The sequence below is a fragment of the Pseudomonas sp. P7548 genome (assembly GCF_013386585.1).
Lineage (GTDB): Bacteria > Pseudomonadota > Gammaproteobacteria > Pseudomonadales > Pseudomonadaceae > Aquipseudomonas.
The window spans coordinates 1-49062 of the sequence record NZ_JACARO010000044.1; the positions used below are offsets into that span (position 1 = coordinate 1).

Genomic DNA, 49062 nt, shown 5'->3' on the forward strand with positions numbered 1-49062 from the left:
ATAATTAGGTTAGAACCAATCGGCATTTTACAGGCCCTGCCGCTGCCCCTACTTTGAAGGCGAATAACCGACCCCTTGCCCGGTGGAGGTGACCACCACGCACTGAACAAGGACAGACCATGAGCATCGAATTCATCGGCTACATCGGCGGCCACCACGCTTCCGAAATCCACCCGCGCAGCGGCCCGACCCTGCAACCCGACTACGTCCAAACCGTGGCCCGCGCCCACGAGGAAGCCGGCTTCGACCGCGCCCTGGTGGCGTTCCATTCCAACAGCCCGGACAGCACGCTGATCGCCTCCCACGCGGCGAGCGTGACAAGCAAGCTCAAGTTCCTGATCGCCCACCGCCCGGGTTTTGCCCAGCCCACCCTCGCCGCCCGCCAGTTCAACACGCTGGATGTGTTCAACGGTGGGCGCACCGCCGTGCACATCATCACCGGCGGCGACGACCGTGAATTGCGTGCCGATGGCAGCCATATCGGCAAGGACGAACGCTATGCGCGCACCGACGAATACCTGAGCGTGGTGCGCCAGGAATGGACCAGCGAGCAACCGTTCGATTTCGACGGCACTTACTACCAGGTCGAAGGCGCGCACTCCACGGTGAAGTCGCCGCAACAGCCGCATATCCCGCTGTACTTCGGTGGGTCTTCGGCGGCCGCGATTGCGGTGGCGGGCAAGCATGCTGACGTGTATGCGCTGTGGGGTGAAACCTATGAGCAAGTGCGCGAAATCGTGACCCAGGTGCGCGCCGAGGCGGCCAAGCATGGGCGCACGATCCGCTTCAGTCTGTCACTGCGACCGATCCTCGCCGAAACCGAAGAACTGGCGTGGGCGCGTGCCGACAGCATCCTGCAACAGGCCACTGCGCTGGCGGAAAAAAATGGCTTTGTGCGGCGCGAACCGCCGAATGAAGGTTCACGCCGACTGCTCGCGGCAGCGGCGCAAGGCACCCGGTTGGACAAGCGCCTGTGGACCGGTATCGCCGGGCTGCTCGGGGCGCAGGGTAACTCCACCTCCCTGGTGGGCACCGCCGAACAGGTGGCTGAAGCGCTGGTGGATTACTACGACCTGGGGATCACCACGTTCCTGATCCGTGGCTTCGACCCGCTCAATGACGCGATCGACTACGGCAAGCGCCTGATCCCCCTCACCCGCCAGTTGATTGCTGAGCGCGAACAGGCCAAACAGGTCGCTTAATCAAGGTCACTACAAAACCAAATGTGGGAGCTGGCTTGTGTGGGAATGGGCTTGCTCGCGAATGCAGTCGGTCAGTGGATAAAGATGTCGACTGATCTGCCGCTTTCGCGAGCAAGCCCGCTCCCACATTTTTAGGTCTTCATTGGGCTCAAGATCAGTTTTTGTAGTCCGTATCAGTACGCTCCAACTGCCGGATCAGCGCATTCCAATGCCGCGCCACACCCGGCCCATCCCCTGCCTTGAACACTTCGGCCTGCTTCTCGACCTTGGCCACCACCTCGGCTGGCGGGAAGATCAACTCCGCATTCCCCGCCGCCTGCGCCGCGATCTGGATGTTGCACGCGCGCTCCAGCCCCTGCAGCTGCTGGAAGGCATGCTCGACGCTGACACCCGCGGTCAACAGGCCGTGGTTGCGCAGGATCATCACGCTTTTGTCACCCAGGTCTGCGACCAGCCGCTCACGTTCGTCCAGGTCCAACGCTACGCCTTCGTATCCGTGGTAGGCCACGCGCCCGTAGAAGCCGATGGAATGCTGGGAGATCGGCAACAGACCGTCCTTCTGCGCCGACACCGCGATGCCGTCGCGGGTGTGGGTGTGCAGCACCGCTTGCAGGTCATGCCGCGCGCCGTGGATGGCGCTGTGGATCACGTAGCCGGCGTAGTTGATGCCAAGGCCAGTGGGGTCGTCGACGATAGTGCCGTCGAGATCGACCTTGACCAGGTTGGAGGCGCTGATTTCATCGAACAACAAGCCGAAGGCGTTGATCAGGAAATGCTCCTCCGGGCCCGGCACGCGGGCAGAGAAGTGGGTGTAGATGTGGTCGGTCCATTTGTACAAGGCCGCCAGGCGATAAGCGGCGGCCAGTTTGACACGCACTTCCCATTCTTCCGGGGTGACGCGTTGGCGAACGTTGTTGGAAACGCTGGAAATCGAGGTGACGCTGCTCATGGCAAAACTTCCTGGATGGCCTTAAGGACTTCCAGGCAAGCCTACGGGGTGCAAAAAAATAATAAAAAGCACATTTTAATCTAAGCTAATTATTATTTTTTTTCATAACCATAACAGCGTCAAGCAGCCTGTAGGAGCCCGGCTTGCCGGCTCCTACAAGGGATGGCGAGAGGTCAGGCGGCATTGCGGACCTTGTGCAGCGAATCCGCCACCAGCTTGCCGAAGGCGTCCACCGGCCCTTGCAGGTTGCCGAGGAAGTGCGGGTAGATCAGCCACAGGTCCATCACCGGTTTGAAGTCCTTGAGGGGCATCACCGCCAGTTGCTCGCGGTGGGCACTGCGTTCCAGCAGCGGGCGCGGTACCAGACCTAGGCCCAGGCCGTCGGCCACCAGTCCCAGTTGCAGTTCGGTGCCGAAGGTTTCCAGGTTGACCCGCAGCGCCAGGCCCTGGTCCGACAAGGTGCGCTGCAACCCGGCACGGAAACCACAGCCGTCGGGGTTGAGGATCCAGCCGTTCTGGTACACGTCCGCCAGCTTGCAGGGCTTTTTCGGCAGTTGGGATTTGGCGCAGACCACCACCAGTTCCATCTTGCCGATGGACTCGCCGACGATGTTGTCCGGGAAGATCTTGCCTGCCGGGAACAAGGCCGCCGCTGCGTCCAATTCGCCACGTTCAATCTTGCCCACCAACTGGCTGCCCCAGCCGGTGGCGACCTGGGCGCGCAGGTCGGGGTATTCGGTGCGCAGGTGCTTGAGCGCATCGAGCAGCACCACATCGCCGATGGTCTGCGGCACGCCCAAGCGCAGCAGGCCGGTGGGCGGCGCGTCGGTGGCGACCAACTCCCGCAGGGCATCCATTTCGCGCAGGATCAGCCGGCATTGTTCATACACCCGGGTGCCGATCAGCGTAGGCTTGAGGGGCTTGGTGTTGCGGTCGAACAGCTCCACCCCCAGCGCCTGCTCGAAGTTCTGCACGCGGCGGGTGATGGCCGGCTGGGTCAGTTGCAGCGACTCGGCGGCGTGGCTGATGGACTGGCAACGAATCACTTCGACAAAGGCATCGATATCGTCAATTTTCATTTGGGCCGCACATAGAGAACAGTCATTAAGATGTGTGCGAAGCATAGTTGTCGGAACACGGTCTGGATAGCCCACCGACCTATCGATAACGTCTAACACTATTCAGACCGGTTCTAAATTACCTACAGCTATAAGCTAATCATTAAAAAATAGCATATTAACTATAAACATTATGCTTAGATAAACCCATCACCACCGACCACACGATGGAGTTGTCATGACCCAGGCCAAGCACCCCGAGAGACTGAGAGCCTTCATAGGCGCCCTGGCTGAATTGATCGACGGCAACCCACGCGAAGGCGACCTGTTGCACCGTGGCGGCAAGCTCTTGGCGCAGCTGGTCAGCCATGACGATTGGCTCCCCGACGAATTCGCGCAACCCGACCCCGAACGCTACCAGCAATTTCTGTTGCACGCCGATTCACGGCAGCGCTTCAGCATCGTCAGCTTTGTATGGGGGCCCGGGCAAAGCACACCGATTCATGATCACCGGGTGTGGGGGCTGATCGGAATGTTGCGCGGCGCTGAATTCTCCCAGGGTTTTGAACGCGCCCCCGACGGCAGCCTGGTTGCCGAAGGCAAGCCCATCCAGTTGGTGCCGGGCCAGGTGGAAGCGGTGTCGCCCAAGGTCGGCGACATTCACCAGGTGAGCAATGCCCACAGCGACCAGGTGTCCATCAGCATCCACGTCTACGGCGCCAATATCGGTGCCGTGCGCCGCGCGGTGTACCAGCCCGACGGCAGCGAGAAACTGTTTATCTCCGGTTATTCCAACGCCTTCCTCCCGAACATCTGGGATTTGTCCAAAGAAAAGAGCCCTGCCCTATGACCACCGTATCGACCCGCAGCTTCGCGCAGATTCGCCAGGCCCTGCTGGACCATGAAGAAGTCGCCCTGGTGGACGTGCGCGAAGAAGCGCCGTTTGCCGAAGCCCACCCGCTGTTTGCCGCGAACATCCCGCTGTCCAAGCTGGAGCTGGAGGTGTATTCACGTATTCCACGGCGTGATACCCAGGTCACCGTCTACGACAACGGCGAAGGCTTGGCCGCCCGCGCCGCCGAGCGTCTGGTTGCGCTGGGCTACACCCAGGTCAGCCTGCTGGAAGGTGGCCTGGAGGGTTGGCGCAACGCCGGTGGCGAACTGTTCATCGACGTGAACGTGCCGAGCAAAGCCTTCGGTGAATTGGTTGAGAGCGAACGCCACACGCCCTCCCTCGCCGCCGAAGAAGTCCAAGCCCTGCTCGACAGCCAGGCCGACGTGGTGGTGCTTGATGCCCGCCGCTTCGACGAATACCAGACCATGAGCATTCCCACCGGCATCAGCGTGCCCGGTGCCGAACTGGTACTGCGCGCCCGTGAACTGGCGCCCGACCCGGCCACCCGCATCATCGTCAACTGCGCCGGGCGCACCCGCAGCATCATCGGCGCACAATCGCTGATCAACGCCGGCGTGGCCAACCCGGTGTCGGCCCTGCGCAACGGCACCATCGGCTGGACCCTCGCCGGGCAGAAACTCGCCCATGGCCAGTCGCGCCGCTTTGCGCCGACCTCGGAAGAACACCGCCAGATCGCTGCCAAGGAGGCACGCCACGTGGCCGACAAGGCCCGGGTCGGCCGCACCACCCTGGCCGACCTGCAACGCTGGCAGCAGGAAGCGACCCGCACCACCTACCTGTTCGATGTGCGCACCCCGGAAGAATTCGAAGCCGGCCACCTGCCGGGTTCACGCTCGACACCGGGCGGCCAATTGGTGCAGGAAACCGACCATGTGGCCAGCGTGCGCGGCGCACGCCTGGTACTGGCGGATGACGATGGCGTGCGCGCCAATATGTCGGCCTCGTGGCTCGCCCAACTGGGCTGGGAAGTGCATGTGCTGGATGACCTGCAGCCTGAGCATTTCAGCGAGACCGGTGCATGGGTCGCACCAGTGCCCGCGCCGGCCCAGGCTGAAGTGATCAGCCCCCACACCCTGGTGGACTGGCTGGCCCATGGCGACACCGCCGTGCTGGATTTCACCCCCAGCGTCAATTACGTCAAGCGCCATATCCCCGGGGCCTACTGGGCCTTGCGCGCGCAGTTGCCGCAAGCCTTGGCAAATGTTCCGGCCGCCGAGCGTTATGTGCTGACCTGCGGCAGCAGCCAACTGGCGCGCCTGGCCGTGGCAGACGTCGAAGCCCTCACCGGCAAGCCGGTGTTCCTGCTGCAAGGCGGCACCACCCAGTGGATCGCCGAAAAGCTGCCGCTGGAAGAAGGCGAGACCCGCCTGGCTTCACCGCGCATCGACCGTTACCGCCGCCCATACGAAGGCACCGACAACCCCAAGGAAGCCATGCAGGCGTACCTGGATTGGGAGTTCGGCCTGGTCGCGCAACTGGCCCGCGACGGCACCCACGGTTTCTACGTGATCTGACCGTCAACTTGTAGTGAGCGGGCTTGCCCCGCGCGGCGGTGTGTCAGGTGTGTATCAGGTGCCTGGGAGACCGCGGCGCGGGGCGAGCCCGCTCACTACAGGCCGCACTCAAAATCATGCAAAACAGGAATAATTAAATAAATCATAATCAGATATTTTAATGATTAACTTATAACCAAAAAGAACTTCACAGGGAGTTTTTATGGGCATAACGTTAAGTCCTCACCGACCCCTTCTCCAGGCGGAGGTAGCCAAACCCTTTTTCGAGCTACCTGGAGCCTGCATCCCATGGTCTTTACCACCCCCTTCAAACGCCTGCTCCTGGGCACCGCCCTGGCCCTCGGCCTGATCAGCACCGCACACGCCGCCGACCTGCAACCGCTGCGGGTGGCCAATCAGAAATCCACCATCAAGGCACTGCTGGAAGTCTCCGGCGAGACGAAAAATGTGCCTTACGACATCCAATGGTCGGAATTCCCTTCCGCCTCGCCCTTGGGTGAAGCCCTGAATGCCGGCGCCGTAGATGTCGGCGCCCTGGGCGACGCGCCTTATGTGTTCGCACTCGGCGCGGGCGCCTCGCTCAAGGTGGTCAGCATCATCCACGCCGAAGGGCGCAACACCACTGCCCTGCTGGTGCCAGAAAACTCGCCGATCAAGACCGTGGCCGATCTCAAGGGCAAGAAGATCGTCACCGGGCGCGGTTCCATCGGCCATTATCTGGCGATCAAGGCCCTGGCCAGCGCCGGCCTGACCACCAAGGACGTGCAATTCATCTTCCTGCTGCCCAGTGAGTCACGCCTGGTGCTGGACAACGGCACCGTTGACGCCTGGGCCACCTGGGACCCCTACACCACCGTCGTCACCTCCCAAAGCCACGCCCGTGTACTGATCAGCGGCAACAAGCTGTTGAGCAACCACTTGTACTTCGCGGCCACCAGCCAGGCGATTGCCGACAAGCGCGTGCAACTGGATGACTTCGTGGCGCGGGTCGACCGGGCCTATGCCTGGGCCAACGTGCACCCCGACGAGTACGCCGCCGCCCAGGCCAAGATCACCGGCCTGCCCCTGGCCGTGCACCTGGAGGTGGCCAAGGACACTCACCTGAGCCCGGTGGCGATTGACGACAGCGTGATCAGCGGCCTGCAAGCCACGGCTGACACCTACCAACAGGAAGGCCTGCTGCCCAAGCGCATCGATGTGTCGCAGGGTTTCGACAAGAGCTTTAACGCCAAGCGTGTCCCACTTTCCCAAGCCTCGCGCTGAAACAAGGAGCAGAACATGAGCAAGCCACGTCAACTCAAACTCGGAGCCATGGTCCACGGCGTCGGTCACGGCTGGGGCGAATGGCGCCACCCGCAGGCCCAACCCAATGCCAGTACCAACTTCGGCTTTTACAAGCAGCAGACCGAGCTGGCCGAAAGCGCCAAGTTCGACTTCGTGTTCATCGCCGACAGCCTGCACATCCACGCCAAATCCAGCCCGCACTACCTCAACCGTTTCGAGCCGCTGACCATCCTGTCGGCCCTGGCCGCGTTGACCACGAATATCGGCTTGGTCGCCACGGTGACCGTCAGCTACACCGAGCCCTACCAGGTGGCGCGCCAGTTCGCGTCCCTGGACCACATCAGCGGCGGCCGTGCCGGGTGGAACGTGGTCACCTCCTGGCTCAGCGGCACCGCCGACAACTTCGGCAAGGCCGAGCACCCGCCGCACGCGGTGCGCTACCGCATCGCCAAGGAACACCTGAACGTGGTCAAGGGCCTGTGGGATTCCTGGGAAGATGACGCCTTCTCCTACAATAAACACAGCGGCGAATTTTTCGCCCCCGCCAAGTTGCACGCGCTCAAACACAAGGGCGAGTTTTTTTCGGTCAAGGGCCCGCTGAATATCGCGCGCTCTCGCCAGGGCCAGCCGGTGATCTTCCAGGCGGGCACCTCCGAAGACGGGCGCAACTTTGCCGCCGAACACTCCGACGCGATCTTTGTACACGTGGAGAGCATCGAAGAAGGCCTGGCCTACACCCAAGACCTCAAGCGCCGCGCCCAGGGTTTCGGGCGTGACGCCGACAGCCTGTCGATCCTGCCGGGCATTCGCCCGATTGTCGGACGCGATGCAGCCGAGGTGGAAAGCCGTTATCAGCAGGCCGTGGATCTGGTGACCGTGGAGGATGCGATCGTCGCCCTGGGCCGCCCGTTCAATGACCACGATTTCAGCCAGTACCCGCTCGACGCGCCCTTCCCGGAACTCGGCGACCTGGGCGCCAACAGCCAGAAAGGCGGCTCCGACCGCATCAAGCAACTGGCCAAGGACGAAGGCCTGACCCTGCGCGAAGTGGCCTTGCGGTTCTCGCGGCCCAAGCGCGATTTTGTCGGCACCCCGGAGCAAGTCGCCGATGCGATCCAGACCTGGTTCGAGACCGGCGCCAGCGACGGGTTCATCATCAACTCAGTACTGCCCGATGGCTTGCAGTACTTCACCGAACTGGTGGTGCCGGTGCTGCAACAGCGCGGCCTGTTCCGTACGGAGTACAGCGGCCACACCTTGCGCGACAACCTGGGCCTGGACGTGCCGGTCAACCGCTACAGCGTTGCCAGCGAAGTGGAGACAGAGCAGGAGGCGCTGGCATGAGCGAGTCCCTGAACCGTCAGTTGGCCGACCTGCATGCCGAACGCGTGGCCACCTGGGCGCCGGCCGCCTTGCAGGTCAACATCGACCAGCGCCAGCGCCTGGTGAACGAAGCGCAGCCTGACGACTATGTGCAGGTCGGCGACGAGCTGGACCCGTTTGTGCTGCTCAACGTGGAAGGCGGCGAACTGAACCGTGAGCTGCTATTAGCCGACGGCCCGGCGGTGCTGATCTTTTTCCGCTTTGCCGGCTGCCCCGCGTGCAACCTCGCCCTGCCTTATTACGAGCGCCAACTCTATCCACGCCTGCGGGAATTGGGCGTGCCGTTGGTAGCCGTCAGCCCGCAGGTGCCGGAGCGTCTGGTGGAGATCAAGACCCGGCACACCCTGCGACTGCTGGTGGCCAGCGACCCGGACAACAACCTCGGGCGGCGCCTGGGCATTCTCTACAGCTTTGACGAGGCCTCGCGAAACGCGGCGTTGGCCAAGGGCAATCACATCGGTGACACCACCGGCACCGGGACGTGGGAATTGCCGCAACCGACCGTGGTGGTGATCGCCCGGGACGGCACCGTGGCGTTCGTGGAAGTCAGCCCGGACTGGCTGGTGCGCACGGAAGCCGAGCCGGTGTTGCAGGCGGTGGAACGCTTACTGGGCCAACAGCCCGTGCGCCTGGCCATCTGAATAACCTCGCCCTCCCCTGTGGGAGCTGGCTTGCCTGCGATAGCAATGCATCAGTAACCAATGTGCCAACTGCAAGACCGCTATCGCAGGCAAGCCAGCTCCCACATTTTTTGACCGAGTACATTCATCATGACTTCATCGTCTCAACCGTCTCTTCGCTCCGTGGAAGTCGCCAATTTCGACGCCCTGCTCGACCGCCTCAGCGCCGAGCTGGCGAGCACCGCGCACCTGTATGACGAGAGCGGCGCCTTCCCCCACGCCAACTTCAAGTTGCTGCACGAACACGGCCTCGTCGCGCTTACCGTGCCCAAGGCCTTGGGCGGCGGCGGTGCCAGCCTGCCCCAGGCGCGCAAGGCCATCAGTGCGATTGCCAAGGGTGAACCCTCCACCGCGCTGATCCTGGTGATGCAGTACCTGCAACACACCCGCCTGCAAGACAGCAAGACCTGGCCTGCGCACCTGCGCCAGCAAGTGGCCGAGGACGCGGTGCGCAACGGCGCGCTGATCAACGCCCTGCGTGTCGAGCCCGACCTCGGCACCCCGGCCCGTGGCGGCCTGCCGGCGACCACGGCGCTACGCACGGCCGAAGGCTGGCGCATCAGCGGGCGCAAAATCTACTCCACCGGCAGCCACGGCCTGAGCTGGTTCAGCGTGTGGGCGCGCAGCGATGACCCGGACCCGCTGGTCGGCGCCTGGCTGGTGCCCAAGGACAGCCCCGGCGTAAGCATCATCGACACCTGGGATCACTTGGGCATGCGCGCCACCTGCAGCCATGAAGTGGTGCTCGACAACGTGCTGGTGCCGCTGGACCACGCCGTCGGCGTCAGCCCCTGGAGTGCACCGTCGCCGGAGCTGGATGGCGAGGGTTTCCTGTGGATGTCGGTGCTGCTGTCATCGGTGTATGACGCCGTGGCCCAGGCTGCGCGCGACTGGCTGGTGAATTGGCTGGAAGAACGCAAGCCATCCAACCTCGGTGCAGCCCTGTCGACCCTGCCGCGCTTCCAGGAGACCGTCGGCCATATCGACACCCTGCTGTTTGCCAACCGCAGCCTGCTCGACGCCGCTGCCGAAGGCCACACCTCGGCCGCCAACGCGGCGCAGTTGAAGTACCTGGTGACCCATAACGCCATCCGTGCCGTGGAACTGGCCATCGAGGCCTCGGGCAACCCCGGCCTGTCGCGCCATAGCCCGCTGCAACGGCATTACCGCGACGTGCTGTGCAGCCGCGTACACACCCCGCAGAACGACGCCGTGTTGCAAGGTGTCGGCAAAGCGGTGTTCGCCCAACGTGAGAAGGAACGCCCATGACCCAGGTGATTATTGCCAGCCAGCTGGACGAGGATTACAACGACGTGATCCGCCAGCGCCTCGCCGCGCACCACCCCCAGGCCCAGGTGATCGGTGTACCTGTGGGCGTGCCGAGCGACCTGCCGCCCCAGGCCAACATCCTCTTGCTGCGCCCGATCAACGTGCGCGGTTACAGCGCCCCAGACACCCCGCCACCGGGCTGGCCGTATGGCGCGGAGTGGGTGCACCTGGTGTCGTCGGGTATCGACTTCTACCCGCAGTGGCTGTTCAGCGGCCCGCCGGTGACCACCTCACGCGGCAGCGCCGCCGACAACCTCGCCGAGTTCGCCTTAGCGGCGATCTTTGCGGCGTCCAAGCATTTGCCGGACATCTGGGTGAAGAATGCACAGTGGAGTTTCACCCCGCTGCGTCCGCTCAAAGGCACCACGCTGGGCATCCTCGGCTTTGGTGCGATTGGCGAACGCCTGGCGCACAAGGCGCTGGCCTTGGGCATAAACGTCGTGGCGTTGCGTCAGAGCGCAGCGCCATTTGGCGTCGAGGGTGTGCAGGCGGCCAAGGACATCCACGACCTGTTCGCCCGTGCCGATCACCTGGTGCTGGCGGCACCGCTGACCGAGGCGACGCGGCATATCGTCGACCGTGATGTGCTCGGCAGCGCGAAGCCAGGGCTGCACCTGATCAACATCGCACGCGGCGGTCTGGTGGATCAGGAAGCATTGGTGGAGGCGCTGGACAATGGGCAGGTCGGCCTGGCGTCGCTGGACGTGACCGAGCCGGAACCCTTGCCGGACGGGCATCCGTTGTACACGCACCCGAGGGTGCGGTTGTCGCCCCACACATCAGCGATTTCGACCCACAGCCGCCATGAGATTGCCGATGCGTTTTTGGCGAATCTGGAGCGGTATGTCGCGGGCCTCGAATTGGCCAACCTCGCCAACGGCTGACGCCGGCCTCTCAGCAGCCCTGCGCCAGTTGTTCGCGCAAAAACTCCACCAACGCCTGCACCGGCCGTGAACTCTGCCGGTGCTGGGGGTACACCGCCGAAAGGGTCAGGGCTTCGGGGGCGAAGTCGTCCAGGACCGTGACCAGGCGGCCATCCTTCAACGCGTCGCCGACGATAAAGGTGGGCAAGTACGTCACCCCCAGGCCAGCGATGGCCGTGTCGCGCAGCAAATCGCCGTTGTTCACGCGCATGCGCCCACTCACGTTCAACGCCTGCACCTTGCCCTTGAAACGCCACTGAACCTGACGGCCATGGCCGTAAGGCAGGCAGTCGTGTTCACTGAGGTCTTCGGGTTTCTGCGGCGTGCCGCGCAAGGCCAGGTAAGCGGGGCTGGCGCAGTACACCCGCGGGATGCTGGCGATGCGGCGGGCGATCAGGGTGGAGTCTTCCAGGGTGCCGATGCGCAGCACCAGGTCATAGCCTTCGCCGATCAGGTCGACGGGACGGTCACTGAGGTCGACTTCCACCGACACCTGGGGATGGCGCTGCAGGAACAGCGGCAACAGGCAGCCCAAATGGGCCATGGCAAATGACAGCGGCGCACTCAGGCGCAGGGTGCCGCGCGGCTCGCTGTTCTGGCCAGCGATGCCCTGCTCCACTTGCTCGACTTCACCGAGCAGGCGCAAGGCGGATTCGTAGTAACTCTGGCCCAGTGGCGTGACGTCCAGGCGGCGGGTGGAACGGTTGAGCAGGCGCACGCCGAGGCGGTCTTCCAGCTGGATCAGGCGGCGGCTGACGAATTGCTTGGACAGGCCCAGTTGCTCGGCGGCGGCGGTGAAACTGCCGGATTCCATGACCTGGCAGAACAGGCGCATGTCTTCGAAGGGGTTCATTGTCGCTTCTCGGTGGACATTTAGCGGCTTTATAGCCTGACAGTGGCCACACCACAAAACAAAATGTGGGAGCTGGCTTGCCTGCGATGGCGGTGTATCAGGAGACATTGTTGTCGACTGACACTCCGCCATCGCGGGCAAGCCCGGCTCCCACAGGGTTCAGCAGAGTTCTTTAGAAACGGTTACTTGGTAAACGCCGAGTAGCTGTTCATCAGGTTACGGTAGTTCGGGATGCGCTGGGACAGCAGGTTGGCCAGGCCTTCCATGTCGTTGCGCCAGTCGATCTGCAGCTCGCAGGCCACCGAGAACCAGTTCACCAGTTGCGCGCCGGCCGCACTCATCCGCGCCCAGGCGGCTTGCTGCACGGTTTCGTTGAAGGTGCCGGACGCGTCGGTGACCACGAACACCTCAAAGCCTTCAGCCAGCGCGCACAGGGTCGGGAACGCCACGCAGACGTCCGTCACCACGCCCGCGATGATGATCTGCTTGCGCCCGGTCGCCTTGACGGCCTTGACGAAGTCTTCGTTGTCCCACGCGTTGATTTGGCCAGGGCGTGGAATGTACGGCGCGTCCGGGAACATGTCCTTGAGTTCCGGCACCAGCGGGCCATTGGGGCCGCTTTCAAAGCTGGTGGTGAGGATGGTCGGCAAGTTGAAGAACTTGGCCAGGTCCGCCAGGGCCAGCACGTTGTTCTTGAACTCGTTGGGCGAGAAGTCCTGCACCAGGGAGATCAGGCCAGTCTGGTGATCGACCAACAGCACGACGGCGTCATCTTTGTTCAAACGGTTGTAAGCCATGGGGGTTATCTCCTAACGGGGGGTTGGGTAATCAGAAGGCAAAACACGAGCAGCCGAACGCACCCCAGAAGCCCTGGAAGTCGCTGACCGGCACGCTGGAAAGACGCGCTTTTTCATGGCTGTGCACGTGCACGCCACACGGGCCGCTGCACTGGTGGACCTGCGCCTGCAACGCCGAACTCGGGCGCCAGTGCCCGGGCACCTTGACCACCGGCGACCAGTCCGGCAGCACCGGCACACGTGGCGGTGCGTACTCTTCGAAGTCTCCGGCGCCGTAGACCACCTTGCCGCCGACCACGGTGAGCACCGACTCGATCCATTTGATGGCCTCTTCATCGACGCTGAAGAAGTCCACCGACAGCGCGGTCACGTCCGCCAATTGGCCGACCTTGATCTGGCCTTTCTTGCCCTGCTCGGACGAGAACCAGGCGCTGCCGTGGGTAAACAGTTCCAACGCGGTGAGGCGCGGCAAGCCCTCGGCGTGCAGCGCCAGGCCGCTTACCGTGCGGCCGCTGACCATCCAGTACAGCGAGGTCCACGGGTTGTAGCTCGACACCCGCGTGGCATCGGTGCCCGCCCCTACCGGCACGCCTTCGGCGAGCATGCGCTGGATCGGTGGCGTGGCTTCGGCGGCCTTGGCGCCGTAGCGCTCGACGAAGTATTCACCCTGAAACGCCATGCGGTCCTGGATCGCAATCCCGCCGCCGAGGGCACGCACGCGCTCGATGTTTTTCGGGGTGATGGTTTCGGCGTGGTCGAAGAACCACGGCAGGCCGTTGAACGGGATGTCGCGGTTGACCTTCTCGAACACGTCGAGCATGCGCGAGATGGACTCGTCATAGGTGGCGTGCAGGCGGAACGGCCAGCGCTGTTCCACCAAGTGACGCACCACCGGCTCCAGTTCCTGCTCCATGGTCAGCGGCAGGTCCGGGCGGGGTTCGAGGAAGTCTTCGAAGTCGGCGGCCGAGAACACCAGCATCTCGCCGGCGCCGTTGTGCCGCAGGTAGTCATCGCCCTGGTGCAGGGTGACGCTGCCGGTCCAGTTCTTGAAGTCGCTGAGTTCTTCCTTGGGCTTCTGGGTGAACAGGTTGTAGGCGATGCGCACCGTCAACTGTTCGTCCTTGGCCAACTGCTCGATCACCGCGTAGTCGTCAGGGTAGTTCTGGAAACCGCCACCGGCGTCGATCGCACTGGTGAGGCCCAGGCGGTTGAGTTCACGCATGAACTGACGGGTCGAGTTGACCTGGTATTCCAGCGGCAATTTCGGGCCCTTGGCCAGGGTCGCATACAGGATCATCGCGTTGGGCCGCGCCACCAGCATGCCGGTGGGGTTGCCGTTACTGTCGCGCACGATCTCGCCGCCCGGTGGGTTGGGCGTGTCCTTGGTGTAGCCGGCCACGCGCAGGGCCGCGCGATTGAGCAAGGCGCGGTCGTACAGGTGCAGCACGAACACCGGGGTGTCGGGCGCGGCCTGGTTCAGTTCATCGAGGGTGGGCATGCGCTTTTCGGCGAACTGGAATTCGTTCCAGCCGCCCACCACGCGCACCCATTGCGGGGTCGGCGTGCGATCCGCCTGGTCCTTGAGCATGCGCAGCGCATCGGCCAGGGATGGCACGCCTTCCCAGCGCAGTTCGAGGTTGTAGTTCAGCCCGCCACGGATCAGGTGCAGGTGGGAGTCGTTGAGGCCGGGGATCACGGTGCGGCCCTTGAGGTCGATGACCTGGGTGCCGCTGCCGCGCAGGGCCATGGCCTCGCCGTCGGTGCCCACGGCGACGAAACGCCCACCGCTGATGGCGACGGCGGTGGCACGCGGGTTTTCACGGTCCACGGTGTGGAACTGGCCATTGAACAGAATCAGATCGGCGTTCATAGGGTTTCCTTTACAGAGGCTTCAAGCCAGGGAGCGAACAGGCGGGTAGCCGCCGGCATCAGCAGGTAGACCACCAGCAACACGATGGTCAGGGTCACCAGGAAGGTGGCGACCACGTAGTTGGAGAGAAAGGGATGCAGGTGCAGGACCGGGCCCCACACCAGCGGCACCAGCAGGGTCAGCGGCAGGATCACGAACAGGGTGACCACCGCCTGCTTCCAGCGTGGCGGCTTGGCGGCGCTGTCGGCCAGGGGCGAGAACCAGAACTCGTTGACGCCGCCGACTTCGGTCTTGTCGCCGTCGGCCAGCATGGGTGCGGCTTCGGCGATCAGGTCGTTGCGTTCGGGGGAGTCGAGCCAGCGCTCCAGCGCGTCGGTGGAGCGGTAGCGCAATACACAGGTGAACAGCGCCAGGCCGTTCTGTTGACTGCGCACGACGTCCACCCCGAGGTGGCCGGGGCGCTCACCGGCGATGCGCACGATGCGCCGCAGCCAGGCTTCGTAGTCGGCCTCGCGGCCTTGCTTGATGAGGTGTTTGACGACCAGGGTGACGACTTCGTCGGGCCCTGTCTCTGGTGCTGGGTCCATGGTGCTCCCCTCTGCCTTGAAAGATCAGCGATGAGGGGAGTGTGCCGTGGGTGGGGGTGATGAAAATTGGATGTACGTGCTGTTTGATCGCCGCTCGTCAGCGCTGGGATTTGGCCAGGATCGCCTGCAACAGCACATCGGCGCCGGCTGTCGACCATTCGGGAGAGATGGCCTCGGCCTCGTTATGGCTCAACCCGTCCACACAGGGCACAAAGATCATCGCGGTGGGCGCGACCTGGTTGAGATAGCAGGCGTCATGCCCGGCACCGGAGATCATCGGCCGATGGCTGTAGCCGAGCTTTTGCGCCGAGGCACGCACCACCTCTACACAGTCGCCATCGAAGGCAATCGGCGCGTACTGGAAGATCTGCTTCACGCTGTGCTGCAAGCCGATGCCCTCGGCGATGCGGGCCACGGCGTCGCGCAGTTGGACGTCCTGGCGCGCCAGTACCGCTTCGTCCGGGTGACGGAATTCCACGCTGAAAAACACCCGGCCCGGCACCACGTTGCGTGAGTTGGGGAAGATGTTCGCCATGCCCACCGTGGCGCGCCCTTCGGCGCCTTGTTCCAGCCCCAGGCCGTTCACTGCCTCGACGACACGGGCAAAGCCGAGCAAGGCATCCAGGCGATGGTCCATGGGCGTGGTGCCGGCGTGGGCGCTGCGCCCGCTCAGTTCCACCTCATACCAGCGCTGGCCCTGGGCGCCGGTGACGACACCGATGGTGATGCCTTGGGCTTCGAGGATCGGGCCCTGCTCGATATGCAGCTCGAACGCGGCATGTATCGCTTGGCCGCCCACCGGATGCGCGCCGGCATAGCCGATTTCTTTCAGCGCCTCGCCAATGGTCACCCCCGATTTGTCCTCGCGGGACAACCCGTATTCCAAGTCAAAGACACCGGCGTAGACGCCCGACGAAATCATCGCCGGGGCGAAGCGTGAGCCTTCTTCGTTGGTCCAGTTGACCACTTCGATGGGTCGGTCGGTTTCAATGCCCAGGTCGTTCAAGGTGCGCAGCACTTCCAGCCCGGCGAGCACGCCGTAGATGCCGTCGTACTTGCCGCCGAAGGGTTGGGAGTCGCCATGGGAACCGGTCAGCACCGGGGCCAGGTGGTCGTGGCGACCGGCGCGGCGCGCGAAGATATTGCCCATCGCGTCCACGCGAATGCTGCACCCGGCCGCCATGCACCATTGCACAAACAGGTCGCGGCCACGGCGGTCTTCATCGGTGAGGGCCAGGCGCGAGACGCCGCCCTTTTCGGTGGCGCCGATCGTTGCCATGTCCATCAGCGAGTCCCACAGGCGCTCGCCGTTTACCCGCGCGTGATCAGTCATGAGGCTTGGCCCGGTAGCGGAAGTCACAGTGGTGGGCGCCGCCCATGATGGTCTGGGTGCGGGTCAGTTCGATGTCGGGGTTGTAGCCGACGATAAACAGCTCGTCGCGGTTGCACGACAGCAGGTGACCGATCTCGCCCAGGCCCATCTCGTGGTACATCTCGGCGTAGCGACACCGCTTGACGTCATAGTCGTAGTGCTCGGCATCGCTGGCGATGATCTCGACCTTGAGGGCGTCGTCCTTCTCCCACAGCACTTGCAGCTCGACAAAGCTCTTGAGGTCGGCGCCCTGTTCTTCCAGCGCGGCAAAATGCTTGCCGGCCTGGATCGCCGCGTTGCCCACGGCTTCGCCAATCACGGCCGCGGCAAACGCCTGGCCCTGCTCGCGCTTGAGAATCTCGTAGATCGGCTTGATGATTTCGGCCTCGATCCGCCGACGGGCAAGAATGCCCAGTTCACCTTCCAGCTTGCTCATTTCATCTCTCCTCCAAACCAATGTGGGAGCTGGCTTGCCTGCGATAGCCGTGTGCCAGCCTATACATCCTTGGCTGATATACCGCCATCGCCGGCAAGCCGGCGCCTACAGCCGGGTTGTTTATTGACCGCCGGCCACGCTCACCGGCTGCCATTGGTTGGCCTTGACCTGGTAAACGGTGAACGACGGTTTCTTCAAATTGCCTTCGGCATCAAACGCAATGGTGCCGGTTACGCCGGGGTAGCTGATGGCGCGCAAGACCGGCAGGTACTTCTGCGGGTCCACCGAGTCGGCCTTTTCAATCGCCGCCACCAGCACGCCGACACCGTCGTAGGCGAACGGTGCATGCAGCTCGATGTTGGCTTTGTAGCGTTCCTTGTAAGCCTGCTCGAACGCCTTGCCGCCCGGCATCTGCGCAACCGCCAGGCCCGGCTCCAGGGCAATCACGCCCTCGCCTTCGTTCTGCGCCAGTTGCAGGAAGGTCTGGCTGACAAACCCGCCCGCGCCCATCAGCGGTGCCTTGATGCCCAGTTGCTTGATGCGACGGGCCAGCGGTGCGGCCTGGGAATCCACGCCGCCGAAGAAGATCAGGTCCGGGTTCTGGCTGCGGATATTGGTGAGCACGGCACTGAAGTCGATGGTCTTGTCGTCCACGTATTCGCGGCTCACCACGGTTGCACCACCCGCCTCGATGGCCTTGACGAACTGGTCGGCCAGGCCCTGGCCGAACGCAGTGCGGTCATCGATCACGGCGATACGCTTGGCTTTCAGGGTATTCAACGCATAGTCGCCGGCCACGCGGCCGCCATCGTCGTCATGGCCCATGATGCGAAAGCTGGTGTCGAAGCCCTGCTGGGTATAGGCGTGGCCGGTGGCAACCGGGGCGACCTGGGCAATACCGGCGTCGTGGTACACCCGTGCGGCCGGGATGCTGGTGCCGGTGTTCCAGTGGCCGACTACGCCGACCACGCCCTCATCCACCAGGCGCTGGGCCACGGTCACGGCGGTGCGCGGGTCAGACTGGTCGTCTTCGGAGACCAACTGGAACGTCACGGCTTCACCGTTGATTTTTGGATGCTTGGCGTTGGCCTGGTCGATGGCCAATTGCGCGCCGTTTTCCAGGTCCTTGCCGATCCGTGCCGATGGGCCGGTGAGTGGGCCAGCCAAGCCGATCAGCACAGTCTGGTCGGCCTGGGCCACGGCGCTGGCGAGGCTGCTGAGGGCCAGGCCGATCAGTGCGGTTTTCTTCAATGTGTTCATCTGGGGTTCCTGCTGGTTTTTCAGGCGGGTCGGAACACGCCGGGCGTCCGGTAGCGTCATGGGTTATCTATTCGCCGAGGTACGCGCTGCGCACCTCGGGGTGTTCAAGCAAATCCTGGGACGGCCCCGTGAGGCTGATACGCCCGGTGTCCATCACATAAGCACGGTCGGTGACGTGCAGCGCCAGCCGCGCGTTCTGCTCCACCAGCAACAGGGTCATGCCTTGGCGGCACACGTCGTCGATCACCTGGAAAATCTTCTCCACCATGATCGGCGCCAGGCCCATGGACGGCTCATCCAGGATCAGCAAGCGCGGGCGCGACAACAGCGCGCGAGCCAGCGCGAGCATCTGCTGTTCGCCGCCCGACAGCAGGCCGGCCGACTGGTGCAGGCGTTCCTGCAGGCGCGGGAAGTGGTCGAACAACTGGCGCATTTCGCGCTGCACCTGCGCGTGGTCACGGCGCAGGAAGGCACCGGCTTGCAGGTTTTCCAGCACACTCATGCGCGCAAAGATCCCGCGTCCTTCCGGAACCATGGCAATGCCTTGGCGCAGCAGTTGGTCGGGCGCTGCGCCGCGGATCGAACGCCCGGCAAAACGGATCTCGCCCTTGGCCGCCGGCAGCAACCCGGTCAGGGCCTTGAGGCTGGAGGTCTTGCCGGCGCCATTGGCACCGATCAGCGTGACGCGCTCGCCTTCGTGGACATGCAAGTCCAGGGATTTGACGGCTTCGATGGCGCCGTAGCGCACTTGCAAACCGTCCACACTCAACAGGGCTTCAGACATGGGCACTGGCTCCCAGGTAGGCCTGGATCACGGCCGGGTGCTGGCGCACATCGGCGGGTGGGCCCACAGCGATGACTTGGCCGTAATCGAGCACGCTGATGCGGTCGCACACGCCCATCACCAGCTTCACGTCGTGCTCGATCAGCAGCAGCGTGTGGCCGTCGTCGCGGATCTTTTCCAGCAGGCCGCGTAGCTGCACTTTTTCGCTGGCGTTCATGCCGGCTGCCGGTTCATCCAGCGCCAGCAAGCGCGGTTCGGTGGCCAGGGCGCGGGCGATTTCCAGACGGCGCTGATGGCCGTAGCTGAGGCTGTCGGCGCGGTAATGGGCAAACCCGGCCAGGCCCACATACGCCAGCAAACGATGGGCATGGGCGCGGGTTTGCGCTTCTTCCTCACGCGCCCGGCGATGCTGACTCAGCGCCGCCCAGAGGCCATTGCGGGTGCGCACATGGCGCCCGACCATGACGTTTTCCAGGGCGCTCATGGCGTTGAACAGGCGGATATTCTGGAAGGTTCGGGCAATGCCGGCTTCGGCCACCTGGTGCACACCGGTGGGCTTGTAGTCTCGGCCATCGAGCTGGAAACGCCCGGAGTCCGGGGTGTAGAGGCCGGTCATCACGTTGAAGAAGGTAGTCTTGCCCGCGCCATTGGGGCCGATCAACCCGTAGATCTCGCCGGGCTGGATACTCAGGCTCACGTCGGTCAGCGCCGCAACGCCGCCGAAGTGTTTGTTGACCTTGTCGATCTGCAACAACGGTGCGTTCATCGTGCCACTCCTTTGGGCCACAGCCCGGCCGGTCGGTAGAGCATCGCCAGGATCAGCGCCAGGCCGTAGAACAGTTGACGGATGATCTCCGGGTCCACCAGCACCTGGCCGAACAGCGACTGCTGCAGCGGGCCCATGCTGGCGCGCAAGGCTTCAGGCAAGGCCGCCAGCAACACGCAGCCCAGGATCACCCCGGGGATGTGGCCCATGCCGCCCAACACCACCATCGCCAGCACGGCAATGGACTCGTTGAGGGTGAAGGATTCCGGCGAGACAAACCCCTGGAACGACGCGAACAGCACCCCGCTCACGCCGCCGAACGCCGCGCCAATGGCAAACGCCAGCAGCTTGAGGCGCACGGTGTTGATGCCCATGGCTTGCGCCGCGTCTTCGTCTTCGCGGATGGCCACCCACGCACGGCCGATGCGCGAATGCTCCAGGCGGATGCAGGCGAACAGGATCAGCACCACCAGCGCGGCGAACAGGTAGTAATAGAGGTAAACCGACGGCAGGCGCAGGCCGAACAGGTCCTGGGTGCGGCCCAGGTTCACGCCGAGCAGGTTCACCGGGTCGACCTGGGAGATGCCTTTGGGGCCGTTGGTGATGTTCACCGGGCGGTCGAGGTTGCGCAGCAGGATGCGGATGATCTCGCCAAAGCCCAAGGTCACGATGGCCAGGTAGTCGCCGCGCAGGCGCAGGGTCGGCGCGCCCAGCACGACACCACAGCCGGCCGCCAGCAAGGCGCCGAGTGGCAGGATCAGCCAGATCGAGGTGTGCAGGCCCGCCGGCAACAACGCCGCCAGCGCGGGGAACTGTTGCAGCAAATGCGGCGACGAGAGCAACGCCGCGAGATAAGCGCCCACCGCATAGAACGCGATAAAGCCCATGTCCAGCAGCCCCGCATAGCCGACCACGATGTTCAAGCCGAGGGCGAGCATGATGTACAGCAGGGCAAAGTCCAGGGTGCGCACCCAGGTGTTGCCACCGGCGTGGCCGACGATCCACGGCGCCAGCACCAGGGCCACGGCGAGCAGCAGCAAGCCCAGGCTCGCACGTTTGTTGGGAGTCAGGGACTGGATCATGCGCGGGTCGCCAAACGTTCGCCCAACAACCCCGAAGGCCGGAACACCAGCACCGCAATCAACACGATAAAGGCGAACACATCCTGGTAATTGCTGCCGAACACGCCGTTGGTAGCCGAGCCCAAATAGCCAGTGCCCAGGGCTTCGATCAGCCCCAGCAACAGGCCGCCGAGCATGGCGCCTTTGAGGTTACCGATACCGCCCAGCACCGCTGCGGTGAAGGCCTTGATGCCAGGCAAAAAGCCCATGTAGAAATGCGCGCTGCCGTAGTTGCTGGCCATCATGATCCCCGCCAACGCGGCAAGCGCGCCGCCAATGGCAAAGGTGATGACGATGATGCGGTTGGGGTTGATGCCCATCAGGCTGGCGACCTGAGGGTTTTCTGCCACGGCGCGCATGGCCAGGCCGAAGCGCGTGCGCTCCACCAACACCAGCAGCGCGACCATCACCGAGACGGCGATGGCGATGGTGGTGAGGGCCGTCACGTTGGTGATCGCCGGGTGCGCGGAGGCGCCGGCCAGCACTTCAATTGGCGCCAGGGGCAGCAATTGCGGGAACATTTGCGGGTTGCGGGTCCACACCAGCATGGCGAGGGTTTGCAGTAGCAGCGACACACCGATGCCACTGATCAACGGCGCCAGGCGCGGGGCATGGCGCAGGCGGCGATAGGCAACACGCTCGATCACTACCGCCAGCACCGCGCAGAAGGCCATGGCGACGACGGTGGCGCAGAGCAACACCAGCACTGGCGGCAAGGCGGGCCAGGTCGCCTGCAACAGGCGGATCACCGACAAGCCCACCAGTGCACCGATCATCAACACGTCGCCATGGGCGAAGTTGATGATGCGCAAAATGCCGTAGACCATGGTGTAACCCAGGGCGACCAGCGCGTAGAGACTGCCCGTCATCAAACCGTTGAGCAGTTGTTGGATAAACCCATCCATCAGGACCATCGACCTCAGTGCGTACAGGGGCGGCACACTAAGCATCTATTCTGTTTTTATCAAATATCAGAAAGTCATATCGTTATACCCAACGCATAACACGCTATTTATGCCGTAAATACGGCGCTTATGGCTCTTTATTCAGCGATAAAGTTGGTATTTAATTCAACACATGAATAAATCAGAACAGTTAGACAACGACCCTCCTCTGCGCGCCGTGCGCACCTTCGAAGCCTTTGCGCGCCATGGCGGGGTGAATGCCGCCGCCCGCGAGCTGGACGTTTCCGCCTCGGCCATCAGCCATCAGTTGCATCTGCTGGAGGATTTTTTGCAGCAGCCGCTGACCTTGCGTCAGGGCCGCAACCTGGTGCTCACCGACGAAGGTCGCGAGTACTACCGGGCGATTCGCTCAGCCTTTGCGGTACTGCGCAGCGCCACCGAACACGTGCGCGAAAAGAGCGCGACGCGCCAGGTCACGATCAGCCTGATCCCGCTGTTTGGCATCAACCTGTTTATCCCGCGCCTGGCGAATTTCCTGAAGGACCACCCGGCGCTGGACATCAACGTGACCTACGCCAACCACCGCAGCTACCCCAGCGATGCGGCTGACCTGTCGATCCGTTTTGGCACCGGGCATTGGCCGGGGTACCACAGCGAGCCGTTGATCTCTGGCGCGGTGACGCCCTATTGCAGCCGCGCGTTCCTGGCGCAGCACGGGCCCATCGACACGCCCCAGGCGTTGAGTGAACTGCCGTTGCTGCACGACGAAGAACGCGGCACCTGGGGCCAATGGTTCGAGGCCGCCGAAGTCGACACCACGGCGCTCAATGGCTTGCTGTTGGAAGACGGCCAACTGGCACTCACCGCCACCCTCACCGGCCTCGGTTGCGCGCTGTTGCGCGAGCCGCTGGTGGCGCCCCATGTGGCCAGTGGTGAGCTGGTTAAGCTGTTTGATCTGCAGGTCAATGATGGCCGCCAGTACTACCTGTGCCGGCGCGCCAACAGTGAGTTGTCGAGCGAGGGGAATGACTTGTATGACTGGATCAAGCGCAGTTTGATTGCGCAATAGACCGCAGTTCAAAAGGTGGGAGCTGACTTGCCTGCGATTGCGGTGTATCTGCAATCAATTCTTTAGCAGGCCTACCGCTATCGCAGGCAAGCCAGCTCCCACATTTTTAACCGCGTTGGGTATCAAGACCTTGTTGCGGATCAGCTGCCGTTGCCGCCGTGCGCCTCTTCGAAGAAGTAGTCCTTCCAGCTGGCGGCCTTGTTTTTCAACACGCCCAGCTCCTGCAATTTCTCGGCATAGATGTAGGTGCGCTGCGGCACGATGGTGAAGTCGATTTCCGGGTCCTGGACGATCTTTTCCACCAGGTCCAACGGCAGCTTCGACTGCTCTACGCGGATGTACGCCTTGGCGGCCGCAGGTTTGTCGGCCTTGATGATTTTTTCAGCCTCGGCCAGCGCGTCATAGAACGCCTTGTAGGTCTTGGGGTTTTCGTCGTGGAATTTCTGCGTGGTGTACAGCACGTTGAACGTCGCCTGCCCACCCAGGATGTCGTAGGAACTGAGCACCTTGTGCACGTTGGGGTTGAGCAGTTCCTGGTACTGGAACGGCGGGCTGGAGAAGTGCGCATTGATCTCCGAACCACCGGCAATCAGCGCCGCCGTGGCATCGGGGTGAGCCAGGCTGATGGAGATGTCGTCGAATTTCTTGTATTGGTCATTGCCGAACTGCTTGGCGGTCTCGATCTGCAAGGTGCGCGACTGGAAGCCCACGCCAGCGGCGGGCACGGCAATGCGGTCTTTCTCGCTGAAGTCCTTGAGGGTTTTCACGTTCGGGTTGTTGGTGAGCAGGTAGTTGGGCATCGAGCCCAGCGAGGCGATAGCCTTGACGTTCTGCTTGCCCTTGGTGCGATCCCACAGCGTGAGCATCGGCGGCACGCCGGCCGAAACCACGTCCAGGGCGCCGGCCAGCAGCGATTCGTTCATCGCGGTGGCGCCGGAAATGCTGTTCCAGTCCACCTTGATGTCCAAGCCCTGCTCCTTGCCGTGCTTTTCAATCAGGTTCTGGTCGCGCACCACGTCGAGGATCAGGTAGCCGATGCCGAATTGCTGGGCGATGCTGATCTTGCCTTCGGCCTGGGCACCGGGGCTGAGCAAGGCCGTTGCGGCGGCCAACGAGGCCGCCAGGAGAGTCAGGGAGGAACGCTTGAAGGTCATGGGGGAGTCTGCCGCGCTTTTGAGAAGGTGAGCGAGGGTAGCCACGATTTTTAAGACAGGAAAAGAATATCGGGATCTATTGTTATGCAAAATGGCCCACAAACCTGCCCATGGCTGCTATTGTGCCGCGCTTTGAAAAACCGTCGAACCTGCGAGGAAATGGACGTTGAACACTGACGAAAAAATGACCGGGGACCTGTTCGAAGTCGATAAGCGCCTGTCACTCAAGCCCGTGGTGGACTTCAACGCCTACCTGCGCAGCGCCTTCGGCGACGGCCCATGCACCTGCGTGCGCTGCACCGCCAGCGGAGGCGATGAAACCGGCTACGCGTTCCAGCACACCTTTACTTTCGACGGCAAACCCACCCACCGTCGCTTCGCCTCCACGGCGGGCAGTGATGTGTTGATGGCACTGAAGAAGGCGTGGTTGTCCTACACCAAGGCCGAGTTGCCGTTGAGCGGCGTGCTGGTGCTGGACACGGTGAAGGAATTTGTCGAGCCACAACTGCACAAGCGCCTGGCGCCGCTGTTTCTGGCCAGTGGGTTGGTCAAGGACGTGGATGGCGCGCTGCAGATCCAACCCCAAGCCGCCTGATAACCTGTAGGCGCCGGCTTGCCGGCTCCTGCAGTACGTTTGGTGTTCTTAAACTCCCGCCAACACCGCCGGGTCCCCTGAGCGCCAGACGCTATCCACGGTCACGCGCTGGATCAGCCATACGCCCTCTTCCCGCACCAACGCCACGTCATACCGGTTCTTCATCAGGTAATGCCGTGAAGGATCGTTTTTGGGCACGTGCTGCGCTTCCACCAATGCATCCAGCCGCGCACTGTTGCCCTCAAGGGTTACCCGCGCGTTACTCACAGAATGAGTGGTGTCGAGTTGGCTGAGGGCGCCGGACAGTGCAGTGACGATGGTGTCGCGCCCTTCCAGCACCGGGTATTCAAAACCTGCCTTGGCAGCGGCCGGGCCAAAATCCGATACGGCGTTGACGGTGAACGCCGAAGCGAGCAAAGCCGGATCTTGCAGATCAATGCCTGCTGCGAAGCGATGCAGGGTGTCGATCACCGCGAACTTATCAGCAGCGGTGTGTAGGTCGAGGGTGGTCATGGGGGTAATTCCTGTGGGATTAGTAATCGGTGATATGCGTTCCGGCAATGGTCTGGGCAAAGCCCACGCCAAACAGCCTTGCGGGGGTTTCAAAACCGGGGCGGCGTTCGCCGTCGAGCACGCGGCGCGCAGTCTCCACGGCGGCCAGTGGGGTGTAGCTGTAGCCGTTGATGGTCTCAATCACCGAGCGCGCCACCGAGCCGTCGATGCCGGTGACTTCGGCCACGGCACGGGCACGATGGGCGTCGCGCTGGCCTTGAGAGGGGCCGTCGGGCAGCAGTGACAGGTCGCCCTCAGGGAACGCTTCGCCAGTGATGTGAACGAACATGGCGATATTCGGGATGGCGCTGGAATGCCACGCAGTGACCAGGTCGCCAAAGGACAACGGGGCACACAGCACTGGGCCGTCGCCAAAATCCAGGTATTGGGGTTGCGCGCCCGGCGTGGCGACCAACTGACCGTCGAGCCGTGCCATCACGCCGGCACCGAGGATCTCGCTGACACTCATGGCCGAACCACGGGACATCGCGCCGGGCACATGCAGGGCGATTTTTATCGACTGCGGCCGCTGCACACGGCTGGCGACGTGCATGGCCAGGCAGTCGGTGGGCACCACGTCCCAGCCCACGCCGGGCAGCAACATCACTTGCGACTCAGCGCCGAGCCGCTCGGCTAGGCGGTACACGTTGATTTCGGCGGTGATGTCCAGGTAGTCGGTACCGTTGGCGATACAGGCGCGCATCAAGGCTTCGGCGGTTTGGGCGAAGGGGCCGGCGAAATTGAGCAGGACGTCGATCCCGTCCAACTGGGCGGCATCCGGGGTGAATACCCGGTAAGGCGTGCCCAACTCAGCGGCCAGGGACGCCAGGCGTTCGGCGTTGCGACCGGCCAGCACCAGATTCAGGCCAAGTTGTTTTGCGTGTTGCGCTGCCATGCGTCCGGTGTAGCCGGTGGCGCCATAGATCATCAGGGTCTTCATGAGGTGTGCTGCCAGTTCTTGTAGACGAATTCGAGGCTGTAGCCGTCCGGGTCCAGCACATTGGCGGCGTAGTAGTTGGGGTCATAATGCAGGCGAGCGCCCGGTGCGCCGTTGTCGGTGGCACCGTTGGCCAGCGCTGCCGCGTAGGCCTTTTCCACTTCGGCGCGGTTATTGGCGACAAAGCCCACATGCACCGCTCGCCCTTCCACGGTGCCTTCGCGCAGCCAGAAAAACATGCGCCCGTTGGCGCCAAAGCCTTTCAAGTCCGGATGACCGGGCGGGCCGTCCTTGCCGTCGTAGTCCAGGCGCGCGGTGATGCCAAGGGGTTGGAGGGTGGCTTCATAGAAACGAATGGAGCGTTGGATATCGCTGACTGAGAGAAACAGGTGATCAAGCATGGTGCGGCCTCCAATTCAGATGATGTAGCCGCCTGCAACTTCGATCGTCTGGGCATTGATCCAACGACCTTCTTGCGACAGCAGCATGGCAATAACCCGTGCGACGTCTTCCGGCTCGCCGACACGACCGAGGGCGGTTTGCCCGGCCAGCAGGGCTTCGAACTCATCGTTCAATCCGCCGCCCAACTCCGTGCGAATGGCGCCTGGAGACACCGCATTGGCGCGGATACGCCGTTCGCCGAATTCCTTGGCCATGTAGCGGGTCAGCACATCCAGGCCGCCCTTGAAGGCAGCGTAAGGCGCGACGCCTGCTGTAGCGACGCGGGTGGTGGCGCTGGTGAGGTTGACGATGCTGGCGTGCTCTTCCAGCAGCGGCAACAAGGCCTGGGTGAGAAAGAACGGGCCTTTGAGGTGCACGTTGAACAGGCCGTCGAACTGCGCCTCGGTCACCGATTCCAGCGGGTTGAACAGGCCGTAGCCGGCGTTGTTGACCAGGCCGTTCAGGGTGTTGACGCCCCAATTAGCCCGCAGGGCCTGCGCCACGGCTTCGCCGAATGCGGCGAACGTACTGACATTCGCGACATCCAGCTCCAGGGCAACGGCCTTGCCGCCTTGGGCTTCAATACGCTGCACCACGGTTTGCGCTGCGTCGCCGTTGCGGTTGTAGGTAAGGATCACCCCATGCTCCTGGCGAGCACACAGTTCGGCCGTACTGGCGCCTATTCCACGGCTGCCTCCGGTAATCACGATGACGCTCATGGTCTGCTCCGCTGCTGAAAAGTTGAGTGCCCACAGTAGTCATCGCCCTACCCCGTCACTCAGCCGTTCCTACTCCAATCCTGCCTGTTTCTGCTTTTTGCTTGCGCAAGCTCTGCAGGAAGGAACAGCATGACCCGCATGAATACTCAATTGATCGAACTGCGTGCCTTGGCCGCAAGGGCCGAAAACCGCCGCACCGAGACCGGCATCCCACGGGTGGCGATGGTCCAGGGGGCGATTCCTGAGCACCTGCTCGCGGCCGTGTATGACCCGATGATCAACCTGATCCTGCAAGGCAGTAAGTGCATGACCGTGGGCGACCGCACGTTGCATTACGACCCGGCGACGTATTTTGTGATGTCCATCGAGTTGCCCGCCGTGGGCGTGGTGAACCCGGCGAGCAGCGGCGAGCCTTACCTGGCGGTCAGCCTGACCTTGGATCCGACCGTGCTGACCACGCTGCTCAATGATCTGCCGGCGCCCACCGGGCGATGTGAACAGGAAGCCGGGTTCTCGGTGGCAGCGGTAACCCCAGCCCTGATGGACGCCTGGGTACGCATGCTGCGCCTGATGGGTGACCCGGTGGCGATCGCCGCGCTGGCCCCTGCGTATGAGCGGGAGATCCTCTACCACGTACTGCAAGGCCCTCACGGCTGGATGCTGCGCGAGATTGCTGCGCCAGACACGGCGATGGCACGGGTCAGCCAGGCGATCCAGTGGATTCGTCGCGATTATGCCGAACCGATCCGCGTGGAGGCCTTGGCCCAGAAGGCCGCGATGAGTGTTTCGGCGTTTCATCGGCACTTCAAGGCGGTGACCAATTTGAGCCCGTTGCAGTATCAGAAACGCGTGCGGTTGCTGCAGGCGCGGACGTTGATGGTCGCCAGCGCGAGCAGCGTGACCCGTGCGGCGTTTGAGGTAGGGTATGAAAGCGCGACCCAGTTCAGCCGCGATTATGCGCGGGTGTTCGGGTTGCCGCCGGCGCGGGATGCCGCGCGGATTCTGGCTGATAGCCGAGGGCATTAGTGTAGGCGCCGGCTTGCCGGCGATTGCGGTGGGTCAGTCAGCCTATTGGCTGGCTGATAGTCCGCATCGCCGGCGAGCCGGCTCCTACAGGGGTGGGTGCCAGCGTGGACCATTGGCGTAAGGATTACTTACGCGCAGCCTCCCACTGCTTGAGCAGGTCGCCGTAGGCCACGGTTTCGCCTTTTGGCTTCTCGTTGGCCAGTTTCGGTTTTGGTGCGCCCGGCTGGTCGAACCAGTATTGCGCGTCACGTTCTTCGTTCATTTTCGGGCCACACACCGGTTGCACCTTGGAGCGTTCCAGGCGCGTCATGATGGCGTCCTGCTCCTTGGCCAGGTTGTCCAGTGCTTGCTGCGGGGTTTTCTCGCCGCTGGCCGCTGCGGCGATGTTGCTCCACCACAGTTGCGCCAGGCGCGGGTAGTCCGGCACGTTGGTGCCGGTCGGGGTCCATTCGACACGGGCCGGGCTGCGGTAGAACTCCACCAGGCCACCGAGTTTCGGCGCCAGGTCGGTCATGGCTTGGGAGTTGATGTCCGACTCACGAATCGGCGTCAGGCCGACGATGGTTTTCTTCAGCGAGACGGTTTTCGAGGTCACGAACTGCGCGTAGAGCCAGGCCGCGAGCTTCTGCTTCTCGGGCGTCGACTTGAGGAAGGTCCAGGAGCCTACGTCCTGATAGCCCTTCTTCATGCCTTTTTCCCAGTAAGGTCCGACCGGCGACGGCGCCATGCGCCATTTCGGCGTGCCGTCGGCGTTCACCACCGGCAGGCCGGGCTTGGTCATGTCGGCGGTAAACGCGGTGTACCAGAAGATCTGCTGGGCGATGTTGCCCTGGGACGGCACCGGGCCGGATTCGGAGAAGGTCATGCCCGCCGCTTCCGGTGGCGCGTAGGCTTTCATCCAGTCCACGTATTTCTGGGTGGCGAACACGGCGGCCGGGCCGTTGGTGTCGCCGCCACGGGTAACGCTGGAGCCGACCGGGTGGCAGTCCTCCACGCGAATGCCCCACTCGTCCACCGGCAGGCCGTTGGGCAAGCCTTTGTCGCCGCCACCGGCCATGGAGAACCAGGCATCGGTGAAGCGCCAGCCCAGGGACGGGTCTTTCTTGCCGTAGTCCATGTGCCCGTAGATGCGCTTGCCGTCGATTTCCTTGACGTCTTCGCTGAAGAATTTGGCGATGTCTTCATAGGCCGACCAGTTCACTGGCACGCCCAGCTCATAGCCGTACTTTTCCTTGAACTTGGCTTTCAGGTCGGCGCGCTCGAACCAGTCGGCGCGGAACCAGTAGAGGTTGGCGAACTGCTGGTCGGGCAGTTGGTAGACCTTGCCGTCCGGCGCGGTGGTGAAGGAAATGCCGATGAAGTCCTTGATGTCCAGGGTCGGCGAGGTGAAGTTCTTGCCTTCATTGGCCATCAGGTCGGTGATGGATTCGGTCTTGCCGTAGCGAAAGTGCGTACCGATCAAGTCGGAATCGTTGACCCAGCCGTCATAGATGTTCTTGTCGGACTGCATCTGGGTTTGCAGCTTCTCCACCACGTCGCCTTCCTGCAGCAGGTCGTGGGTCAGCTTGATGCCGGTGATTTCGGTAAAGGCCTTGGCCAGTACCTTGGATTCGTACTCGTGGGTGGTGAGGGTTTCCGACACCACGTTGATCTTCATCCCACGGAACGGCTCCGCCGCCTTGATAAACCACTTCAGCTCTTCGAGCTGTTGCTCGGCGGTCAGCGTGGACGGTTTGAATTCACTGCCGATCCATTTTTTCGCGGCATCTTCATACGCATCGGCCCAGGCCGTGGCGCTCAAACCACTGAGGGCCAGTACGGCGGCCAATGAAATGCTATGTCGCAGCTTATTGTTGTTATCGAACATAGAGACCTCCTGGTTAATTTCAAACGGGACTTCAGACGCCGACCTCCTACAGGTGGGTGATCGCCGCCCGCATCAGCCCCAACGCATCACACACAACAGCCACACCAGGGACAGCGCGGACGCCACCCAGATGCTCCAGCCGGTTACGCCGATCACCAGCAGGTGCAGGTAGGCGCTGCCGAGAAGACCGATAAACAAGCGATCACCACGGGTGGTGCTGATCGGTAAAAAACCGCGCCGGGGGATGCTCGGCGAGCGCAGCTCCCACGTGGTCATGCCCACCAGCAACAGGGCAATAGCCGCGAAGAACAACGCGGTGGGGGTGGTCCAGGCCATCCATTCCATCATCGACTCCTCAGACCCGGCCCAGGGCAAAGCCCTTGGCCACGTGGTTGCGAACAAACCAGATCACCAGCATGCCGGGCAGGATGGTCAACACCCCCGCCGCTGCCAGCACGCCCCAATCGATACCCGAGGCCGAAACCGTACGCGTCATCACCGCCGCGATCGGCTTGGCGTTGACCGAGGTCAGGGTGCGCGCCAGCAGCAGTTCGACCCAGGAAAACATGAAGCAGAAAAACGCGGTCACACCGATGCCGGAGCCAATCAGCGGGATAAAGATCTTCACGAAAAACTTTGGAAACGAATAACCGTCGATGTAGGCGGTTTCGTCGATTTCCTTCGGCACGCCGGACATGAACCCTTCCAGGATCCACACCGCCAACGGCACGTTGAACAGGCAGTGCGCCAGGGCCACGGCGATGTGGGTATCGAACAGGCCAATCGACGAATACAGCTGGAAGAACGGCAGCAAGAACACGGCTGGCGGCGCCATGCGGTTGGTCAGCAGCCAGAAGAACAGGTGCTTGTCGCCGAGGAAGCGGTAGCGCGAGAACGCATAGGCGGCCGGCAGCGCCACGCTCAGGGAGATCACCGTGTTCAGGCTCACGTAGTACAGCGAGTTGAGGTAACCGGTGTACCAGCTGGGGTCGGTGAAGATCACCTTGTAGTTGGCCAGGGTGAAGTCCTGCGGAAACAGGGTCAGCCCGCCGAGGATTTCGGTGTTGCTCTTGAAGGACATGTTCAACAGCCAGTAGATCGGCACCAGCAGGAACAGGATGTAGATCAGCAGCGGAATAACCTTGCGCTTGCTCATGGCTGCGGCCTCAGCGGTTGGCGTCGGAGTGGGTCATGGCGGTGTAGAACAGCCAGGACACCAACAGGATGATCAGGAAATACACCAGGGAAAACGCCGCCGCCGGGCCCAGGTCGAATTGGCCTACGGCCATCTGGGTCAGGGTCTGACTCAGGAAAGTAGTGGCGTTACCCGGCCCGCCGCCTGTGAGGACGAAAGGTTCGGTGTAGATCATGAAGCTGTCCATGAAGCGCAGCATCACCGCGATCAGCAGCACGCTTTTCATCTTCGGCAGTTGGATATGTCGGAACACCGCCCAGGGCGATGCCCGATCAATCCGCGCGGCCTGGTAGTACACATCCGGGATAGCGCGCAGGCCCGAATAACACAGCAGCGCGACCAGCGAGGTCCAGTGCCACACGTCCATGATCAGCACGGTGACCCAGGCGTCCATGGTGTTGGCCGCGTAGTTGTAGCTGATGCCCAAGGCATTGAGGCTGTAACCCAGCAAGCCGATATCGGCGCGGCCGAAGATCTGCCAGATGGTGCCCACCACGTTCCACGGGATCAGCAATGGAATGGCGAGGATGATCAGCACCAGCGACGACCAGCGCCCTTTGGTCGGCATGGTCAGGGCGATGGCAATACCCAGGGGGATTTCGATCAGCAGCACGCAGGCCGAGTAGATGAACTGGCGCAGCAGCGAGTCGTGCAAGCGCGGGTCGAGCAGCACCTGTTTGTACCAGTCGGCGCCGACAAAGTAGCGGCTGGACTGGTCGAAGATATCCTGCACCGAGTAGTTGACCACGGTCATCATCGGGATCACCGCACTGAACGCCACCAGCAGGAACACCGGCAACACCAGCCACCAGGCCTTGTTGTTCTGCACCTTGTTCATGGCTGCACCTCCAGCAGGTAGTCATCGGCGTAGAGCATCAGCCATTGCGCAGGGAAACTGATGGAGGCTTGCCCTTCGGGGACCGGCTTGTCTTCGGCCAGGCGCACTTTCAGCGGCGCGCCATCGAGGTTGAGGGTCATGATCTTGTAGGTGCCAAGGTCTTCGACGTGTATGACGTCGGCTTGCAGGGCGTCGGCGTTGTACTCGTCCCACACGTGGATGAACTCCGGGCGGATGCCCACCTGCAGTTTCTGGTATTCCGTGCTGGCAATGCGTTGCTGCAGCGCTTCGGGCAGCGGCAAGTGGGTGCCGGCGAAACGCACCCCGCCCGCCTCGGCCTGCACGTCGATCAGATTCATCCCCGGGCTGCCGATGAAATAGCCGACAAAGGTGTGGCTGGGCCGTTCGAACAGCTCACGCGGCGTGCCGAATTGCACGATCTGCCCGCCGTACATCACCGCGATCTTGTCGGCGAAGGTCGACGCCTCCAACTGGTCGTGGGTGACGTAGACCATGGTGATGTTGAACTGCTCATGGATCTGCTTGAGCTTGCGCCGCAGTTTCCACTTGAGGTGCGGGTCGATCACCGTCAGCGGTTCATCGAACAGGATCGCCGACACGTCGTCGCGCACCAGGCCACGGCCCATGGAGACTTTCTGTTTTTCGTCGGCGGTGAGGTTGCGGGCTTTTTTGGTCAGCAGGTTTTGCAGGTCGAGGACTTCGGCGATTTCCTGCACCTTGCTGTGGATTTTCGCTTCGGCCAGGCCCTGGTTGCGCAGCGGGAACGCCAGGTTGTCGAACACGGTCATGGTGTCGTACACCACCGGGAACTGGAACACCTGGGCGATGTTGCGCTTCTCTGGGGTGAGGTCGTTGACCACGGTGGTGTCGAACAGCACCTGGCCTTCGGACGGGCTGAGCAGGCCGGAGATGATGTTGAGCAAGGTCGACTTGCCGCAACCCGAAGGCCCGAGCAAGGCGTAGGCCCCACCCTGCTCCCACACGTGGTTCATTTCCCGAATGGCGTAGTCTTCCGGCCCGTTCGGTGCAGGGCTGTAGCTATGGGCGAGGTTTCGCAAATGGATCTCGGCCATCAGGCAACCCTCGCGACACGGCGCCCGGGGGCCTGGACCAACCGGCCCTGGCCATCGAACACAAACAGTTTATGGGTGGGGATATACACGCGGATCGGCGCGTCGACGTCGTACTCGTGCACCCCCGGCAGGTGCAGCACCAGCAAGAAATGTTCGCTGCGCACGTGCAGGAAGGTTTCCGAGCCGCTGATCTCGGCGACTTCCACGGTCACCGCCAGCTCCAGGTCGTCATCGTTGCTCGGCACCAGGCTGATATGGCTGGGGCGCACGCCAAAGCGGAATTCGCCTTCGCCGATGGGGCGCAAATCGACGTTCAGCGGGAAATGCACGAAGTTGGCGAAACTCACTTCGTTGCCGCTGATACGCCCCGGCATCAGGTTGATCGGCGGTTCGGAAAACAGCTCGGCGGCCAGCACGGTTTGTGGCTGGTGATAGACCTCGGCGGCCTTGCCGCTCTGGATCACCCGGCCCTCGTGGAGGATGGTGGTGGTGCCACCCAGGGCCAGGGCTTCATTCGGCTCGGTGGTGGCGTAGATGGCGATGGTGTGGCGCGCCTTGAACAGTTCGCGCATTTCCTGACGCAGCTCTTCGCGCAGTTTGTAGTCCAGGTTCACCAACGGCTCATCGAACAGGATCAGCTCGGCATCCTTGACCAGTGCGCGGGCCATGGCGGTGCGTTGCTGCTGGCCACCGGACAACTCCAGCGGGTGGCGCTGCAGGAACTTCTCGATGCGCAGCATTCTTGCGGTTTCGAGCACCTTGCTCTGGATCACCTCGTTAGACACACCGGCCTGGCGCAACGGCGAGGCGATGTTTTCGAACACGGTCATGGTCGGGTAGTTGATGAATTGCTGGTACACCATCGACACGTTGCGCAGGCGTACGGGCTTTTGCGTGACGTCCACGCCGTTCATCAGGATGCGGCCGCTGTCGGGCTTGTCCAGGCCGGCCATCAGGCGCATCAGGCTGGTCTTGCCGGACAGGGTACGGCCGAGCAATACGTTGAAGGAACCGGCTTCGAAACGCAGGTTAGCGTCGTCGATCCAGGTTTGCCCTTCAACGACGCGGGAGACATGTTCCAGGGTCAATGACATGACACGACCTTTTTTATTATTGGAATGAATCTGGCCAGTCGTCAGAGCGAGTTTCGTGCCAAAACGGCAAGTGGTTGATGTGTAAAGAAATGGGTTAAAGCGGATGTTCGGGAGTGAACACTTCGGGTGAACAACTGAACAGTGCTGGGGTTGACAATGAACAGTTCTGAACAACACTCTCATGCCCAACACAGACTAAATGTGGGAGCTGGCTTGCCTGCTCCCACAGTTTGATCCGGTTTCAACCGCTGAATAGTGCAAGACCCCATAACAATAAAAAGAAGGTCAACATGGCCGAACCCTTGGCTCACGACACTCTCATCCAGGAATCCTGGCGCCGCTGCCGTGCCTTTGGCCTGGACCACCAGAGCACGCCCAGCTTTGATCAACTGCCCGCCGAGGGCATCAGTCAATTGCTGGAAAGCCAGCATTCTTTGGTGCAGACCACCCATCAGGAGGTCCTGCCCTACTACGAAAACATCCTGAGCAATTCCAACTGCCTGATCATGCTGGCCGACAATCAGGGCCAGGTCCTGACCTCGTGGGGTACCCAGCGTTTTATCGAGCCCACGTTGGCCCGTGGTTTCAGCGCCGGCGCCAGCTGGCAGGAGCGCTCCAGCGGCACCAATGCCATCGGCACTGCGCTGGCCTGTGCCCAGGCGGTGCACATCGAGCACGATGAACACTTCCTGAAAGCCAACCGCTTTATGACGGGCTCGGCGGCGCCGATCTTCGATGCCCAGCGCGAAATCATCGCGGTGCTGGATGTATCCAGCGACAGCTACCTGCCGCCCTCCCACACCCTGGGCATGGTCAAGATGATGAGCCAGACCGTGGAGAACCGGCTGATCCTCAACCTGTTTCGCGGCGAGCATTTCCAGCTGACCTTCAACACCGGCCTGAACAACCTCGACAGCCAATGGGCCGGCCTGCTGATTTTTGATGAGAGCGGCCAGGTGCTGTCGGCCAACCGCCGCGCCGATAACCTGCTGGGCATCAGCTTGTCGCGGGTGATGGTCGACAGTTTGTTCAAGGTGTCGCTGCTGGAGCTGCTCAACCAACCGGAAGGCCTGCCGTTTTCACTGCAGGCGGCGGGACGCAATCGGTTCCAGTGTTTATTGAAGCGGCCGAAGCAGATGCCGGTGCAGGCGCGGGTGTTCAGTGCGCCCAAGGCCAGCGAACCGCTGCCGGCAAAGCCCGCCGCGATTGGCCTCAAGACCTTGCACTTCGGCGATGTGCGGGTGGAAAAAGCTGTACGCCAGGCGGAGCGCTTGCTGGAGAAGGATATTCCGCTGCTGATCCACGGTGAGACCGGCGTGGGCAAAGAGGTGTTCGTCAAGGCTCTGCACCAGGCCAGTTCGCGCAGCCGGCAGGCGTTTATCGCGGTGAACTGTGCGGCAATTCCCGCCGAGCTGGTGGAATCGGAGCTGTTCGGCTATGAAAAAGGCGCCTTCACCGGCGCCAATCAGAAAGGCAGCATCGGCCTGATCCGCAAGGCCGACAAAGGCACGCTGTTTCTCGATGAGATCGGTGATATGCCGCTGCCGACCCAGGCGCGCTTGCTGCGGGTGTTGCAGGAACGTTGCGTGCAACCGGTGGGCAGCAGCGAGCTGTTCCCGGTGGACCTGCGCATCATTTCTGCCACCAACCGCGCGCTGCGCGAGTGGGTGCAGGCCGGGCGTTTTCGCGAAGATTTGTATTACCGCATTGGCGGGCTGACCCTGGAGCTGCCGCCCCTGCGCGAACGCACCGACAAGCAGGCGCTGTTCCAGCAGCTGTGGCAGCAGCACCGCGAACCGACGCAATGGGCCGGGCTGAGTGCCGAGGTGCTGGCGTTGTTCGACCAACACCCGTGGCCTGGGAACCTGCGCCAGGTCAGCAGCGTGTTGCAGGTGGCGCTGGCCATGGCCGAGGATCAACCGATACGCGCCGAGCATCTGCCGGATGACTTTTTTGTCGACTTGAACCAGGCGCCGCCGCTGCCCACCCAGGACGCGTTGGATGACAGCCTGGACCTGTCACAGCGCTTGAAAGCGGCCGGCGGGAACATTTCCCACCTGGCGCGGGAGCTGGGTGTGAGCCGCAACACCCTGTACAAGCGCCTGCGCCAACCCTAGCGCGGCTTGACCACCACCAGCAGGTCGGTGAAGTACTCCACCTGGATCGGCAGGTTGTCGGCCAGGGTCGCCAACGCAGCGGCCGTGTCATCGAGCTTGAACACGCCAGACACCCGCAGGTTCTGCAGGGCTTGCGGGTCGAAACGCACCAGGCCATGACGGTAGCTGGCCAGGGTTTGCAGCACCTCGCTCAAGGGCTGGTCGTTGACTTTGAGCAGGCCGCGGGTCCACGCATCCGGGTCGTTGCTGCCGGTGGCGCGTGGCGGCTGCGGCTGGCCGTGATCGAGCACCGAGCGTTGGCCGGCCGTGACCTTGACGTCCTCGCCCGTGTCGCCCTTGACCGCCACGGTGGACTCGATCACCGTCACCACTGTGGTGCCATCCGCCGCGCGCTTGACCAGATAGCGCGTACCCAGTGCCGTCGCCGTGCCCTGGTCGGTGCGCACCACGAACGGCCGCTGGGCGTCCTTGGCCACCTCCACCCACAGTTCGCCTTGCAGCAGTTCGATCACGCGCTGGTGGCCGTCGAATCTGACGTCCACGGCCGAATTGCTGTTGAGCTGCAACTGGCTGCCATCTTCCAGGGCGATCTGGCGCCGCTCGCCGACGCCGGTGCGTTGGTCGGCCATCCAGATTGGCGCCTGTTGCAGGCCCAGCCAGGCGCACAGTGCGACACCGAGCAACCCCGCCATCTGGGCACCCCGGGAGCGCCGAGGGGCGAATGCACGGTTCAACGCCAGGCGCGCGGGCTTGGCCGGTACAGTGTCGAGGCTGCCCCACAGCGAGCGCATGCGCTCGATGGCCACTGCGTGGCGAGGGTCGGCCTGGCACCAGGCGTGGAAGGCGTGGCGGTCGGCGTCGCTGACGTCTTCGTCGTGCAGGCGTGTCAGCCAATTCGCAGCTTGTTGGATGATCTGTTCGGTACTCACGACAACGGGTCCGCCGCGTGCAGGCTGTGATAACAGTGCACCAGGGCGCTGGAGATGTAGTTTTTGACCGTGCTGGAGGACACCTCCAGGCGCGTGGCGATCTCGCTGTAGGTCAGCCCGTCGAGGCGACTGAGCAGGAACGCCTCGCGGGCTTTGGCGGGCAGGCCGGCGAGCAGCTCGGCGATGCGTTCCAGGGCCTGCAGCGCCACGTGAATCGCGGCCGGGTCGGGCATGCCGGCGTCTTCGCACTGGATCACCAGCGCTTCCATGTAGGCCTTTTCAATACGCCGACGCCGCGCGCCGTCGATCAGCAGGCGCCCTGCCGTAGTGGCAAGAAAGGCGCGAGGTTCCTTGATGGTGTGGGGCTCGGCCAGCATCAATACGCGAATGAAGGCATCGTGAGCCAGGTCGGCCGCGTGCTGGGAGCAACCGAGTTTTTTGCGCAGCCAGCCGTGCAGCCAGCCGTGGTGATCGACGTACATTGCCGCGAGGGTTTGCTGACGCGTGGGCGTGCCCAGCGCGGCCGGAATGTCATGCATGCGCAAAAATTTCTCAAATAGGAAATATTACCAATTGCGCGAACAATGCCAGTAAACCGACGATGTATCAAGAACCTTTCAGACAACCTAAATTCCTGTAGGAGCCGGCTTGCCGGCGATCGCGTAGGGTCAACCGCTATCGGCGGCAAGCCGGCTCCTACAGTGAAATGGGGTGTTAGCGCCAGCTCCAGGAGACGCCGGTGTAGATGCCCCGGCCATCGGCGGGGGTCGACCGGGCAGCGTCCAGCCCTTTGTCGTCGTAACCCGGCGTGACGGTATTGGCGTAGCGCCGGTTGGTGAGGTTGCGCAGGTCGACCCAGGCTTGCCAGTCCTGTTTCGGCGCGTCGTAGCCGAAGGTCGCACCGAGTGTGGTGTAAGCCGCTGCGTAGTAGGAATTGGCGTAGTCCACCGCCACCCGCGAGGCATGCTCGGTATTGAGGCTGGTGTAGAAACCGGTCGGGTGGCTGTAGCGCAACTGCGCCTGATAGTAGTGTTTGGGAATGCCGGGCAAGGTGTTGTCGCCGAAGCGGTCGTCGTCGCGGTAGTGGAAATCGCTGTAGGTATAGGCTTGGCGCAAGGCCAGCTGGCCGTTGCGGCCGCCATTCCAAAGCGGGCTGAGCAGGCTCAGCTCAACGCCTTGGTGCACGGTTGGGCTGGCGTTGGATTCGGCGACGATGGCGCTGCTGGTCTGGGTTTGGGCCTGGGTTTCGACGGTGAGCAGTTCATGGCGCACTTCGGAGCGATACAGCGCCAGGTCCCACTGGCCAAAACGGTGCTCGCCCCGGGCGCCGACCTCCAGCGTGGTTGCGGTCTGGTTGCGCAGGTTCACACCCTCACGTTGCAAACCGGTGGCCGGGCCGCTGCCGGGGCCAAAGTATTTATTGGAACCCCAGATCATCGACCACGCATGCGGCGGCTCTACCGAGCGGCTGAGGTTGCCGTACACCTGCAGTTGCGGATTGAAGTCGTAACGCAGGCCGATGCGTGGCGCGTAGTCCCAGTTCTGCTGGCGTGTCGGCGTATGGGTATCGGGATAAGTGACTTCGGTTTCGCGACGGGTGTAGATCGCCGCCAGGCCAGTGGTGAGCCACAGGTCCGGGACCAGCTCCAGGTCGTTGCCGATGTGCAGCACGGTGTCGGAACCCAGGTAGCTGTAGTCGCGGGTCTTGGTGCCGGGGGCATAAATTGCGGTATTGCCGGCCGGCGTGCGCACGTACTCCGAGGCACCGTTGTTGGGCATCGCCTGGGTGGTGCGCAGGCCGATCGTGGTTGTGCTGGCGTGGCCGAACAGTGTGTCCTGGCGGATGTAGTTGAGGGTGCTGCTGATGTCGGTGTAGGCGACTTTCAGACGGTTGGTGCCTTCGCGCAGATCCATCGGGTAGTCGTGGTACGCCAGCCCGACTTCGACGCGGGAGCTGTCGTCCAGCTGCAAGGTGGTCTTGTTGGCGATCCAGGTGGAGCCCGGTTGCAGGCGCTTGGAATCACGTGCGGCGTTGAGGCTGTTGGCGGCCGTGGGATCATGGCTGATCTGGTAGCGCGTCAGCTTGCCAGGGCTGTCGTTGGTGGTTTCGCGGTAGCGGAAGTAGAAGCGTGTTTCCAGGTCCGGGTTGAAACGGTAGCCGAAGTTGGCCGCAATACCTTTGCCCGTGCCGGCGCTCTGGTGCTGGTAGCCGTCGGACTGCGAGTCGGTGAGGCTGATGTAGTAATCGGCCTCGCCCAGCACCTGGCCCGAGCTGATTTCACGTTGGGCATACCCACGGCTGCCCGCTTCATAGCGCACTTGCAGCGTGGGTGCATCGTAGCCAGTGCGGGTAACGTAGTTGACCGAGCCGCCCAACGCCAGCGCACCCTGATCGAACCCGTTGGCGCCGCGCAGCACTTCGACGCGGCTTTGCCACAGCGGGTCCTTGAGTTCGTAAGGGGTGCCGCCTGGGCCGGTCAGCGGCAGGCCATCGAGCATTTCATACAAGCCCGACGCATGAGCGCCCGGGCTGCGATTGAGGCCCGAGCCGCGAATCGATAGCTTCACGCCTTCGTTGTTCGCCGCCTTGGCGTACACCCCAGCCTGGTACTTGAACACCTCTTCGTTGGTGCTCACCCGGCCCTGCTGCACGCTGCTCATGTCGATGAAGTTAGTGCCGCCGGGCACGCTCCTGAGCTGTGCCTGGGCCACCTCGCCAGCACTGGCTTCGCTGCTGGTGACTTCGACCGGAGCCAATTGCAGGTCTTCGGCGCGTACCAGCGAGCTGAATGTCAGGGCGGTCAACAGGGGCAAAGGGTGGCGCAACAGCATCAGGCAGGTCCTTGGGATTCGGGGGCGATGAGGTGGGATGGCAGGCACGCCCGCCAGGTCACGCTTAATTAACGGACCAGAGCCTTCCCACAACAGCGTCGGACCTGATTTATTTTCTAAGTCCAAAATCGAATTAACACATGCAAACTCAGTATTTAAAGAAATAACCCGTACGCATTACTGTGACCCCATCGAGTCACCCACGCCCCATGAGAACGCCCCCATGCAAACATCGGCCACCGTCATCGACTTCACGCTCCACCGTAAACGCCGCCAGGCGCGTGCTGCAGCCGAGTTGATGTGGGCGATGTACGCCGCGCGTGCCGGGCTGGCGGTGTTCACCACCCAGGCAGCGCCCTCCAGCGATACTCGCCGGGCGTAAGGCCGATGAATTTCCTGCACGTGCTGCCCGAACCACCCGAGCCCCTGCCCAAACCGAATACCGACGACGATGTGATCAGCCTGTGCGTGGCGCACAACCTGCAACGCCTGCGGGGCAAGCGCCATTTGTCACTGGATGGTTTGGCGCGGGCCTGCGGGGTGAGCCGCGCGATGCTGGCGCAAATCGAATCGGGCCGCAGCGTGCCGTCGATCAAGGTGCTGTGCAAGATTGCCAAAGGCTTGAAGGTGTCGGTGGCAGCGTTCCTGGAAGACCGCGCGTTTGAAGGCGTTGAGGTCTTGCCGGCCCAACAGAGCAAGCGCCTGGTGAGTGCCGATGGCGCGTTTACCAGCCGTGCATTGTTCCCCTACGATACGGCGCGCCAGTCGGAGTTCTACGAGATCCGCTTGCGCGCGCTGGGCGAGGAAGTGTCCGAAGGGCATGGCCCAGGCATCCAGGAAAACCTGGTGGTGGCCCAAGGCGTGCTGGAAGTCAGCGTCAACGACGAGCGCTATCTGCTCTCCACCGGCGACTCGATCCTGTTCTACGCCGACCAGCCCCACCGCTACCGCAACCCGGCCGACAGTGAAGCCGTGGCGTTCCTGGTGATCACTTATCCAGAGCGATTGGACTGACCCTGAATGCAAAAACGCCCCGAATAATCGGGGCGTTTTTTATTGCGCGCGACCTGTCAGCAGGTGCAGCACATCATCGGCATGCCGTTGCAGCTCATCATCATGGGCATGGCGCAATCGTTCATCATTTTGTTCATGAGCATGCAGCAGTTTTTCATCATGTCCATGCTCATGCCGGGCATCGGCATCATTTTGCACATCATGCTGTCGGACATCATGGTGCACTCCATCATGCACGTCATCATCGGCATCGACATGCCCATGGACATCATCGGCATCATCGGCATGTTCATGCCGGTCATCATTTTCATGGCGTCGGCCGACATGCCCATCATCGACATATTGGCGCACTGCATCATCATCGGCATGCCGCAGTTCATCATCATCGCCATCATTTCAGCGTTGGTCTTGAACTGAGCCATGTCCATACCGGCTGCTGGCTTCATGGTGCACATCATGGCGTCAGCGGCCATCTCGCACTTCATGGTGGCCATCATCATCGGCATGCCCATCATCGGCATCATTGGCATGGCGGTGTTCATCGGCATCTGCATTGCATTCATCATGTTCGAAACTCCGTAATCGACAGGAAATGGCTAAGTTCTGGCGCCGATTCTAGAGCCGCCGGGCAGCGGCGCAAGACGACGGCAGAGCAGCGGCAAAGGCTGTTCGCAGGAGAGCTTAGTTGATCCGAACAGCCATGCCAGGCGCGATAACAGCAGTTCTGACGTGATCGCGGCGCTTATGTCCATTGACGATGCGCATTCGACGCTTCAGATATTCGATCAAGGAATGGCATCCAATCACAAGGAAATAAACGTTCTAACTGCGGTGCAAAAAAACCATTTCTGCCATGGATCAGAGCGCCTGCATCAACTCATCCGCCTCGGAACCGGCGGGAAACCTGAAACCATACATCTCGTCACACCCGAGGATCTCGACCAGGGCTTCGCGCAGCTGCGCCTCTGTTTGTCGATCACGCAGCAACTTGTGCGCCGGCAACAACACCTCGGCGGGCACGCCCTGGGCGCTCGCAGCATCGATCACGGCAAACAGGATAAATCGCAGGCGGATTTCGCGATCAGTGGGCCAAACGGTTTTTTGCTTACCCAACGCAGGCACTCATTTTTTAAGAAAAGTCCGAGGCTATTGCCCACCGAGAGGTGTTTCAAGCCGAGGGCAACAAGATAGGCCACCTCCTACAAGTTAAAGGGAAACGGCGTACTCGATGTCACCGAAGTAAACGCCCAAACCCGTCACTACTGCACCGGCAGGAAATTCATCAGCAACAGGCTTTGCGCGTAGTTGAGGCCGATGCGTCGGTAGCGTTCATCGAGCATCTGGGTCAGCAGGTCGAGGCGTGCGACGATCTTGCCGAACTCCACGGCAAAGCTGAGGTTGCTGCCCTCCTCCGAGATCTCGTTGGAGAACAACAACAGCGCACCGTTGGCATCCTGGCGCTGGCTGAGCAACCAGGTGGCTTTCTCGATATTGCGCGCGGCGTTGCTGACAAATTGCGGGTTGATCGAATCGGTCATGTAGAACTCGGTCCGCCCGCCGTGCGCGGTCACCAGCATGCTGCCGATCGCGTAGATAAACGCGCCGACCCGGTCGCCACGAAACTCGGGGCTCAGGGAATAGCTCAATGCCGCCAAGTCGCGGCGATCGCCCAGTGCGGGCAATGGTCGACGATTCTCGATGGCCAGGCGAATCTCCCGCGCCGCGCTCACCGCATCCGGGTAACCCGACTGCCGCCACTGGCTGGGGTTTCGCAGGTAGAGCTTGTTCATCAGCAGGTAGAGGCTTTGCAGATTGTCACGCATGCCCAGGGTGGCCATGCGATCGACGCTGGTCTGGAAGAACTCATCGGGCTTGCCATTGCTGAATTGCTTGGCGATATCGCGGCCTTGTTGCTGGGTACAGCCGCTGCCGCACAACATGAGCACACTGGCCACTAACAGCGGCCAGTGCATCCGTCGACGTGTGAAAGGTATTAATGTTCGATCCATCGGCACCCGATCTGATTCTTCTCGCCACACAAGAAATTAGCGTGGCCGGGACAGAGATAGAGCCGAAGAATGTCAAAAAGTGCGATGGTGGAGGACGATTGCTGAAGATTCACACAGCGGGCTGGAGGGCCGCGAGTGTGCAAACTGCCTCTTTATGAACGCTCGCTCTCAAAGTCGGCTCGCTCGACCTTGTAGAAGAAGTTCTCTTGCATACCGTTTGCCAGCTGTTTGGTGGAGGTGTGCGAGAAACGCCCGCCGATTTTCTCCATGGCGCGCTGTGAGCGGATGTTCTGCGCCGCCACATGAAACCAGACCCTGTCGACCCACTGGAACGCGTGCCTGAGCATCAAGCGCTTGAGCTCGCCGTTGGCGCCACCGCCCCATTTCTCCCGCGCCAGGAAGGTGTAGCCAATAGCGACCTCGCGCTGCTCTTCGTTGAATTCGTAGTAACGGGAGCTTCCCACCACCTGTTTGCTCACACGGTCGAGAACCACCAGTACGCTTTCAGACGTTAGCGCGTCGGCAAACCATTCACGAAAGACCGGCTCTTGGTAGCGCGTGGGGCTGGGGTGTTGGGCCCAGATCAAGGGGTCGCGGGCGATGGTGTACAGGGCGTCGAAATCGGTGGCTTCGAGCGGGCGCAATTCAAGGGTTTCGCCCGTGAGTGATGGAAAAAGAGGCAGTGAGTGCATGGGGTTCATCCTGAAAGATGAATGAGGCAGCGTTATTTATTGGGCTTGAACTTCACAAACATCATTGCGAAAAAAAAGCCTCCAACTGCGGCCAAGTAGGTTGACTGATATCCGGGGACGTAGTAATCGAGCCCAAAGTTGGCGGCGGTGATGACAGCGAACGCCAGGAAAAACTGTTTGCGAGAAAAACGGCTCAGGTAACGATTTGCTGCCGCGTTAATGGTCTTGAATCTGTTCATTGTGCTTCGTCCTTGAGAAAACAGGGCAATCCTAACCTGGCCGCACTTGTGCCCGTCGGGCACGTCAACGCTTATCGTGAACTTCGGGTGGCCAGGCATTGAAGAAAAATATAATCCCGGGAATCATCACGCAGACCCAGTAGGTGCTGGGATAGGAAATCAGTCCGATCATCCAAATGATCATCAAACTTGCCCCTGCCCGCCGCCGACGCTTGGGGGTAAGCCACTCCCTGAACGCTTCAAGCTTTTTACTCGCCATCGATAAATTCCCGGTCAGATAACGGACAAAGCCTATCACCGCCTGAAACAGGTCGCGCAAGGCAAAGGTCCGCATTTCTGGCTATGTAAAAACAAAGCCCGCGCCGATTAAAAGCAAATGCCCCGACTAGTCGGGGCATTTGCTTGTGTGGCCTTGTATCAACAAAGCGATTTTTCAGCGTTGTGCATGAACACCGCCCTGCTGAACAAGCGCGTCATTATCGGGCTTGGCGAAGCACCAGTTCCGAAAGACGGGTCTTGACGCGGAAGCAGAACTCACGAATTTGAAATTGATAAGCGGGCATCACCATGTAGTTCAGGTCGGCACCGATGGAATCTTTGATTTCCATGTATTTAGCCGTCTTGGCAGCAATGGCCTGGTATTGCGCCTCGTACTTGTCGTAAGACGCTTTGCTGTAAATCTTCAAGACATCCAGCTCTTTGCGGCATTGCTCAGCGCGACTCTGGTTCAGGCTGGTGTCTGATTCGTCCTGAGCGGCCTGCGAAGAGGCTGGGGCCTCGGAGCTGACAGTGAGGGGCGCAGGTGCGGCTTCATAGCGCACAGTGTAATCGTGGGCTGTCGACGGTGCGGCTTCAGGCGGCGCTGCCTGGACGACGGCAGGTGGTGGAGCCACTTTAGGTTGTTCTGGAGTTTTCGTAGCGCAACCCGAGAGGGCAAGTCCGACCACTACTGCGATGCCACACATTTTATCCATCGGTTCCACCAAAAAGTAATTACGGTTGGCTGAGTCGTTAGGTTCTAGGTAAAAGTAGTCGCTCACTCAATGATCGAGTGTAATTTTTCTACCAGCCTCAAGGCGCTCAGCCTCTCTTCCTTGAGCGCACAGATAACGGATAATAGTAAAAAAACAAGGAGATGACGAGTAAAAGCTCATCAGAAAAGTCACAAGTTTAGTAGGACATTTACCCTGAGCCCGGCAGATGCAAGGAGTGAAAATTGCTTCCTGAACTGAACCTCTACACGGTGCGCGCTAAACGCATCGCTAAGATACGCGCAAAAGTAGGCCTCTACTTCGTTGCGGCGCTGTCCTTCCTCGCCGGCATGACAGACGCCATCGGCTTCACGGCCACGGGTGATTTTGTTTCTTTCATGAGCGGGAACACCACTCGACTCGCCGTTTCAATTGGGGCTCATGATGACTCCACAGTGCTCGGCATCACGGTTTTGATCCTGACTTTCATCCTCGGCAACGCACTGGGCGCAATCGTCGCCCGCATCGTCGGCCGGCGTTCCTGGCCATTGCTGTTTTGCGTTGGCGCCCTGCTCTGCCTGGCCACGGTCATGCCGACGGCATTTCTCGCACTTGTGTGCGCGGTGCTGTCCATGGGCATGATCAATGCCGTGGTCGAGGAGATAAATGGGCTTCCAATCGGACTGACCTACGTCACCGGCGCGCTATCACGCTTTGGGCGCGGCCTTGGACGTTGGTTGCTGGGTGAGCGCAGGCATGGCTGGAGAGTTCAGCTTATCCCATGGGCCGGCATGCTGATGGGGGCTGTGGCAGGTGCGTTGCTGGAGCGTGAACTGGGCCTGTTTGCGTTTACAGTCGACGGTGCGTTGGCGATTGGCCTTGCGTGTGCTTCGGTCATGATCCCACCACGCTGGCAGAGGGCTTATATGCCGGGGTAGCGCTGTCAGGCGTTTGAACGAGAGGCGGCTGATCGCGAGACCGACCTGCTGCCATTGAGGCCAAACCCCAGAAACACAAAAGCCCCGCATTCGCGGGGCTTTCGTTTGAATCTTGGCGGGAAACCAGGGATTCGAACCCTGGAGACGCTATTAACGTCCGCCGGTTTTCAAGACCGATATGCAAAATCAAGCGGGCTGGTACCTAGGAGGCCGTCTGCGTTCCTTTACTCGCAGCTACTAACCAAGCTACAGGCCGCATTCTGCAAGGGGTGCGGTTATGGTTTGGGAACTGTTTTTGCCCCCCCCACCGGCGTCCTGCCGAGCGAACAAAAACCACCAACAGCCCGCAAGTTGTGAGAAAAATCGTATGGCCACGTTCGGCCAAAAGAAGCCTATCGAAGGGATCTAGGAAATGAGGGGCGATTCACAGTTACCCCTTTCGTTGAAGTCATAGATCGTGATGTAGGAACGCGTTGATGACTGAACGAGAGAATGGGGACAGATTTTTTTTCTGAGAGATATATCTGTCCCATTTTTGATTTTAAGTGGTGATGATTGCCGAGCTAGCGGTGAATCAGGCGCGGGATCACATCGAAGTCGCCTAACCGGTCGGTGTCTGTAGAAGCAGTCGGTGGCTGCTTCTACAGCGCGATTTGTTTGAGATGCCTGGCGCCCGTTCAGCATTTCAGAATGCTGCATCATGAGCGTCCATGGCTTGCGTCAGGCTCGGATACCATTCACTTCGCTCACTCGGTGAAGTCTCGATGAACAACTCAATCAGTTGGCGATCAAGGAAGGTCTGCACAGCGTCGTCCAACGGCAGGCTGTAAAAGTCAGCGCTTTGCACAGCGTACTGTGCAGTCTGGAGATTTAAGAAACAAACGTATCTCACGGCCCTCGAATCGCTCAGCCGACGCCAGGTGATGATTTGCTGATAGGAGTCACCCAAAAATCCCATGTGTATTTGCCCTCCCTGTGCTGCGGCGCAGCAAGTAAAGGTATAGCAGTTGATTGCTGCCGGTGGCGACAGGCTGCTACCGGCCAAAAGCAGACATTCAAATCATCTACTAAGCTGGGAGAAGTTCTAGAATCGAGGGCGTTCAATGAGGAAAATGAGAATTTTGTTTGGTGTCTGCTTAGCGATCTGGGCGCTGGTTATTTTTTTGGGAGTAAACCTTTACTCTGGAGTTATTATGCAAAAGGTAGCGGGTTATCCGACACCGGGACAGTTCTACACCTGTATCGTGCTTCCATGTGCGTTATTGACATCAAACATACTGGTTCTATTGTTTTATAGTAAGCTTCACTGGTTAATTTTGGCGGCTTTTTGCTTACTTCAACTTTTAGCGTTTTTAGCTTTCTTTTTTATTTTGAGCGGTGGTGTTTAAGTGGAACCATCAAAGCTTGGTAGTCGATCTGAATGAGATGAACTTAATAAGTGAGCGGTCCCTGGTTCCGTAGACAGCTTCGAGCGGCAATTTTGGCTGTTAGTGAACGGCTGCTTTGGGTCGGTTGCCGTCCTTCGCGGCAGGCAAAAAACGGCCAAAGGCGGACGCTCTGTCACAGACTATTAGTGGATCTACCCTCGCCAACGATTGCTTTGGCCTATTGCAGTCAGTCTAGAATGTGCCACGACAATAAAAAGCTCAGCATTCACTTGGTGGTAATTGCACGCCTATCGTTCGCACTACCACCGACAGAATGCAAACAGAATATTCGGTTTTATTAGGGGCGAGATGGCGTGACTAGACCTGCAATTCCAACGGAAATTCAAAGAGCGGTATTAATTGAGGCCGGTCATCAGTGCGCGATTCCTGCCTGCCGACATCCAAGAGTAGAAATTCATCATATTATTCCTTGGGCTAAATGCAAAAAACATGAGTACCATAATCTCATTGCTCTTTGTCCAAACTGCCACACTCGGGTTCATGATGGTGAGATTGATCGGAAATCACTGGTAAAATACAAATCGGCATTGGTTTCAGCTATTCGCGATTTAGGAGCCTCCGCGTTCAGTCATCCTATCGTTGAGATTAAGCGGCGCATATACACAATCGACACTAGCCATTCGGGTATTTATTTTGACTTTGAGTACCCGGATTTTTGCAATACAGACGTAATTATTGCTTCAAAAAACATAGAAGCTTGGGGTAATGAGCTGCTGGAATCGCATACTTCTACAGCCGAAAGTAACAAAAAGGATGCAGTTGATAATGAGGGCGGCTGTCTCGGAACCTACTTGATAGGGAGGTACGAAGTCAATCGGCGAGATGCGTGTGTGTTAAGTGTGCGATACACTATTCAGGGCTATTTGGGTGGCGCGCACGGCTATAGGGAAACTAGAGCTCAAAACTTCCTCCTATCACCTTTCTCCCCTTTGACCTTAGACTATCTGCTAATTAATGAGGAATGCTTGATCAAGTTGTCCAGCCTCATTAGGGATAGGTTTGCAAAGGACCTTCCTGAGTTCGACGGAGAATGGCTTATGTCAGGAACGACCGTCGACTCCATTGTCTCAACTCCGTTTATAATTGGGCGATATGGAATAAGTTTTATTTTTGCAGAATATCAAGTGGCTGGTTACGCATTAGGTAGCCCGGAGATACATTTATCATTTTATGAATTAAATGGCATCGCTAAGCCAGAAATCCTAAAGCTACTAGATGAGGATTAATGTACACATTAATTTTTTCGCAGATCGACGATCCGTTATCGCGACATTGGGCGAATATCCGCTGTTGGCCGGTTTCT

Annotated in this window: 50 protein-coding genes; 16 read left to right on the forward strand and 34 right to left on the reverse strand. The window is 61.3% G+C overall.

Annotation, left to right across the window (positions count from 1 at the left end):
• Nucleotides 1-119: 119 nt before the first annotated feature.
• Nucleotides 120-1202 carry an LLM class flavin-dependent oxidoreductase gene (locus tag HX803_RS18820; protein WP_178922497.1) on the forward strand — a complete coding sequence of 361 codons (1083 nt, stop codon included), beginning with the start codon at nt 120-122 and terminating at the stop codon, nt 1200-1202.
• A gap of 154 nt (nt 1203-1356) precedes the next feature.
• Here HX803_RS18820 and HX803_RS18825 read toward each other — a convergent pair whose 3' ends face one another.
• Together HX803_RS18825 and HX803_RS18830 are read right to left on the reverse strand one after the other, a co-directional pair.
• A complete protein-coding gene (locus tag HX803_RS18825; protein ID WP_178922498.1) occupies nt 1357-2151 on the reverse strand; it encodes a class II aldolase/adducin family protein in 795 nt (264 codons plus the stop codon).
• A 173-nt stretch (nt 2152-2324) separates the two neighbouring features.
• Nucleotides 2325-3230 carry a LysR family transcriptional regulator gene (locus HX803_RS18830; RefSeq protein WP_178922499.1) on the reverse strand — a complete coding sequence of 302 codons (906 nt, stop codon included), beginning with the start codon at nt 3228-3230 and terminating at the stop codon, nt 2325-2327.
• A 217-nt stretch (nt 3231-3447) separates the two neighbouring features.
• Between HX803_RS18830 and HX803_RS18835 the strand changes: the two genes are divergently transcribed.
• From HX803_RS18835 to HX803_RS18865, 7 genes are all read left to right on the forward strand, one after another.
• Nucleotides 3448-4059 carry a cysteine dioxygenase gene (locus tag HX803_RS18835; protein WP_178922500.1) on the forward strand — a complete coding sequence of 204 codons (612 nt, stop codon included), beginning with the start codon at nt 3448-3450 and terminating at the stop codon, nt 4057-4059.
• Nucleotides 4056-5639: a rhodanese-related sulfurtransferase gene (locus HX803_RS18840; RefSeq protein ID WP_178922501.1), complete on the forward strand. Its 1584-nt coding sequence runs from the start codon at nt 4056-4058 to the stop codon at nt 5637-5639. The genes HX803_RS18835 and HX803_RS18840 overlap by 4 nt, the downstream gene beginning before the upstream one ends.
• Nucleotides 5640-5927: 288 nt before the next feature.
• Nucleotides 5928-6902: an ABC transporter substrate-binding protein gene (locus HX803_RS18845; protein WP_178922502.1), complete on the forward strand. Its 975-nt coding sequence runs from the start codon at nt 5928-5930 to the stop codon at nt 6900-6902.
• A 15-nt stretch (nt 6903-6917) separates the two neighbouring features.
• On the forward strand, nt 6918-8267 hold the full coding sequence (locus tag HX803_RS18850) for an LLM class flavin-dependent oxidoreductase (RefSeq protein ID WP_178922503.1): 1350 nt from the start codon (nt 6918-6920) through the stop codon (nt 8265-8267).
• Complete coding sequence (locus HX803_RS18855; protein WP_178922504.1) at nt 8264-8947, forward strand: peroxiredoxin-like family protein; 684 nt, start codon at nt 8264-8266, stop codon at nt 8945-8947. The genes HX803_RS18850 and HX803_RS18855 overlap by 4 nt, the downstream gene beginning before the upstream one ends.
• A 129-nt stretch (nt 8948-9076) precedes the next feature.
• On the forward strand, nt 9077-10255 hold the full coding sequence (locus HX803_RS18860) for an acyl-CoA dehydrogenase family protein (RefSeq protein ID WP_178922506.1): 1179 nt from the start codon (nt 9077-9079) through the stop codon (nt 10253-10255).
• Complete coding sequence (locus HX803_RS18865) at nt 10252-11199, forward strand: D-isomer specific 2-hydroxyacid dehydrogenase family protein (RefSeq protein ID WP_178922507.1); 948 nt, start codon at nt 10252-10254, stop codon at nt 11197-11199. Before HX803_RS18860 ends, HX803_RS18865 begins: the two co-directional genes overlap by 4 nt.
• Before the next feature lie 10 nt (nt 11200-11209).
• Here the strand turns inward: HX803_RS18865 and HX803_RS18870 are convergent, their stop codons facing one another.
• The 11 genes from HX803_RS18870 to HX803_RS18920 all read right to left on the reverse strand — a co-directional run bounded on the left by HX803_RS18870 (nt 11210) and on the right by HX803_RS18920 (nt 21989).
• Nucleotides 11210-12091: a LysR family transcriptional regulator gene (locus HX803_RS18870; RefSeq protein ID WP_178922510.1), complete on the reverse strand. Its 882-nt coding sequence runs from the start codon at nt 12089-12091 to the stop codon at nt 11210-11212.
• 182 nt (nt 12092-12273) lie between these two features.
• Nucleotides 12274-12888, reverse strand: coding sequence for an isochorismate family cysteine hydrolase YcaC (gene ycaC / locus HX803_RS18875; protein WP_178922512.1), 615 nt, complete (start codon nt 12886-12888; stop codon nt 12274-12276).
• 31 nt (nt 12889-12919) lie between these two features.
• Complete coding sequence (locus HX803_RS18880; RefSeq protein WP_178922514.1) at nt 12920-14758, reverse strand: amidohydrolase; 1839 nt, start codon at nt 14756-14758, stop codon at nt 12920-12922.
• Nucleotides 14755-15345 (reverse strand): antibiotic biosynthesis monooxygenase, encoded by a 591-nt coding sequence (locus tag HX803_RS18885; RefSeq protein ID WP_178922516.1) that lies wholly within the window; start codon nt 15343-15345, stop codon nt 14755-14757. The genes HX803_RS18880 and HX803_RS18885 overlap by 4 nt, the downstream gene beginning before the upstream one ends.
• Nucleotides 15346-15442: 97 nt before the next feature.
• On the reverse strand, nt 15443-16678 hold the full coding sequence (locus tag HX803_RS18890) for a Zn-dependent hydrolase (RefSeq protein WP_178922518.1): 1236 nt from the start codon (nt 16676-16678) through the stop codon (nt 15443-15445).
• The gene (locus tag HX803_RS18895; RefSeq protein WP_178922520.1) at nt 16671-17153 is read right to left on the reverse strand and encodes an L-2-amino-thiazoline-4-carboxylic acid hydrolase; all 483 of its coding nucleotides are present in this window, start codon (nt 17151-17153) and stop codon (nt 16671-16673) included. The genes HX803_RS18890 and HX803_RS18895 overlap by 8 nt, the downstream gene beginning before the upstream one ends.
• 120 nt (nt 17154-17273) lie before the next feature.
• On the reverse strand, nt 17274-18413 hold the full coding sequence (locus HX803_RS18900; RefSeq protein WP_178922522.1) for a branched-chain amino acid ABC transporter substrate-binding protein: 1140 nt from the start codon (nt 18411-18413) through the stop codon (nt 17274-17276).
• A gap of 67 nt (nt 18414-18480) precedes the next feature.
• On the reverse strand, nt 18481-19197 hold the full coding sequence (locus tag HX803_RS18905) for an ABC transporter ATP-binding protein (protein ID WP_178922524.1): 717 nt from the start codon (nt 19195-19197) through the stop codon (nt 18481-18483).
• Nucleotides 19190-19963: an ABC transporter ATP-binding protein gene (locus HX803_RS18910; protein WP_178922526.1), complete on the reverse strand. Its 774-nt coding sequence runs from the start codon at nt 19961-19963 to the stop codon at nt 19190-19192. The genes HX803_RS18905 and HX803_RS18910 overlap by 8 nt, the downstream gene beginning before the upstream one ends.
• On the reverse strand, nt 19960-21045 hold the full coding sequence (locus tag HX803_RS18915; RefSeq protein ID WP_178922528.1) for a branched-chain amino acid ABC transporter permease: 1086 nt from the start codon (nt 21043-21045) through the stop codon (nt 19960-19962). Before HX803_RS18915 ends, HX803_RS18910 begins: the two co-directional genes overlap by 4 nt.
• Complete coding sequence (locus HX803_RS18920; protein WP_178922530.1) at nt 21042-21989, reverse strand: branched-chain amino acid ABC transporter permease; 948 nt, start codon at nt 21987-21989, stop codon at nt 21042-21044. The genes HX803_RS18915 and HX803_RS18920 overlap by 4 nt, the downstream gene beginning before the upstream one ends.
• Nucleotides 21990-22161: 172 nt before the next feature.
• On the opposite strand from HX803_RS18920, the gene HX803_RS18925 reads away from it, so the two are divergent.
• Nucleotides 22162-23058 carry a LysR substrate-binding domain-containing protein gene (locus HX803_RS18925; RefSeq protein ID WP_178922532.1) on the forward strand — a complete coding sequence of 299 codons (897 nt, stop codon included), beginning with the start codon at nt 22162-22164 and terminating at the stop codon, nt 23056-23058.
• A gap of 140 nt (nt 23059-23198) precedes the next feature.
• On the opposite strand, the gene HX803_RS18930 is transcribed toward HX803_RS18925, so the two are convergent.
• Nucleotides 23199-24212 carry an ABC transporter substrate-binding protein gene (locus HX803_RS18930; RefSeq protein ID WP_178922534.1) on the reverse strand — a complete coding sequence of 338 codons (1014 nt, stop codon included), beginning with the start codon at nt 24210-24212 and terminating at the stop codon, nt 23199-23201.
• 166 nt (nt 24213-24378) lie between these two features.
• On the opposite strand from HX803_RS18930, the gene HX803_RS18935 reads away from it, so the two are divergent.
• Nucleotides 24379-24807 carry a hypothetical protein gene (locus HX803_RS18935; RefSeq protein ID WP_178922536.1) on the forward strand — a complete coding sequence of 143 codons (429 nt, stop codon included), beginning with the start codon at nt 24379-24381 and terminating at the stop codon, nt 24805-24807.
• Between the two features lie 48 nt (nt 24808-24855).
• Here HX803_RS18935 and HX803_RS18940 read toward each other — a convergent pair whose 3' ends face one another.
• From HX803_RS18940 to HX803_RS18955, 4 genes are read right to left on the reverse strand one after another with little or no spacing between them, the layout of a single operon-like run.
• A complete protein-coding gene (locus HX803_RS18940; RefSeq protein ID WP_178922538.1) occupies nt 24856-25320 on the reverse strand; it encodes a nuclear transport factor 2 family protein in 465 nt (154 codons plus the stop codon).
• A gap of 19 nt (nt 25321-25339) precedes the next feature.
• Nucleotides 25340-26299: a trans-acting enoyl reductase family protein gene (locus HX803_RS18945; RefSeq protein WP_178922540.1), complete on the reverse strand. Its 960-nt coding sequence runs from the start codon at nt 26297-26299 to the stop codon at nt 25340-25342.
• On the reverse strand, nt 26296-26697 hold the full coding sequence (locus HX803_RS18950) for a VOC family protein (protein ID WP_178922541.1): 402 nt from the start codon (nt 26695-26697) through the stop codon (nt 26296-26298). Before HX803_RS18950 ends, HX803_RS18945 begins: the two co-directional genes overlap by 4 nt.
• A gap of 15 nt (nt 26698-26712) precedes the next feature.
• Complete coding sequence (locus HX803_RS18955; RefSeq protein ID WP_178922543.1) at nt 26713-27456, reverse strand: SDR family NAD(P)-dependent oxidoreductase; 744 nt, start codon at nt 27454-27456, stop codon at nt 26713-26715.
• 138 nt (nt 27457-27594) lie between these two features.
• On the opposite strand from HX803_RS18955, the gene HX803_RS18960 reads away from it, so the two are divergent.
• Complete coding sequence (locus tag HX803_RS18960) at nt 27595-28482, forward strand: AraC family transcriptional regulator (RefSeq protein ID WP_178922574.1); 888 nt, start codon at nt 27595-27597, stop codon at nt 28480-28482.
• A gap of 124 nt (nt 28483-28606) precedes the next feature.
• Here the strand turns inward: HX803_RS18960 and HX803_RS18965 are convergent, their stop codons facing one another.
• The 6 genes from HX803_RS18965 to HX803_RS18990 all read right to left on the reverse strand — a co-directional run bounded on the left by HX803_RS18965 (nt 28607) and on the right by HX803_RS18990 (nt 34570).
• A complete protein-coding gene (locus HX803_RS18965; RefSeq protein ID WP_178922545.1) occupies nt 28607-30349 on the reverse strand; it encodes an ABC transporter substrate-binding protein in 1743 nt (580 codons plus the stop codon).
• A gap of 72 nt (nt 30350-30421) precedes the next feature.
• The gene (locus HX803_RS18970; protein WP_176995587.1) at nt 30422-30694 is read right to left on the reverse strand and encodes a DUF2160 domain-containing protein; all 273 of its coding nucleotides are present in this window, start codon (nt 30692-30694) and stop codon (nt 30422-30424) included.
• Nucleotides 30695-30704: 10 nt separating this feature from the next.
• The gene (locus HX803_RS18975) at nt 30705-31505 is read right to left on the reverse strand and encodes a carbohydrate ABC transporter permease (RefSeq protein WP_003174634.1); all 801 of its coding nucleotides are present in this window, start codon (nt 31503-31505) and stop codon (nt 30705-30707) included.
• Between the two features lie 10 nt (nt 31506-31515).
• On the reverse strand, nt 31516-32382 hold the full coding sequence (locus tag HX803_RS18980; protein ID WP_176995586.1) for a carbohydrate ABC transporter permease: 867 nt from the start codon (nt 32380-32382) through the stop codon (nt 31516-31518).
• Nucleotides 32379-33476: an ABC transporter ATP-binding protein gene (locus HX803_RS18985; RefSeq protein ID WP_178922547.1), complete on the reverse strand. Its 1098-nt coding sequence runs from the start codon at nt 33474-33476 to the stop codon at nt 32379-32381. Before HX803_RS18985 ends, HX803_RS18980 begins: the two co-directional genes overlap by 4 nt.
• The gene (locus tag HX803_RS18990; protein WP_176995584.1) at nt 33476-34570 is read right to left on the reverse strand and encodes an ABC transporter ATP-binding protein; all 1095 of its coding nucleotides are present in this window, start codon (nt 34568-34570) and stop codon (nt 33476-33478) included. Before HX803_RS18990 ends, HX803_RS18985 begins: the two co-directional genes overlap by 1 nt.
• 290 nt (nt 34571-34860) lie before the next feature.
• Between HX803_RS18990 and HX803_RS18995 the strand changes: the two genes are divergently transcribed.
• Nucleotides 34861-36687, forward strand: a complete 1827-nt coding sequence (locus tag HX803_RS18995; protein ID WP_178922550.1) for a sigma-54-dependent Fis family transcriptional regulator — start codon at nt 34861-34863, stop codon at nt 36685-36687.
• Here the strand turns inward: HX803_RS18995 and HX803_RS19000 are convergent.
• The 3 genes from HX803_RS19000 to HX803_RS19010 form a co-directional block, all read right to left on the reverse strand.
• Nucleotides 36684-37616 carry a FecR family protein gene (locus HX803_RS19000; RefSeq protein ID WP_178922552.1) on the reverse strand — a complete coding sequence of 311 codons (933 nt, stop codon included), beginning with the start codon at nt 37614-37616 and terminating at the stop codon, nt 36684-36686. The genes HX803_RS18995 and HX803_RS19000 overlap by 4 nt on opposite strands.
• Nucleotides 37613-38155 (reverse strand): sigma-70 family RNA polymerase sigma factor, encoded by a 543-nt coding sequence (locus HX803_RS19005; protein WP_178922554.1) that lies wholly within the window; start codon nt 38153-38155, stop codon nt 37613-37615. Before HX803_RS19005 ends, HX803_RS19000 begins: the two co-directional genes overlap by 4 nt.
• Before the next feature lie 175 nt (nt 38156-38330).
• The gene (locus HX803_RS19010; protein ID WP_178922556.1) at nt 38331-40448 is read right to left on the reverse strand and encodes a TonB-dependent receptor domain-containing protein; all 2118 of its coding nucleotides are present in this window, start codon (nt 40446-40448) and stop codon (nt 38331-38333) included.
• 223 nt (nt 40449-40671) lie between these two features.
• Between HX803_RS19010 and HX803_RS19015 the strand changes: the two genes are divergently transcribed.
• Nucleotides 40672-40830, forward strand: a complete 159-nt coding sequence (locus tag HX803_RS19015) for a hypothetical protein (protein WP_178922558.1) — start codon at nt 40672-40674, stop codon at nt 40828-40830.
• 5 nt (nt 40831-40835) lie between these two features.
• Nucleotides 40836-41462: a helix-turn-helix domain-containing protein gene (locus HX803_RS19020; RefSeq protein ID WP_178922560.1), complete on the forward strand. Its 627-nt coding sequence runs from the start codon at nt 40836-40838 to the stop codon at nt 41460-41462.
• Nucleotides 41463-41518: 56 nt separating this feature from the next.
• Here the strand turns inward: HX803_RS19020 and HX803_RS19025 are convergent, their stop codons facing one another.
• The 7 genes from HX803_RS19025 to HX803_RS32820 form a co-directional block, all read right to left on the reverse strand.
• On the reverse strand, nt 41519-42028 hold the full coding sequence (locus HX803_RS19025) for a hypothetical protein (RefSeq protein WP_178922562.1): 510 nt from the start codon (nt 42026-42028) through the stop codon (nt 41519-41521).
• A gap of 292 nt (nt 42029-42320) precedes the next feature.
• Complete coding sequence (locus HX803_RS19030) at nt 42321-42575, reverse strand: hypothetical protein (RefSeq protein ID WP_178922564.1); 255 nt, start codon at nt 42573-42575, stop codon at nt 42321-42323.
• A 146-nt stretch (nt 42576-42721) separates the two neighbouring features.
• On the reverse strand, nt 42722-43471 hold the full coding sequence (locus HX803_RS19035; RefSeq protein WP_178922566.1) for a hypothetical protein: 750 nt from the start codon (nt 43469-43471) through the stop codon (nt 42722-42724).
• A 152-nt stretch (nt 43472-43623) separates the two neighbouring features.
• Nucleotides 43624-44163: a GNAT family N-acetyltransferase gene (locus HX803_RS19040; protein ID WP_178922568.1), complete on the reverse strand. Its 540-nt coding sequence runs from the start codon at nt 44161-44163 to the stop codon at nt 43624-43626.
• A 32-nt stretch (nt 44164-44195) separates the two neighbouring features.
• On the reverse strand, nt 44196-44402 hold the full coding sequence (locus HX803_RS19045) for a hypothetical protein (protein ID WP_178922570.1): 207 nt from the start codon (nt 44400-44402) through the stop codon (nt 44196-44198).
• Between the two features lie 64 nt (nt 44403-44466).
• Nucleotides 44467-44721 carry a hypothetical protein gene (locus HX803_RS19050; protein WP_256732880.1) on the reverse strand — a complete coding sequence of 85 codons (255 nt, stop codon included), beginning with the start codon at nt 44719-44721 and terminating at the stop codon, nt 44467-44469.
• Nucleotides 44722-44878: 157 nt separating this feature from the next.
• Nucleotides 44879-45442 (reverse strand): hypothetical protein, encoded by a 564-nt coding sequence (locus HX803_RS32820; protein ID WP_256732881.1) that lies wholly within the window; start codon nt 45440-45442, stop codon nt 44879-44881.
• A 176-nt stretch (nt 45443-45618) separates the two neighbouring features.
• Here HX803_RS32820 and HX803_RS19060 point away from each other — a divergent pair, with 176 nt between their 5' ends.
• Nucleotides 45619-46311 (forward strand): YoaK family protein, encoded by a 693-nt coding sequence (locus HX803_RS19060; protein ID WP_218647104.1) that lies wholly within the window; start codon nt 45619-45621, stop codon nt 46309-46311.
• A 1741-nt stretch (nt 46312-48052) separates the two neighbouring features.
• Nucleotides 48053-48985, forward strand: a complete 933-nt coding sequence (locus HX803_RS19065; RefSeq protein ID WP_178922572.1) for an HNH endonuclease — start codon at nt 48053-48055, stop codon at nt 48983-48985.
• Nucleotides 48986-49062 lie beyond the last annotated feature (77 nt).

Bases quoted from the DNA above. Each gene is read 5' to 3' on its own strand.
- HX803_RS19015 (WP_178922558.1), top strand. From the start codon at position 40,672: ATGCAAACATCGGCCACCGTCATCGACTTCACGCTCCACCGTAAACGC.
- HX803_RS18990 (WP_176995584.1), bottom strand. From the start codon at position 34,570: ATGTCATTGACCCTGGAACATGTCTCCCGCGTCGTTGAAGGGCAAACC.
- HX803_RS19040 (WP_178922568.1), bottom strand. From the start codon at position 44,163: ATGCACTCACTGCCTCTTTTTCCATCACTCACGGGCGAAACCCTTGAA.
- HX803_RS18905 (WP_178922524.1), bottom strand. From the start codon at position 19,197: ATGTCTGAAGCCCTGTTGAGTGTGGACGGTTTGCAAGTGCGCTACGGC.
- HX803_RS18835 (WP_178922500.1), top strand. From the start codon at position 3,448: ATGACCCAGGCCAAGCACCCCGAGAGACTGAGAGCCTTCATAGGCGCC.
- HX803_RS18850 (WP_178922503.1), top strand. From the start codon at position 6,918: ATGAGCAAGCCACGTCAACTCAAACTCGGAGCCATGGTCCACGGCGTC.
- HX803_RS18945 (WP_178922540.1), bottom strand. From the start codon at position 26,299: ATGAAGACCCTGATGATCTATGGCGCCACCGGCTACACCGGACGCATG.
- HX803_RS18885 (WP_178922516.1), bottom strand. From the start codon at position 15,345: ATGGACCCAGCACCAGAGACAGGGCCCGACGAAGTCGTCACCCTGGTC.
- HX803_RS19020 (WP_178922560.1), top strand. From the start codon at position 40,836: ATGAATTTCCTGCACGTGCTGCCCGAACCACCCGAGCCCCTGCCCAAA.
- HX803_RS18895 (WP_178922520.1), bottom strand. From the start codon at position 17,153: ATGAGCAAGCTGGAAGGTGAACTGGGCATTCTTGCCCGTCGGCGGATC.
- HX803_RS18845 (WP_178922502.1), top strand. From the start codon at position 5,928: ATGGTCTTTACCACCCCCTTCAAACGCCTGCTCCTGGGCACCGCCCTG.
- HX803_RS18900 (WP_178922522.1), bottom strand. From the start codon at position 18,413: ATGAACACATTGAAGAAAACCGCACTGATCGGCCTGGCCCTCAGCAGC.
- HX803_RS18965 (WP_178922545.1), bottom strand. From the start codon at position 30,349: ATGTTCGATAACAACAATAAGCTGCGACATAGCATTTCATTGGCCGCC.
- HX803_RS18820 (WP_178922497.1), top strand. From the start codon at position 120: ATGAGCATCGAATTCATCGGCTACATCGGCGGCCACCACGCTTCCGAA.
- ycaC (WP_178922512.1), bottom strand. From the start codon at position 12,888: ATGGCTTACAACCGTTTGAACAAAGATGACGCCGTCGTGCTGTTGGTC.
- HX803_RS18860 (WP_178922506.1), top strand. From the start codon at position 9,077: ATGACTTCATCGTCTCAACCGTCTCTTCGCTCCGTGGAAGTCGCCAAT.
- HX803_RS19045 (WP_178922570.1), bottom strand. From the start codon at position 44,402: ATGAACAGATTCAAGACCATTAACGCGGCAGCAAATCGTTACCTGAGC.
- HX803_RS19035 (WP_178922566.1), bottom strand. From the start codon at position 43,471: ATGGATCGAACATTAATACCTTTCACACGTCGACGGATGCACTGGCCG.
- HX803_RS18870 (WP_178922510.1), bottom strand. From the start codon at position 12,091: ATGAACCCCTTCGAAGACATGCGCCTGTTCTGCCAGGTCATGGAATCC.
- HX803_RS18930 (WP_178922534.1), bottom strand. From the start codon at position 24,212: ATGACCTTCAAGCGTTCCTCCCTGACTCTCCTGGCGGCCTCGTTGGCC.
- HX803_RS18840 (WP_178922501.1), top strand. From the start codon at position 4,056: ATGACCACCGTATCGACCCGCAGCTTCGCGCAGATTCGCCAGGCCCTG.
- HX803_RS18970 (WP_176995587.1), bottom strand. From the start codon at position 30,694: ATGGAATGGATGGCCTGGACCACCCCCACCGCGTTGTTCTTCGCGGCT.
- HX803_RS19010 (WP_178922556.1), bottom strand. From the start codon at position 40,448: ATGCTGTTGCGCCACCCTTTGCCCCTGTTGACCGCCCTGACATTCAGC.
- HX803_RS18975 (WP_003174634.1), bottom strand. From the start codon at position 31,505: ATGAGCAAGCGCAAGGTTATTCCGCTGCTGATCTACATCCTGTTCCTG.
- HX803_RS18825 (WP_178922498.1), bottom strand. From the start codon at position 2,151: ATGAGCAGCGTCACCTCGATTTCCAGCGTTTCCAACAACGTTCGCCAA.
- HX803_RS18955 (WP_178922543.1), bottom strand. From the start codon at position 27,456: ATGAGCGTCATCGTGATTACCGGAGGCAGCCGTGGAATAGGCGCCAGT.
- HX803_RS18890 (WP_178922518.1), bottom strand. From the start codon at position 16,678: ATGACTGATCACGCGCGGGTAAACGGCGAGCGCCTGTGGGACTCGCTG.
- HX803_RS18980 (WP_176995586.1), bottom strand. From the start codon at position 32,382: ATGAACAAGGTGCAGAACAACAAGGCCTGGTGGCTGGTGTTGCCGGTG.
- HX803_RS18910 (WP_178922526.1), bottom strand. From the start codon at position 19,963: ATGAACGCACCGTTGTTGCAGATCGACAAGGTCAACAAACACTTCGGC.
- HX803_RS18830 (WP_178922499.1), bottom strand. From the start codon at position 3,230: ATGAAAATTGACGATATCGATGCCTTTGTCGAAGTGATTCGTTGCCAG.
- HX803_RS18960 (WP_178922574.1), top strand. From the start codon at position 27,595: ATGAATACTCAATTGATCGAACTGCGTGCCTTGGCCGCAAGGGCCGAA.
- HX803_RS18995 (WP_178922550.1), top strand. From the start codon at position 34,861: ATGGCCGAACCCTTGGCTCACGACACTCTCATCCAGGAATCCTGGCGC.
- HX803_RS19005 (WP_178922554.1), bottom strand. From the start codon at position 38,155: ATGCATGACATTCCGGCCGCGCTGGGCACGCCCACGCGTCAGCAAACC.
- HX803_RS18855 (WP_178922504.1), top strand. From the start codon at position 8,264: ATGAGCGAGTCCCTGAACCGTCAGTTGGCCGACCTGCATGCCGAACGC.
- HX803_RS18940 (WP_178922538.1), bottom strand. From the start codon at position 25,320: ATGACCACCCTCGACCTACACACCGCTGCTGATAAGTTCGCGGTGATC.
- HX803_RS18950 (WP_178922541.1), bottom strand. From the start codon at position 26,697: ATGCTTGATCACCTGTTTCTCTCAGTCAGCGATATCCAACGCTCCATT.
- HX803_RS18880 (WP_178922514.1), bottom strand. From the start codon at position 14,758: ATGAACGCCGATCTGATTCTGTTCAATGGCCAGTTCCACACCGTGGAC.
- HX803_RS18915 (WP_178922528.1), bottom strand. From the start codon at position 21,045: ATGATCCAGTCCCTGACTCCCAACAAACGTGCGAGCCTGGGCTTGCTG.
- HX803_RS18925 (WP_178922532.1), top strand. From the start codon at position 22,162: ATGAATAAATCAGAACAGTTAGACAACGACCCTCCTCTGCGCGCCGTG.
- HX803_RS19025 (WP_178922562.1), bottom strand. From the start codon at position 42,028: ATGATGAATGCAATGCAGATGCCGATGAACACCGCCATGCCAATGATG.
- HX803_RS18920 (WP_178922530.1), bottom strand. From the start codon at position 21,989: ATGGATGGGTTTATCCAACAACTGCTCAACGGTTTGATGACGGGCAGT.
- HX803_RS18985 (WP_178922547.1), bottom strand. From the start codon at position 33,476: ATGGCCGAGATCCATTTGCGAAACCTCGCCCATAGCTACAGCCCTGCA.
- HX803_RS18865 (WP_178922507.1), top strand. From the start codon at position 10,252: ATGACCCAGGTGATTATTGCCAGCCAGCTGGACGAGGATTACAACGAC.